This is a genomic window from Curtobacterium guangdongense (assembly GCF_049341845.1).
Classification (GTDB): Bacteria; Actinomycetota; Actinomycetes; order Actinomycetales; family Microbacteriaceae; genus Curtobacterium; species Curtobacterium guangdongense.
Genome location: NZ_JBMPIT010000002.1, coordinates 170581 through 226396, shown reverse-complemented (window position 1 = coordinate 226396; position 55816 = coordinate 170581). Strand labels below are relative to the sequence as shown.

50 protein-coding genes and 2 tRNA genes (1 of these 52 cut by a window edge) are annotated in these 55816 nt (G+C 70.3%); 32 read left to right on the top strand and 20 right to left on the bottom strand.

From position 1 onward, the window contains the following. Positions 1-50 precede the first annotated feature (50 nt). Entirely contained in the window at positions 51-695 is a 645-nt protein-coding gene (locus ACO0E1_RS03490; RefSeq protein ID WP_422872917.1) for a mycothiol-dependent nitroreductase Rv2466c family protein, read from the top strand. Between the two features lie 43 nt (positions 696-738). Here ACO0E1_RS03490 and ACO0E1_RS03485 read toward each other — a convergent pair whose 3' ends face one another. After that, positions 739-1275, bottom strand: a complete 537-nt coding sequence (locus ACO0E1_RS03485) for a GNAT family N-acetyltransferase (protein ID WP_422872916.1) — start codon at positions 1273-1275, stop codon at positions 739-741. Between ACO0E1_RS03485 and ACO0E1_RS03480 the strand changes: the two genes are divergently transcribed. From ACO0E1_RS03480 to ACO0E1_RS03470, 3 genes are read left to right on the top strand one after another with little or no spacing between them, the layout of a single operon-like run. Further along, on the top strand, positions 1274-1894 hold the full coding sequence (locus ACO0E1_RS03480; RefSeq protein WP_422872915.1) for a helix-turn-helix domain-containing protein: 621 nt from the start codon (positions 1274-1276) through the stop codon (positions 1892-1894). The two genes, ACO0E1_RS03485 and ACO0E1_RS03480, sit on opposite strands and share 2 nt — an antisense overlap. Before the next feature lie 9 nt (positions 1895-1903). Further along, on the top strand, positions 1904-2401 hold the full coding sequence (locus ACO0E1_RS03475; RefSeq protein ID WP_422872914.1) for a ribose-5-phosphate isomerase: 498 nt from the start codon (positions 1904-1906) through the stop codon (positions 2399-2401). Between the two features lie 9 nt (positions 2402-2410). Then, positions 2411-3340 (top strand): Fpg/Nei family DNA glycosylase, encoded by a 930-nt coding sequence (locus ACO0E1_RS03470; protein WP_422872913.1) that lies wholly within the window; start codon positions 2411-2413, stop codon positions 3338-3340. 7 nt (positions 3341-3347) lie between these two features. On the opposite strand, the gene ACO0E1_RS03465 is transcribed toward ACO0E1_RS03470, so the two are convergent. Next, the gene (locus ACO0E1_RS03465) at positions 3348-4817 is read right to left on the bottom strand and encodes an amidohydrolase (protein ID WP_422872912.1); all 1470 of its coding nucleotides are present in this window, start codon (positions 4815-4817) and stop codon (positions 3348-3350) included. Then, positions 4814-5440 (bottom strand): FMN-binding negative transcriptional regulator, encoded by a 627-nt coding sequence (locus ACO0E1_RS03460; protein ID WP_422872911.1) that lies wholly within the window; start codon positions 5438-5440, stop codon positions 4814-4816. Before ACO0E1_RS03460 ends, ACO0E1_RS03465 begins: the two co-directional genes overlap by 4 nt. 159 nt (positions 5441-5599) lie before the next feature. Here ACO0E1_RS03460 and ACO0E1_RS03455 point away from each other — a divergent pair, with 159 nt between their 5' ends. From ACO0E1_RS03455 to ACO0E1_RS03425, 7 genes are read left to right on the top strand one after another with little or no spacing between them, the layout of a single operon-like run. Continuing rightward, complete coding sequence (locus ACO0E1_RS03455; RefSeq protein WP_422872910.1) at positions 5600-7192, top strand: peptide ABC transporter substrate-binding protein; 1593 nt, start codon at positions 5600-5602, stop codon at positions 7190-7192. A gap of 8 nt (positions 7193-7200) precedes the next feature. Next, on the top strand, positions 7201-8598 hold the full coding sequence (locus ACO0E1_RS03450; RefSeq protein WP_422872909.1) for a M14 family zinc carboxypeptidase: 1398 nt from the start codon (positions 7201-7203) through the stop codon (positions 8596-8598). Continuing rightward, positions 8598-9539: an ABC transporter permease gene (locus ACO0E1_RS03445; RefSeq protein WP_422872908.1), complete on the top strand. Its 942-nt coding sequence runs from the start codon at positions 8598-8600 to the stop codon at positions 9537-9539. The genes ACO0E1_RS03450 and ACO0E1_RS03445 overlap by 1 nt, the downstream gene beginning before the upstream one ends. Further along, a complete protein-coding gene (locus ACO0E1_RS03440; protein WP_422872907.1) occupies positions 9536-10426 on the top strand; it encodes an ABC transporter permease in 891 nt (296 codons plus the stop codon). Before ACO0E1_RS03445 ends, ACO0E1_RS03440 begins: the two co-directional genes overlap by 4 nt. A gap of 44 nt (positions 10427-10470) precedes the next feature. Beyond that, positions 10471-11889: a serine hydrolase gene (locus ACO0E1_RS03435; protein WP_422872906.1), complete on the top strand. Its 1419-nt coding sequence runs from the start codon at positions 10471-10473 to the stop codon at positions 11887-11889. Then, entirely contained in the window at positions 11886-12452 is a 567-nt protein-coding gene (locus tag ACO0E1_RS03430; protein WP_413602431.1) for a GbsR/MarR family transcriptional regulator, read from the top strand. The genes ACO0E1_RS03435 and ACO0E1_RS03430 overlap by 4 nt, the downstream gene beginning before the upstream one ends. Further along, entirely contained in the window at positions 12449-14101 is a 1653-nt protein-coding gene (locus ACO0E1_RS03425) for an ABC transporter ATP-binding protein (protein WP_422872905.1), read from the top strand. The genes ACO0E1_RS03430 and ACO0E1_RS03425 overlap by 4 nt, the downstream gene beginning before the upstream one ends. Positions 14102-14264: 163 nt before the next feature. On the opposite strand, the gene ACO0E1_RS03420 is transcribed toward ACO0E1_RS03425, so the two are convergent. Both ACO0E1_RS03420 and ACO0E1_RS03415 read right to left on the bottom strand, forming a co-directional pair. Further along, on the bottom strand, positions 14265-15128 hold the full coding sequence (locus ACO0E1_RS03420; protein ID WP_422872904.1) for a helix-turn-helix domain-containing protein: 864 nt from the start codon (positions 15126-15128) through the stop codon (positions 14265-14267). 3 nt (positions 15129-15131) lie between these two features. Further along, complete coding sequence (locus tag ACO0E1_RS03415) at positions 15132-15725, bottom strand: hypothetical protein (RefSeq protein ID WP_422872903.1); 594 nt, start codon at positions 15723-15725, stop codon at positions 15132-15134. 106 nt (positions 15726-15831) lie between these two features. Here ACO0E1_RS03415 and ACO0E1_RS03410 point away from each other — a divergent pair, with 106 nt between their 5' ends. From ACO0E1_RS03410 to ACO0E1_RS03400, 3 genes are read left to right on the top strand one after another with little or no spacing between them, the layout of a single operon-like run. After that, positions 15832-17250 carry a sensor histidine kinase gene (locus ACO0E1_RS03410; RefSeq protein ID WP_422872902.1) on the top strand — a complete coding sequence of 473 codons (1419 nt, stop codon included), beginning with the start codon at positions 15832-15834 and terminating at the stop codon, positions 17248-17250. Between the two features lie 28 nt (positions 17251-17278). Then, positions 17279-17941, top strand: coding sequence for a response regulator transcription factor (locus ACO0E1_RS03405; RefSeq protein ID WP_422872901.1), 663 nt, complete (start codon positions 17279-17281; stop codon positions 17939-17941). A gap of 16 nt (positions 17942-17957) precedes the next feature. Further along, complete coding sequence (locus ACO0E1_RS03400; RefSeq protein WP_422872900.1) at positions 17958-18806, top strand: EamA family transporter; 849 nt, start codon at positions 17958-17960, stop codon at positions 18804-18806. Here ACO0E1_RS03400 and ACO0E1_RS03395 read toward each other — a convergent pair. The 3 genes from ACO0E1_RS03395 to ACO0E1_RS03385 form a co-directional block, all read right to left on the bottom strand. Continuing rightward, entirely contained in the window at positions 18779-18931 is a 153-nt protein-coding gene (locus ACO0E1_RS03395) for a hypothetical protein (protein ID WP_281267341.1), read from the bottom strand. The two genes, ACO0E1_RS03400 and ACO0E1_RS03395, sit on opposite strands and share 28 nt — an antisense overlap. Before the next feature lie 126 nt (positions 18932-19057). Next, the gene (locus ACO0E1_RS03390) at positions 19058-19366 is read right to left on the bottom strand and encodes a hypothetical protein (RefSeq protein WP_402729213.1); all 309 of its coding nucleotides are present in this window, start codon (positions 19364-19366) and stop codon (positions 19058-19060) included. 83 nt (positions 19367-19449) lie between these two features. Then, the gene (locus tag ACO0E1_RS03385; RefSeq protein WP_422872899.1) at positions 19450-20481 is read right to left on the bottom strand and encodes a LacI family DNA-binding transcriptional regulator; all 1032 of its coding nucleotides are present in this window, start codon (positions 20479-20481) and stop codon (positions 19450-19452) included. A gap of 104 nt (positions 20482-20585) precedes the next feature. On the opposite strand from ACO0E1_RS03385, the gene ACO0E1_RS03380 reads away from it, so the two are divergent. The 8 genes from ACO0E1_RS03380 to ACO0E1_RS03345 all read left to right on the top strand — a co-directional run bounded on the left by ACO0E1_RS03380 (position 20586) and on the right by ACO0E1_RS03345 (position 30692). Beyond that, positions 20586-21875, top strand: coding sequence for an ABC transporter substrate-binding protein (locus ACO0E1_RS03380; RefSeq protein WP_422872898.1), 1290 nt, complete (start codon positions 20586-20588; stop codon positions 21873-21875). A 35-nt stretch (positions 21876-21910) separates the two neighbouring features. Beyond that, on the top strand, positions 21911-22789 hold the full coding sequence (locus tag ACO0E1_RS03375; RefSeq protein WP_422872897.1) for a carbohydrate ABC transporter permease: 879 nt from the start codon (positions 21911-21913) through the stop codon (positions 22787-22789). After that, positions 22786-23745 (top strand): carbohydrate ABC transporter permease, encoded by a 960-nt coding sequence (locus ACO0E1_RS03370; protein WP_422872896.1) that lies wholly within the window; start codon positions 22786-22788, stop codon positions 23743-23745. Before ACO0E1_RS03375 ends, ACO0E1_RS03370 begins: the two co-directional genes overlap by 4 nt. Continuing rightward, on the top strand, positions 23745-25115 hold the full coding sequence (locus ACO0E1_RS03365; RefSeq protein WP_422872895.1) for a glycoside hydrolase 5 family protein: 1371 nt from the start codon (positions 23745-23747) through the stop codon (positions 25113-25115). Before ACO0E1_RS03370 ends, ACO0E1_RS03365 begins: the two co-directional genes overlap by 1 nt. A 25-nt stretch (positions 25116-25140) precedes the next feature. Then, entirely contained in the window at positions 25141-28158 is a 3018-nt protein-coding gene (locus ACO0E1_RS03360; protein WP_422872894.1) for an alpha-mannosidase, read from the top strand. Positions 28159-28204: 46 nt separating this feature from the next. Beyond that, positions 28205-29104: an endo-beta-N-acetylglucosaminidase H gene (locus tag ACO0E1_RS03355; RefSeq protein ID WP_422872893.1), complete on the top strand. Its 900-nt coding sequence runs from the start codon at positions 28205-28207 to the stop codon at positions 29102-29104. A gap of 88 nt (positions 29105-29192) precedes the next feature. Next, complete coding sequence (locus ACO0E1_RS03350; protein ID WP_422872892.1) at positions 29193-30062, top strand: aminoglycoside phosphotransferase family protein; 870 nt, start codon at positions 29193-29195, stop codon at positions 30060-30062. 303 nt (positions 30063-30365) lie between these two features. Then, positions 30366-30692, top strand: coding sequence for a hypothetical protein (locus ACO0E1_RS03345; protein ID WP_422872891.1), 327 nt, complete (start codon positions 30366-30368; stop codon positions 30690-30692). 125 nt (positions 30693-30817) lie between these two features. Here the strand turns inward: ACO0E1_RS03345 and ACO0E1_RS03340 are convergent. Continuing rightward, positions 30818-30891 (bottom strand) — tRNA-Gly (locus ACO0E1_RS03340). A 53-nt stretch (positions 30892-30944) separates the two neighbouring features. Between ACO0E1_RS03340 and ACO0E1_RS03335 the strand changes: the two genes are divergently transcribed. The 5 genes from ACO0E1_RS03335 to ACO0E1_RS03315 all read left to right on the top strand — a co-directional run bounded on the left by ACO0E1_RS03335 (position 30945) and on the right by ACO0E1_RS03315 (position 34186). Then, a complete protein-coding gene (locus tag ACO0E1_RS03335; protein WP_422872890.1) occupies positions 30945-31235 on the top strand; it encodes a hypothetical protein in 291 nt (96 codons plus the stop codon). Between the two features lie 57 nt (positions 31236-31292). Further along, positions 31293-31369 (top strand) — tRNA-Pro (locus ACO0E1_RS03330). 35 nt (positions 31370-31404) lie between these two features. Beyond that, positions 31405-32715: a trigger factor gene (gene tig, locus ACO0E1_RS03325; RefSeq protein WP_422872889.1), complete on the top strand. Its 1311-nt coding sequence runs from the start codon at positions 31405-31407 to the stop codon at positions 32713-32715. A gap of 155 nt (positions 32716-32870) precedes the next feature. Next, entirely contained in the window at positions 32871-33500 is a 630-nt protein-coding gene (locus ACO0E1_RS03320; RefSeq protein WP_281267357.1) for an ATP-dependent Clp protease proteolytic subunit, read from the top strand. Positions 33501-33526: 26 nt separating this feature from the next. Continuing rightward, positions 33527-34186, top strand: coding sequence for an ATP-dependent Clp protease proteolytic subunit (locus tag ACO0E1_RS03315; RefSeq protein ID WP_422872888.1), 660 nt, complete (start codon positions 33527-33529; stop codon positions 34184-34186). Between the two features lie 175 nt (positions 34187-34361). Here ACO0E1_RS03315 and ACO0E1_RS03310 read toward each other — a convergent pair whose 3' ends face one another. After that, on the bottom strand, positions 34362-35006 hold the full coding sequence (locus tag ACO0E1_RS03310; protein ID WP_422872887.1) for a copper resistance CopC family protein: 645 nt from the start codon (positions 35004-35006) through the stop codon (positions 34362-34364). Then, positions 35003-35725, bottom strand: coding sequence for a YcnI family copper-binding membrane protein (locus ACO0E1_RS03305; protein ID WP_422872886.1), 723 nt, complete (start codon positions 35723-35725; stop codon positions 35003-35005). Before ACO0E1_RS03305 ends, ACO0E1_RS03310 begins: the two co-directional genes overlap by 4 nt. A gap of 229 nt (positions 35726-35954) precedes the next feature. Between ACO0E1_RS03305 and clpX the strand changes: the two genes are divergently transcribed. Next, positions 35955-37235: an ATP-dependent Clp protease ATP-binding subunit ClpX gene (clpX, locus tag ACO0E1_RS03300; protein ID WP_422872885.1), complete on the top strand. Its 1281-nt coding sequence runs from the start codon at positions 35955-35957 to the stop codon at positions 37233-37235. Between the two features lie 213 nt (positions 37236-37448). On the opposite strand, the gene ACO0E1_RS03295 is transcribed toward clpX, so the two are convergent. Together ACO0E1_RS03295 and ACO0E1_RS03290 are read right to left on the bottom strand one after the other, a co-directional pair. Next, positions 37449-39473 (bottom strand): M3 family metallopeptidase, encoded by a 2025-nt coding sequence (locus tag ACO0E1_RS03295; RefSeq protein ID WP_422872884.1) that lies wholly within the window; start codon positions 39471-39473, stop codon positions 37449-37451. A 9-nt stretch (positions 39474-39482) separates the two neighbouring features. Beyond that, positions 39483-40067: a TetR/AcrR family transcriptional regulator gene (locus ACO0E1_RS03290; RefSeq protein ID WP_422872883.1), complete on the bottom strand. Its 585-nt coding sequence runs from the start codon at positions 40065-40067 to the stop codon at positions 39483-39485. 139 nt (positions 40068-40206) lie between these two features. Here ACO0E1_RS03290 and ACO0E1_RS03285 point away from each other — a divergent pair, with 139 nt between their 5' ends. Further along, positions 40207-41046: an alpha/beta fold hydrolase gene (locus ACO0E1_RS03285; protein ID WP_422872882.1), complete on the top strand. Its 840-nt coding sequence runs from the start codon at positions 40207-40209 to the stop codon at positions 41044-41046. A gap of 124 nt (positions 41047-41170) precedes the next feature. On the opposite strand, the gene ACO0E1_RS03280 is transcribed toward ACO0E1_RS03285, so the two are convergent. Then, on the bottom strand, positions 41171-41422 hold the full coding sequence (locus ACO0E1_RS03280) for a hypothetical protein (RefSeq protein WP_422872881.1): 252 nt from the start codon (positions 41420-41422) through the stop codon (positions 41171-41173). Positions 41423-41469: 47 nt separating this feature from the next. After that, positions 41470-44064, bottom strand: coding sequence for a valine--tRNA ligase (gene valS / locus ACO0E1_RS03275; protein WP_422872880.1), 2595 nt, complete (start codon positions 44062-44064; stop codon positions 41470-41472). Positions 44065-44320: 256 nt separating this feature from the next. On the opposite strand from valS, the gene proP reads away from it, so the two are divergent. Next, on the top strand, positions 44321-45883 hold the full coding sequence (gene proP, locus ACO0E1_RS03270; RefSeq protein ID WP_422872879.1) for a glycine betaine/L-proline transporter ProP: 1563 nt from the start codon (positions 44321-44323) through the stop codon (positions 45881-45883). A 120-nt stretch (positions 45884-46003) separates the two neighbouring features. On the opposite strand, the gene ACO0E1_RS03265 is transcribed toward proP, so the two are convergent. From ACO0E1_RS03265 to ACO0E1_RS03250, 4 genes are read right to left on the bottom strand one after another with little or no spacing between them, the layout of a single operon-like run. Continuing rightward, entirely contained in the window at positions 46004-47584 is a 1581-nt protein-coding gene (locus ACO0E1_RS03265) for an ATP-binding cassette domain-containing protein (RefSeq protein ID WP_422872878.1), read from the bottom strand. Next, a complete protein-coding gene (locus tag ACO0E1_RS03260; RefSeq protein WP_422872877.1) occupies positions 47581-48462 on the bottom strand; it encodes an ABC transporter permease in 882 nt (293 codons plus the stop codon). The genes ACO0E1_RS03265 and ACO0E1_RS03260 overlap by 4 nt, the downstream gene beginning before the upstream one ends. Then, a complete protein-coding gene (locus ACO0E1_RS03255; RefSeq protein ID WP_422872876.1) occupies positions 48459-49535 on the bottom strand; it encodes an ABC transporter permease in 1077 nt (358 codons plus the stop codon). Before ACO0E1_RS03255 ends, ACO0E1_RS03260 begins: the two co-directional genes overlap by 4 nt. A 19-nt stretch (positions 49536-49554) precedes the next feature. Beyond that, a complete protein-coding gene (locus ACO0E1_RS03250) occupies positions 49555-51180 on the bottom strand; it encodes an ABC transporter substrate-binding protein (protein ID WP_422872875.1) in 1626 nt (541 codons plus the stop codon). Between the two features lie 32 nt (positions 51181-51212). On the opposite strand from ACO0E1_RS03250, the gene ACO0E1_RS03245 reads away from it, so the two are divergent. After that, positions 51213-51812 carry an acyl-CoA-like ligand-binding transcription factor gene (locus tag ACO0E1_RS03245; RefSeq protein ID WP_422872874.1) on the top strand — a complete coding sequence of 200 codons (600 nt, stop codon included), beginning with the start codon at positions 51213-51215 and terminating at the stop codon, positions 51810-51812. A 106-nt stretch (positions 51813-51918) separates the two neighbouring features. Here the strand turns inward: ACO0E1_RS03245 and ACO0E1_RS03240 are convergent, their stop codons facing one another. After that, positions 51919-52950 carry a cation diffusion facilitator family transporter gene (locus ACO0E1_RS03240; RefSeq protein ID WP_422872873.1) on the bottom strand — a complete coding sequence of 344 codons (1032 nt, stop codon included), beginning with the start codon at positions 52948-52950 and terminating at the stop codon, positions 51919-51921. Positions 52951-53194: 244 nt separating this feature from the next. Here ACO0E1_RS03240 and ileS point away from each other — a divergent pair, with 244 nt between their 5' ends. After that, positions 53195-55816 carry the 5' portion of an isoleucine--tRNA ligase gene (gene ileS, locus ACO0E1_RS03235; RefSeq protein ID WP_422872872.1) on the top strand. The gene runs 642 nt beyond the window's last position, so 2622 of the gene's 3264 nt are visible here — the first part of the coding sequence; it begins with the start codon at positions 53195-53197; its stop codon lies off the right edge, out of view.

Genomic DNA, 55816 nt, shown 5'->3' with positions numbered 1-55816 from the left:
CGGCGGAACATGTCGGAGCCAGCCTAGCGAGCACGCGTACGCTCGCACCCGTGACCGACACGACTGTGGACAACACCCCGACGACGCCGACCGCTGTGGACTTCTGGTTCGACCCGAACTGCCCCTGGGCGTGGATGACGAGCCGCTGGGTGGGCGAGGTCGAGGGGCAGCGTCCGCTCGACGTGTCGTGGCACGTGATGAGCCTGTACGTCCTCAACGAGCACCAGGACGTACCCGACGACTACAAGCAGCGGCTCGAGCGCGGGCAGGTGTACCCCCGACTCGTGACCGCCGCGCGGCTTCGGCTCGGCGACGACATCGTGAAGCCGCTCTACGACGCGCTCGGCGAGCACATCCACCACCGTCAGGAGCAGGACCCCGCAGTGGTCGTCCCCGCGGTCCTCGAAGAGCTCGGCCTCGACGCCGACCTCGCCGAGTACGCCTGGAGCGACGAGGTCGACGCCGCGACGCGGGAGAGCCACCGCGACGGCATCGAGCGCGTCGGCCAGGACGTCGGGACGCCGGTCATCGCCGTCGAGGGCACCGCGTTCTTCGGCCCGGTCATCTCCCCGGCGCCGAAGGGGCAGCAGGCGCTCGACCTCTGGGACGGGGTCGTCGCGGCCGCCCGGTACCCGGGCTTCTTCGAGCTGAAGCGCTCCCGCACCGTCGGCCCGATCTTCGACACCGTCGACTGAGCATCCGGGCGACCGAGCATCCGGGCCACTGAACGCCCCGCCCTCAGGACAGCGGGAGCCGCATCAGCGTCAGGTCGAGCCAGCGGTCGAACTTGCGGCCGACCTCCGGCAGCACCGCCACGACCTCGAACCCGAGGCGCTCGTGCAGGGCGATCGACCCGGTGTTCTCGCTGCAGATGCCGGCCATCATCACGTGCAGGTCCTGCTGCCGGGCGTGGGCGACGAGGGCGCGCATGAGCACGGACGCGATGCCACGGCCTCGGAACGCCGGCAGCACGTAGACGCTGTGCTCGACGGTGTGCCGGTACCCGTCGTGCGGGCGGAACGGCCCGTACGTCACGTAGCCGGCGACGACGCCGTCCACCTCGGCCACGAACACCGGCAACCCGGCGGCACGGCGGTCGGACAGCCACGTGTCGAACCACGACCGCGGGTGCGGCGCGTCCTGCCAGATCGCCGTCGTGTGCAGCACGGCGTCGACGTGCAGCGCGTGGACGACGTCCAGGTCGCGGGGCTCGCAGTGGCGGACGAGCACGTCCGACGCCGAGGACCCACCGTTCGTCGCATATGCTGTCGCCATGTCTCAGATGGTAGACGACGATCGACTGCTCGGCGAACGGCTCCGCGCACTCCGCGACGAGCGCCGCTGGAGCCTGACGGAGCTCGCCGAGGAGTCCGGCGTCTCCCGCGCGATGATCAACCGCGTCGAGCGTGGGGTGTCCAGTCCGACGGCGACGATCCTGGGCCGGCTGTCGGGAGCGTTCGGCCTGACCATCTCGCAGCTGCTCGACGAGCGGCCAGCACACGACGGATCGGCGCACGAGGCGCCGGACCCGGGCAGCCCCGAGGACGCGACCGGCGTCCAGCGCGGCGCGACCGCCGCCCACTGGACCGACCCCGAGACCGGGTACCGCCGCCGTCCCGTGTCGAGCGGGGAGTTCCCCGTGGACGTCACCGAGGTGCGCCTCCCAGCCGGTGCGTCCGTGACCTACCCGGCGTCCGCGTACGCGTTCCTGCGGCACTGCATCTGGGTCGTCGACGGTGAGCTCGGGCTCGTCGTCGGCGGTGAGTCGACGACCCTCGCGGCGGGTGACCGGATCGAGCTGGGCGACCCGGCCGAGGTGACCTACCGGAACGACACCGAGGACGAGTGCCGGTACCTCGTGGTGGTGGCGAGGGGCGCTCGCAGCCGGGAATAGGATCGGATCATGCGCATCCACCTCGGAACGGACCACGCCGGCCTCGAGTTCTCGAAGACCCTCGCCGACCACCTCGCCGAGGCGGGTCACGAGGTCGTGGACCACGGCCCGACCGAGTACGACGCGCTCGACGACTACCCCTCGTTCTGCATCAACGCCGCGCACGCGGTCGTGCAGGACCAGATGGCCGGCGTCCAGGCGCTCGGCGTCGTGTTCGGCGGCTCCGGCAACGGCGAGCAGATCGCCGCGAACAAGGTCACGGGCGTCCGCGCAGCGCTGGTGTGGAACGAGTCCACCGCGCTCCTCGCCCGGCAGCACAACGACGCGAACGTCATCTCGATCGGTGCCCGTCAGCACTCCGAGGCCGAGGTCATCGACTTCGTCGACCTGTTCATCGCGGAGCCGTTCTCCGGCGAAGAGCGCCACGCCCGCCGCATCGCGCAGCTCGCCGAGTACGAGCAGACGGGGCACATCGCCGGTAAGCAGATCGACGGCGCGGCCGAGTAGACAGGGACCATGCCCGAGGGTCACTCCGTCCACCGCATCGCCAACCAGTTCACCCGGCACTTCGTCGGCAAGCGCTGCGAGGTGTCGAGTCCGCAGGGGCGGTTCGCCGCCGGGGCCGCGAAGCTCGACGGCAAGCGCATGGTCGCTGCCCGGGCCGTCGGCAAGCAGATGTTCCTCGAGTTCGAGGACGACCTGTTCCTCCGCGTCCACCTCGGCCTGTACGGGGCGTGGGACTTCGCGGGCATGGTGTCCTCCGCCGAGCAGCTGTCCGAGGACGGCGACGGCGAGGAGTCGCTCGCGTCGATCGGTGCGCCGCGACTCGCCCGCTACCGGATGGCCGAGCAGGAGAAGGTCGAGGACCCGATCGAGTCCTTCCCGCCGGACCCCGTCGGGCAGGTCCGCGTGCGGCTCCTCACCGAGGACACCGTCGCCGACCTCCGCGGACCCACCGCCTGCGTCGTGGAGACCCCTGCCGAGGTCCAGAAGGCGCTCGACAAGCTCGGCCCCGACCCGATCAACGACGACGGCCCCGAGGCGGAGAAGACCTTCGTCGAGAACGTCCGGAAGCGGAACGTCGCGATCGGGCAGCTGCTCATGGACCAGGCCGTGGTGAGCGGCATCGGCAACATCTACCGCGCCGAGCTGCTGTTCCGGCAGCGCATCGACCCGTACAAGCCCGGCAAGCAGATCACCGTCAAGCAGGCGAAGGCACTCTGGGCGGACTGGTCGACGCTGTTGCACGAGGGCGTCCGCGACGGCCTCATGATGACGATGGACGGCCTGTCCGACGCGGAGCTCAAGAAGGCGCGGCGCTCCCGGAAGGACCGGCACTGGGTCTACCACCGCCAGGGCGAGCCCTGCCGGGTGTGCGGCACCGAGATCCGGATGGCCGAGATGGCCGGTCGGAAGCTCTACTGGTGCCCCAAGGACCAGAAGTAGCCCTCGGTCACAGGTCGCGGTGCGTCCAGCGTTCAGCCACGGCAGTGGCGAGGACGGGCATCTCCCGGAGCTCCGCCGAGGACGACGCGAGCGGGTCGGCCGCGACGAGCACGAGGTCGGCGACGTCCCCGACCGACACCCCGACACGACCGTCGGTCGAACCGGTCCAGGCGGCCAGGGCCGACATCCGCTCAGACGGGTGCCACGGTTCTCGTCCGTCCCGGTCGCGACCCACGGCGGCGGCGAGCGACACCCACGGGTCGAGGGGCGCCACCGGGGCGTCGGACCCGAGCAGCACCCGGGCACCGGCCCGGGCGAGCGACGCGAACGCGAACGCGCGGTCGGTCGAGCCCGCCCAGTAGCGGTCAGCGATGTCCCGGTCGTCCATGGCGTGCTCCGGCTGCACGGACGCGGCGACCCCGAGCCGGGCGAACCGGTCGACGTCCGTGTCCGCGAGCAGTTGTGCGTGCTCGATCGTCCCACGGGCGCCGACCGCCTCGAACACGTCGAGCGCGAGGGTGTTCGCCCGGTCGCCGATCGCGTGGATCGCCGGCACGAGTCCGGCGGACACGGCCCGCCGGGTGATCGCCACGAGCTCCTCGAACTCCCACGCGAGCACCCCCTCGCCGGTCGCCATCGCCGCGGTCCTGGTGCCGAGCGACCCGTCCGTCACGACCTTGAAGGGCCCCATCGTGAGCAGGCCCCTGGTCCCCGGGGCGACGTCGCCGGTGCGCAGCCCCCTGGCGATCACGTCGTCGAGTTCGGCTGGGTAGACACCGGACGACACCCGCAGCGCGTCGGTACCGCCGTGGATCCGGCGGACCCAGCGGTCGAACCCGAAGCGCATCTCGAGGTCGACGATGCTCGTCAGCCCTCGTGCCGCGCCGGCCTCGACCGCGTCGGCGACGTACCCGTCGAGCACGGCGTCCGGCACCTGCGACAACGCACCGGTCACGTCGAACGCGTCCTGTTCGCGGAGCACCCCGTCCTCGCCGGCCGCGAGCGGCCGACCGAGGGCCTCCGCGAAGTGGGCGAGGGCGAGCGCGTTGCACCAGACCGCGTGCAGGTCACCGCTGACGACGACGGCCGGGAGGCTCGGTGCCGCCTGGTCGAGCAGCGCGCGTCGGGCAGGGCGGGGCCACATCCCGTCGCGGTAGCCGTGGCCGATGAGGACCGGGTCCGAGACACCGGTCCGCGCGACCTCAGCGAGCAGGTCTGCCGTGGCCTCGGCGCTGGCGCACGCCGAGACGTCGACGCGCCGACGGACGAGCGCCCACTGGTCGAAGTGCGTGTGGTGGTCGCGGAGGCCGGGGCCGAGCCAGGCGCCGTCGGCCTCGACGACGTCGGTGTCCGGGCCGGACGGGTCGACGGTGCCGGCAGGTGCGACGGTGACGACGACGCCGTCGCGGACCAGCACGTCCGCCGGCGCCCCCGCCGTGCCGATGCGGCGGACCGTGCGGAGCAGGACCTCGGTCATGCCTGCTCACCGCCCCGGACCCGCTCCATCTCGTCGGCGAGCGCCGGTGAGGCGTAGGGGCCGTCGCCGCGGAGCCCGGCGATGACGTCGTCGACGACCTCTGGTGCCTTGTTCTGGGACAGCTTCGCGCGGGCGTCGAACCGGGCGACGCGGATGCGGATGCCCACGGTGCCCTTCGCGATGCGCCTGGCGGTCTCCTCGTCGACGTCGAGCGACACCGGCTCCGGCATCTCGCGCTCGAAGTGGTCGACGAGTTCGCCGAGGACGCGGAAGTTCTCCTCGTCGGACAGGATCTCCGGCGTGCCCCAGAGGTGCGCCGTGACGTGGTTCCAGGTCGGCACGAACTGGTCGGCGGGGTACCAGGCGGGGGAGACGTAGCCGTGCGGACCCTGCACGACGACGAGGACCTCGTGCTCGCCGAGTTCGTGGGCCTGCTCGTCGGGGCGGCCCACGTGCGACACGAGGACGATCTCGTCGTCCGACGCCTCTTCGAGCAGGAACGGGTAGTGCGACGCGACGAGCCCCGCGGCGGTGTGGGACACGATCGTCGCCCACGGGTTCCCGCGGACGAGCCGCTTGACCTCGTCGACGTCGGTCATCAGGAAGTGGGGCGTGTGTCGCATGCTCGCCAGCGTTGCACAGGAGCCCCCATCAGCGCGACAGGTGTCGTTTCCCGAGTGTTTCAGAACGGTAAAAGTTTCAGAGTTCATTGAAAGAAGCATTGCTTCGGGGTCGACAGCGGGCCTAGCTTCACTCATCAACGACGACCCGAGGAGAACTTCATGCGACGCAGGACGATCGCCGCGCTGGCCGCGGCGGCCACGGTGGCACTGGTGGCGACCGGCTGTTCGACAAGCGGCACCGCCGACTCGGGCTCCGGCTCGGGCGGCTCCCTGGTGTACGCGACGGGCGAGCCCGACCACCTGACCCCCGGGCGACAGACCGTCGCCTTCGACCAGGTGATGAGCTTGTTCGCCCCGCTGACGCAGACCGACGCGAAGGGCAAGCTCCACGACGTCGCCGCGAAGAGCGTCGAGAGCGACGACGCCACCACGTGGACGATCACCCTCCGCGACGGCTGGAAGTTCCAGAACGGCGAGACGGTCACGCCCGAGAGCTACGTCAAGGCGTGGAACTACGTCGCCTACGGCCCGAACGCGTGGGAGAACAGCGGGCAGCTCGCCTCGATCGTCGGCTACACCGACCTGAACCCGGCCTCCGGGACGCCGAAGACCAAGGAGATGTCGGGCCTGAAGGTCACGGGCGACGACACCTTCACGGTGACCCTGACCCACGCGGACAGCCAGTTCCCGCTGCAGCTCAGCCAGGCGCAGACGGCGTTCTACCCGATGCCCGACGCCGCCTACGACGACATGAAGGCGTACGACAAGAAGCCCATCGGCAACGGTCCCTACGAGATGACGAAGGCGTGGAAGGCGGACCAGGAGTTCACCGTCTCCGCGTGGAAGGGCTACGAGGGCACGAAGCCCACCACCGCGAACGTCACCTTCCGCAGCTACTCGGACATGAACACCGCCTACACCGACGTGCTCGCCGGGAACGCCGACGTGCTGTTCCTGCCGACCGACAAGATGACGAGCGCGAAGGCCGACTTCGGCGACAAGCTGCACTCGTTCGACGCACCCGGCATCGACTACCTCGGCTTCCCGCTCTGGGACGAGCGGTACTCGAACCCAGACGTCCGCCGCGCGATCTCGATGTCGATCAACCGCGAGCAGGTCAACAAGGCGATCTACGGCGGCCTGTACGACCCCGCCACGGCGCTCACCCCGCCGTCGATGTCCGGCACCGAGGAGGGCATCTGCGGGGACGCCTGCGAGTTCGACCCGGCGGCCGCCAAGAAGCTCCTGGCCTCGGCCGGGGGCTTCGACGGCACGATCACGCTCGTCTACCCGGGCGGCAACGGCCTCGACTCGCTGTACCAGGCGTACGCGAACCAGATCCGCCAGAACCTCGGCGTCGACACCGAGGCAAAGGCCACCACCGACTGGGCGTCGTACTACTCCGAGCTCACCGACAAGAAGATCGAGGGCCCGCACTTCGGACACTGGGGTGCGCTCTACATCAGCCAGCAGAACACCCTCCGGGCGCTGTTCACGACCGCGGGCGGCTGCTCGCCCTGCACCGGGTACTACCAGAGCGACGAGGTCGACTCGCTGCTCGCGAAGGCGGACTCCGCCGGATCGCAGGCCGAGGCGAACGAGTACTACACGCAGACGCAACAGGCGGTGCTGCGGGACTTCCCGATCGTGCCGACCTTCTTCGACAAGTACTCGTACGTCACCAGCGACAAGATCGCGAAGCTCCCCGCGGTGGCCGGCAGCCCGGTCATCGCGCAGATCGCCGTGAAGTAGGGCGCCACATGGACCGCGACACCATCCTCCGCCTCGTCTCCGAGGTCCCCGACCACGACGGCTTCCCGCTCGTCGACGACCTGCACGCCCGGTTCGACGCGCTCGCCGCGGCCCACCCGGACCAGGTCACGGTCACCCGCATCGGGACGAGCCGGCTCGGTGAGCCGCTCCACAGCTACCGCATCGGTTCCGGGTCGCACGCCGCCGTCATCGTCGGCGGCGTGCACCCGAACGAACCGATCGGCTCGTGGACCGCCCTGCATCTGGCGTCGACGATGCTCGAGGACCCGGTGGCGGCGGCCGCGCTCGACGTCACCTGGCACATCGTCCCGACGATCGACCCGGACGGGATGCGGCTCAACGAGGCGTGGTTCCACGACCCGCACGACCGGGTGTTCTACTCGCGGCACTTCTACCGGCCGGCTCCGGACAGCCAGGTGGAGTGGACGTTCCCGAACAGCTACAAGTCGGTGTACTTCGACCAGGTGCTGCCCGAGACGCTCGCGTTCATGCGCCTCATCGACGACACGGAGCCCGACCTGCTCGTGTCACTGCACAACGGCGAGATGGGCGGCGTCTACTACTACCTGTCCGAGGACCTCCCCGGTGTGATCGACGTGCTGCACGCCGTCCCGGAGTCGCTCGGGCTGCCGCTCGACACCGGGGAGCCCGAGTCGCCGTTCCTCCGCGAACTCGCCCCGGCGGTGTTCGCGATGGACGGGATCGAGACGGCGTACGACTACCTCGAAGGGCTCGGCGTCGACCCGGGCGAGCACATCCACGGGGCGTCGAGCGCGTCGTGGGCGATGCGGCACGGCGCGTTGTGCATGGTCGCGGAACTGCCGTACTGGAGCCACCCCGACGCCGACGACCAGACGCCGACGGACGAGTCGTACGCCGACCTGCTCCGACGCTGCGCTGACGAGCTCGGTGCGTCGGGGACGGAGCTGCAGGAGATCCTCGACCTGGCGTCGCCGATGACCACGATCGAGACGCCGTTCCTCGAGGGGTCGCGGGCGTTCATCCCGATGCTCCTCTCCGGCCCGGAGACCGACCGTGCCCGGGCCGATCGTGAGCCGGCCGACCGGATGGCAACCGTTGCCGAGCGGTTCGGCTGCGAGGACCTGGTCCGCTGCTTCCGCCTCCGTTACGGCGGCATGCTGCTGCGGGCGCTCGAGGCGGAGACGACCGCCGGCACGGCGTCGGCGCCGCTCCGGCGGCTCCGGGACCGGCTCGCCGAGCGCTACGCGCTCTGGCAGGCGGACGCGGTGACCGGCGCGGCGCCGATCCCGGTGGGCAAGCTCGTGGGGGTGCAGTTCGGGGCGATCCTCGCCTGCGCGAGTCACGTGGTGGAGCCGAGCCGTGGGCCCAGTCCGGTGTCCGCGTCCATCCCGGGAGGCTCGTGATGCGTCCGACGCTCACCGTCGGCCGCCGCCTCGGCGGCCTGGTGATCGTGTTCCTCGGGGTGACGTTCCTCATCTACGCGATGACCTTCGCCCTGCCGGGTGACCCGATCCGGGCGCTCGGCGGCGACCGACCGCTCAGCGACTCGGTCGTCCGGGCGCTGCGAGCGGAGTACCACCTCGACCAGCCGCTCTGGCTGCAGTACGTGCAGTACCTCGGCGGGCTGTTCCGTGGGGACTTCGGCACCGACTTCAACGGCCAGTCGGTCGGGGAGCAGATGGCCTCCCGCTGGCCGGTCACGATCACGCTGGCGCTCACCGCGTGGGCGCTCGAGATCGTCCTCGGCATCGGGCTCGGTGTGCTGTCGGCCCTCAAGCGCGGGACGGCGCTCGACAGGACGGTGCTCGTCGGCACGATCGTCGTCGGCGCGATCCCGGTGTTCGTCCTCGGCGTCGCGCTGCAGCTCGTGTTCTCGGTGCGGCTGCACTGGTTCCCGGTCGCCGGGGCGACCGCCGGCTGGCCGACCGCTTACGTCCTGCCGGCGTTCGTCATCGCGCTGTTCGGCCTCGCGGCGGTGTCCCGGCTCACCAGGACGTCGATGATCGAGACGCTCGACGCCGACTACGTCCGGACGGCCCGCGCGAAGGGACTCACGCCGGGGCGGATCGTCGGGGTGCACGTGATGCGGAACTCGCTCATCCCGACGGCGACCTACCTGGCGACGGACCTCGGGTACCTGATGGGCGGCACCGTGATCATCGAGGGCATCTTCAACCTCCCAGGCGTCGGGAACCTGCTGTTCCAGGGGATCCGGTCGCACGAGGGCGCGGTGGTCGTCGGGATCTCGACGGCGCTCATCCTCGTCTTCCTGGTCACGAGCGTGCTCGTCGACCTGCTGCACGCCGCCCTCGACCCGCGCGTCCGGACGGGAGCCGCCGCATGACCACATCAGCCATCGGCGCGACGGTCGAACCGGTCGTCGCCGCTCGACGCCGGCCCCTCGTCGCGGCAGTCCGGACCCCGGGGTTCTGGGTACCCGCAGCAGTGCTCGCGATCATCCTGCTCATCGCGGCCTTCCCGCAGCTGTTCGCCGGGCTCTTCGGCCACGGGGACCCCCGCGTCTGCCAGCTCGGGCGGAGCGGTGCGTCCCCGACGGCCGGGCACCCGTTCGGGTTCGACCTGCAGGGGTGCGACGTGTACGCGAACGTGGTCTACGGCACCCGGTCGTCGATCTCCGTCGCCGTGCTGACCACCGTGCTCGCCGGCATGGTCGCGGTCGTCGTCGGTACCGTCGCGGGCATGGTCGGCGGATGGGTGGACGCGGTCCTCGCGCGCCTGACGGACGTGTTCCTCGGCTTCCCGTTCCTGCTCGGTGCCGTCGTCGTGCTGAACAGCGTCGGCGAGCGCTCGGTCCTGACCGTGTCGCTCGTGCTCGCGCTCTTCGGCTGGCCGACCATGGCCCGACTCGTCCGTTCGAGCGTCCGCGGCGTCCGGAACGCCGAGTTCGTGCTCGCCGCCCGCACGATGGGACTCTCCACGTGGCGCATCACGACCAGGTACGTGCTGCCGTCGTCGATCTCGCCGCTGCTCGTCCTCGCGACGATCACGATCGGCGGGGTGATCGTGTCCGAGTCGACCCTGACCTACCTCGGCATCGGCCTGGAGAGCCCGGCGATCTCCTGGGGGCTGCAGCTCTCCGCTGCCACGAGCCAGTTCCTCCGCGCCCCGCACATGCTCATCGCTCCCGCCACCTTCCTCGCGGTCACCGTGCTCGCCGTGATCGCGCTCGGCGACACGCTGCGCGCGGCGCTCGACCCCCGACGGCGTTGAACAGGCCAGTCTTGACCCAAGTGACCAGACCTCGAGAGGACACCATGACCGACACCGCCGTCACGCTGGACGCGTACCGGAAGACCCTGCCCTACATCCGCGAGTGGGTGGCGTACAAGGTCTGGCAGCTCCGTGTGCCCGGCGTGCAGGTCGCGATCGGGTTCCAGGGCCAGGAGCTCTTCTCCGACGCCTGGGGGTACGCGGACGTCGAGGCCGGCCGCCGCCTGACCACGGAGGACATCTTCCGGATCGCGTCGCACTCGAAGACGTTCACCGCGACCGCGCTCCTGCTGCTCGCGGAGCGCGGGTCCCTCCGACTCGACGACACCGTCGGCACGTACGTCCCGGCGCTGGTCGACGGCGGGTCGCCCATCGCGGACGCCACGATCCGGGAGCTCATGGAGATGGGCGCAGGCGTCATCCGCGACGGGCACGACGGCGACTACTGGTCGCTGCAGCGCGCGTTCCCGGACGAGTCCGAGCTCCTGGCGCTCGTGCTCGACCGTGGACAGAAGGTCCCGGCCGGGTCGTCGTTCAACTACTCCAACCTCGGGTACTCGTTGCTCGGGCTGGTCATCGCCGCGGTGTCGGGGAAGTCCTACAACGACTTCGTCCGTGAGGCCGTCGTCGAACCCCTGGGCCTGCGGAACACCGGCCCCGACTACGACCCCGCCCGCGAGGACGAGTTCGTCGTCGGCTACTCCGGCTTCCACGTCGCGCGCACGCGGCAGCGCATCGCCCACGTCGACACCCGGGCGATGGCCGCGGCGACCGGGTTCCACGGCACCGCCTCGGACCTGGTCCGCTACTTCTCCGCACACGTCCTCGGCCAGGGCGACCTGCTGAGTGACCACTCGAAGCGTCTGGCGCAGCGGAAGTCGTGGAGCGCATCCGACGACGATCCGAGCGCCCGCGGCTACGGTGCCGGGTTCATCGTCGACCGTATCGGGGGTCGTGAGATCCGCGGCCACTCCGGTGGCTTCCCGGGGCACATCACGCAGTCGCTCTTCGATCCCGCGTCCTCGCTCGTCGTCTCGGTGATGACCAGCGCCGCGGCCGGCCCCGCGACGCTCCTCGCGACCGGGATCGTGCACCTGCTCGACGCCGCCGCAGACGCCGGCGCACCCGGAGCTGCGGTCACCGACGACGCCGTCGCCGCGAGCTACACCGGCCGGTACGCGAACCCGTGGGGCGTCACCGACGTCGCGCGGGTCGGGGACCGCCTGCTCGCGATCGACCCGTCCGGCCCCGACCCCCTCGAGTCGCCGACGCGCCTGGAGGTCGTCGACGCCGACACCCTCCGGATGACCCACGGCAACCGCTTCGGCTCCGTCGACGAGGACATCGTGTTCACCCGCGACGCCGACGGCGCGGTGACCGGCATCCGCGGCAGTGGCGGCATGAGCGAAGAGCCGTGGTCCGTCCCCGAGGAGACCCCGACGGTCGCGGCGGGCCTGGCGTGAGCAACGGCACCGAGGGGGACCGGGCCGACCACCTGCACCTCGAACCCGAGCGCCAGGCGTTCGTCGAGGAGTTCGCGATCATGCTCGCGGACGGCGCCGGCATGCCGCTCACCGATGCGAGGGTGCTCGGCTACCTCATCATGACGCGAGCCCCGTACTCGTCCTCCGCGGACCTGCAGGCAGCACTCGGCGCCAGCTCGGGATCTGTTTCGATGGCCACGAGGCGGCTCGCCGACTCGGGGTTCGTGAAGCGTCACACGGTGCCGGGGGAGCGGAGCCACTTCTTCCGCGCCGAGACCGACGTGTGGGGCAGCTGGCTCGCCGGGGAGCGGAAGTACCTCGACCGGCAGCGCGACATCATCGCCCGCGGGCTCGCCGTGGTCGAGCAGGACGGCCACACCGCGGCGGGGGACGTCGACGCTCCCGTGCGCGAGCGACTCCGCAACGGCCGCGACTACATGCAGTGGCTGAACGGCCACCACCACAAGATGCTCGAGGACTGGGAGGCCTTCAAGGCCGCGCGGGACACGGGCGACGACGCACCAGGAACGGGATCGCCATGACCGACCACGTGCTCGAGATCGACCACCTCACCGTCGTGTTCGACATCGACGGCGAGCGCGTCGTCGCCGTCGACGACGCGTCCTTCACGGTCGCACGCGGCGAGGTGGTCGCGGTCGTCGGTGAGTCCGGCTCCGGGAAGAGCATGACCGCGATGACGGCCATGGGCATCGCGCCGGACGGGGCACGCGCGTCCGGTTCGATCGTGCTCGGTGGTGTCGAGGTCCTGACCGCGAGCGAGCAGCACCTCCGCGAGGTCCGTGGCCGCCGCGTGTCGATGATCTTCCAGGACCCGTCGGCCGCGCTCAACCCGGTGTTCACCATCGGGTTCCAGATCGCGGAAGCGGTCCGCCGCGCCGATCCGTCGCTCGACCGGGCCGGTGCGCGCGAGCGGTCCCTCGAGCTGCTGCGCGTGGTCGAGGTCCCGGAACCCGAGCGCCGGCTGCGGCAGTACCCGCATGAACTGTCGGGAGGACAGTGCCAACGCGTGATGATCGCGATGGCGCTCGCCGCCGACCCAGAACTCCTCATCGCGGACGAGCCGACGACCGCGCTCGACGTCACCGTCCAGGCCGAGGTCCTCGACGTGCTCCGACGGCTCCGGGATCGCACCGGCACCGCGATCCTCCTCATCACGCACGACATGGGCGTCGTCGCCGACATCGCCGACCGCGTCGTCGTGATGCGTCGTGGCCAGGTCGTCGAGACCGGGACGGCGAGCGCCGTCTTCGCGGCCCCCGCCGCCGACTACACCCGTGACCTGTTGGCCGCCGTCCCCCGCATGGCGCTGCACGCGCGGGAGGACCGGGTCGAACCCGCCACGCCGGTCCCGACGACCGTCCTGGACGTCCGAGGTCTCGTCGTCGAGTACGGCGGCGGGTTGCGACGGCGCTTCCGAGCCGTCGACGACGTTTCGTTCACCGTCGGGCGCGGGGAGATCGTCGGTCTGGTCGGCGAGTCCGGCAGCGGCAAGACGACCATCGGGCGGGCTGCGGTCGGCCTCGCGCCGATCACCGGCGGCACGATCTCAGTGGACGGCACGGACGTCGCCGGAGCGAGCCGTGCTGCGCGTCGCACGATGCGGCAGCGTGTCGGTGTCGTCTTCCAGAACCCGCTCCGGTCGCTCAACCCCCGCTACTCGGTCGGCCAGACGGTGGCGGAGCCGCTGCGGCAGATCCTCCGGCTGTCCGCGCGGGAGACCGAGGAACGCGTCGAACGGCTCCTGTCCGACGTCGGGCTCGACGGCGGGTTCCGCGAGCGGTTCCCGCACGAGCTCTCGGGAGGACAACGGCAACGCGTCGCCATCGCCCGCGCCGTGGCCCTCGACCCGGCGCTGCTCATCGCCGACGAGCCGACGAGTGCGCTCGACGTGTCGGTCCAGGCGCGCGTGCTGGACGTGTTCCGCGAGCTCCAGGAGCGCCTCGGGTTCGCATGCCTGTTCGTGACCCACGACCTCGCCGTCGTCGACACCCTGTGCGACCGCGTCGTCGTGCTGCACCAGGGCCGTGTCGCCGAGCAGGGCACGTGCGACGACATCCTCCGCGACCCACAGGACCCGTACACCCGCCGACTCATCCAGGCAGCCCCGGTCCCCGACCCCGAGGAACAGGCCGCCCGCCGCGCGACCCGTCTGGCCACCGCGGCCTCCTGACCCGCGCCTGCTCGCCCACTCGCGCGCACTCGCGCGCGCCCGCTTTCCCACCGCGCGCCTGACCTCACCCCAAGCGGCCCCCCCGATCCTGCGCGCAGGTTTTCCCTTTTCCCGATGACGGATCCGGTCCCCGAACCCCGGGGATCGGGAACCGGATCCGTCATCACCGAATCCAAAGTCCTGGTCCGGCCCGAACGATGTCGTCCGCGCTCGCGTCGACCCGTGCGAGCGTCCGGCGGAGCGCCTTCGCGGACCGGAACCCGAACCGTCGTGCGGCGTCGGTGGGCTCGGCGCCGAGGCGCAGTGCCGTCCTGACCTCGAGTGTCCGGAGCCACCTGGAGAACTCGTCGGGTGTCAGGCCGGTCTGGGCACGAAAGCGACGGAGGAGCGTGGACGGTGAGACGTTCGCGAGCGCGGCGAGCTCCGGCACCGTCGGCGACGGCCCGGGTTCCGCGATGGCGTCGATGCAGCGCGTGAGGCTGTTGTCTCGGAGAACCGGCGGGCGCCATGCTGCGACGAGCGCGACGACCAGGACCCGTGCGAGGGCGTCGCGCCGCGGACCCGGCCACCGCTCCGCGCCCTGCTCGACGATGTGCCGCAGCGTCACCGCGACGTCGGTGTCCGCGAAGGGGTGCCCTGCGGTCGTGGAGAAGTCGGGGAGTGCGAGCGCCTCGGGCATCAACGGGCCGAACGTCGCGATGCCGTGGTGCACTCCGGTCATCTGGAACGGGAGGCCGAAGTCGGCGTCCGGATTGGAGACGCGTGGAGGCGGGTTCCCGGCCGGATCCGTCCCCACCCATGCCGGCGCACCGGGAGACAGGAAGGCCGCTTTGCCGCGTTCGAGCATCTCCTCGTCCTCGCCGCGGCCCACCCAGATCTGGTCGGACTGCGTGGCGATCCACAGGTGGCCAGGCCGCTCATCCGGGAAGTGATGGGTCCAGGCGGAGCCGGGGTCAGCCTCCAGTTCGTCGCTGTACGCGACCTGCAGTCCGACCGCATCCACCAGCGCGCGGAGCGCGTCGGCCATGTGTCAGCGCACGTCGGCCGTGGTCCAGAGGTACCGCGCTCCGGCACGGACCGGACGGAGGAGCGGGCCGACGAAGAGCGCGGCGGCGGCGAGGAACGCGACGATCTGGGCGACCGCCGGGGTCGTGAAGAGGATGGTGAGCATGGTCTGCGTCGCCTGGGGAAGGGTGCCGAGCCAGATCGCGAGGCCGCCGAGCAGCCACACCGCGGCGGCGACGGCGATCACCCAGCCGGCGATCCGCGTCGCGCCGGTGCTGCGCCGGAGCACCACGACGCCGAACGCGATGAGCAGGGCCTCCGACGCGATCGACAGGATCGTCGAGACGGGGAACGACAGCGCGCCCAGCGGGACCCAGCTCAGCGCGAAGCAGAGCACCGCCAGTGCGAACCCGAGTGTTGTCCGGTCGCTCCGACGCCACGCGACCCACCCCACGACGACCGCCGCGAGCCCGCCGACGACGGCGCCGACGCGCAGGGCGATCGTCCCGGGGTCCCACTGCGTCAGGGTCACCAGGCCCGCGAAACCGCTCAGCGCGGGTGCGAGCGCGGCGACCACCGCGGCGAGGGCGATCCATCGGTCCCTGACAGCTGCGTCCATGGATGCAACATACTATGGGCGGTCCGAGCGGGGTGGGGTTATCCCCACCCCGGATCCGGGAGGGGGCAGGATGGGGCGGGAAGCCCACGTTCGCGAGGCTTGACCCATGACCGACACCGACCGTCTCGACCAGGCAATCACCGTGCCGCTGGACGACGCCATCCCCGCACCGCCAGGAGCCACACCGCCCATGCCCCCGCAGCCCACCGCCGGCTCGTTCTACCGCGAGGCATGGAAGCGGCTCCCGCGCGACTTCGGCTACATGGCGCTGACGGCGGTGCTCCTCTGCACGCTCTACTTCGTCTTCCCCGCAGCGGTCCTCGGTGGCGGATTCCGTGACCTCTTCAACCCGTTCGTTCTGCTGATGTTCTTCATCGCGCTGTTCGTGGCGCGGTGGCTCGGGCAATTCGAGCGGCTCCGCATCTCGTGGGCGGACCCCCGGCCGATCCGCCCGGTGGACTGGACGCCGCGCTGGCAGCAGAACTGGTGGACGCGGACGGGCTCGGCGGTCGCGAACCCGCACTACTGGCTGTACCTGCTGCACGCCGCGGTCGTCTACCCGCTCACCGCGCTCGTCACGGTGGGCGCCGGTGCGCTGCTCGTCGTCGGGTTCTTCGGGCCGTTCGTCGCCGGGTTCACCGCGCTGCGCTACGGCTGGGACATCAACGTCTTCCTGATGCAGAACAGCTTCGACCAGAGCTGGGCGTGGATCCTCGGGGCGCTGGCCTGCGCGGTGAGCGTCTCGGCATCGGTCGTGCTGTTCCCGCTCTGGGCGCGCGGCTCGGTGCTCGCGCACTACTGGGTCGACTTCGGGCTGCTCGGCGGGTTCCGTGCCGAGGTGCTCGAGCGTCGGGTCGCCGGTCTGCAGGCCTCCCGCGCCGGTGCGGTGACGGCCGAGGGACAGGCGCTCCGACAGATCGAGCGTGACCTGCACGACGGCCCGCAGCAGCGGCTCGTGCGGCTCCGGATGGACCTCTCGGCCGCGGAGCGTGCCTTCGACAAGGACCCCGACAAGGCGAAGCAGCTCATCGGCGAGGCGTCGGAGCACGCGAAGGACGCGCTCGACGAGCTCCGCGCACTCTCCCGCGGGTTCGCGCCGCCGATCCTGCTCGACCGCGGGCTGGTCGCAGCGCTCGAGGCCCTCGTCGCACGCACCCCGATCCCCGTCGGACTCGACGTCCGCCTGCCCGACGGGCTCGAGCTCGCGACGGAGATCCAGCGGAACGTGTACTTCACGGTGTCCGAGCTCCTGACGAACACGACGAAGCACGCCGGAGCGTCGACGGCAGGCGTGTACCTGGGGCTCGTGGTGGACGCCTCGTCGGTCTGGTACCTCACGGTGAGCGTCACGGACGACGGCGTCGGGGGAGCGAGCGTGCAGGAGGGCCACGGCATCGAGGGGCTCATGGGGCGCATGCGAGCCCTCGACGGCGAGCTGACGGTGTCGAGCCCCGAGGGTGGTCCGACCGAGGCCACCGCGCGGATCCCGCTCGGCGCACTGAACGGGGTGCCGACCGCCCGCTAGGGTCCCCGTCTCCCGGTAGGGTTGGGGCATGACCGACGGCCCGGATGCAGCACGCATCCGGGCCGTCGTCGTCGACGACGCGGTCCTGCTCCGCGAGGGGCTGTCCCGCGTCCTCGACGAAGCCGGCATCGAGGTCGTCGGCCAGTACGCCGACGCCGTCTCGTTCCTCGCGACGCTGCCCGATGGCGCCCCGGATGTCGTCATCATGGACGTCCGGATGCCGCCGACCTTCACCGACGAAGGCGTCCGCGCCGCCGTCGAGACCCGCCGACTCGCACCGTCCACCGGGGTGCTGCTCCTGTCGCAGTACGTCGAGGCCACCTACGCCGAGGACGTCCTCGCGTCGGGCTCGTCCGGCATCGGCTACCTGCTCAAGGACCGTGTCACGCGGCTCGAGGAGATCGACGACGCCGTCCGACGGATCGCCTCCGGCGGCACCGTCCTCGACCCCGAGGTCGTCACCCAGCTCATGAGCCGCCGCCGCGACCCACTCGAGGCGCTCACGCCGCGCGAGCGCGAGGTGCTCGGGCTGATGGCAGAGGGCCGGACCAACGCCGCGATCGCCCGGGCGCTCGTCATCGGCACCGGGGCCGTCGAGAAGCACGTGTCGAGCATCTTCGCCAAGCTCGCGCTCGAGGACACCGGCGAGGACCACCGCCGCGTCCTCGCCGTGCTCGCCTACCTGGGATGAAACGGGGTCCGCTCGGATGACCCGTGTGCCCGCTCCGCTGCTGGCGCTCGCCGCGATCGTCTCCGTGCAGCTCGGCGCCGCCATCGCGAAGACCCGCTTCGACGAGGTCGGCTCCGTCGGCGCGGCCACGCTCCGGCTCGTGATCGGTGCGGTCGTGCTCGCGCTCGTCGTCCGTCCCCGTGTCCGCCACTGGAACCGGGCGCAGTGGCTCGGCGCGATCGGCCTCGGTCTGGCGCTCGGCGGCATGAACGTGTTCATCTACCTGGCCTTCGCGAGCATCCCCATCGGGGTCGCCGTGACGATCGAGTTCCTCGGCCCACTCGCACTGTCGCTCGTGCACACCCGACGGTGGCGCGACGTGCTCTGGGCGGTCCTGGCGCTCGCCGGCGTCGTCCTGCTCGGTGTCGGGCCGTCCGCGGTCACGCAACTCGGCGGCATCGCGTTCGCCGTGGCCGCCGCGGTGTGCTGGGCCGGCTACATCGTGATGAACCGGCACGTCGGATCGATCATCCCCGGCGTCGACGGACTCGCGGTGTCGATGCTCGTCGCGATGCTCGTGTCCCTGCCGTTCGGACTCCGCACCGCCGTGACGGGCATCGTCGCCGACCCGACGCTGCTCGTCGTCTTCGGCGCGGTCGCGGTGCTGTCGAGCGTGCTGCCCTACGCGTTGGAGATGCTCGCGCTCCGGCGGATGCCGACGCGCGTGTTCGGCATCCTGCAGAGTCTCGGCCCCGCGGTCGCCGCGCTCGCCGGACTCCTCGTGCTCCACGAGGCGTTGTCACTCGTGGAGCTCTTGGCGCTCGCGTGCGTCACCGCGGCGAGCGTCGGCGTGACCGTCTACTCCTCGCGGAGGAAGTCGGCGTAGGTCGGTTCGTGCTGCTCACCCGAGAGGAGCGCCGGATCGTTCACGCGGCGGTCGACGTAGGCGGCGATGACCTCGGGCGGCGTGAGCACGTGTGCGACCCAGGACGGCACCTCGCTGCGCTTCATCGTGCCTCCTTCCGGTCGTGCGTTCCGAGCCAGAAATCTCGATGATCGAGATTCTTTGCGTCCCCGCACTCCGTAAACGATCTCGCTCGCGGTGTGCTGTGTCAATCGAGTGCGTCATACGGACTCTCAGCGCTCGTTCCGTCCCTGATCGGCCCTGAGTGTCCGGTGTTTGACGGCTGATCGCCAGACCCACGCCTCGGCCTGTTGCCCGAACTGCGCCCACTCGACGAGCACGGCATCGCGGGTCCAGCTCTTCGCGAACGCCTTGACCCGCACGTGGAAGGTGGGGAACTGGATCCACGCCCACACCGGCACCGGCGTGACGGCGTGGCACGCGTCCGGGCCGCGGGCGTCGTCGGACAGGGAGTAGGCGCGCGGACGTTCGACCTCCGGGTGTTCCGGGGGCTGCCACCGGTTCTCGCGACGCCGTCCCACGACGGTATTCGAACGTGTGTTCGAACGGTCGTCAAGTCGTGCGCGCCGAACGGCCCGCGCGCGATCGTGCTGCGGGCATGTCGTCAGGCCGGTGCCGGGCCGGTCGACTCGCGCACGCTGAGGGTCAGGAGTGGTCCTGGCTCGGACGGCAGCACGGTCTCGAGGTCGATCTGCCGACGGAGCAGGGTCGCCGCGCGCTGCCCGAGCTCGACGGTGTCACGCGTCAGGGAGGTGATCGCGGGTCGGACGAGCTGGATCATCGCCGAGTCGTCGAACGACACGATGGACACGGCACCCGGGACCGACCGGCGCATCTCGCTCGCGACGCCGAGGCCGGCGACGGCGAGCACGTCGTTGTCGTACACGATCGCCGTCGGCGGTGCCGCGCGGGAGAGGAGGTCCCTGGTCGCGGCGGCGCCGCTCTCGGCCGAGTAGTCGGTGGGGATCGAGACGGTCTCGGTGAGGCCGTGCGTCGACGAGAACGAGCGGAGTCGGTCGATCCGCATCGCGGTGTGCTCGAACTCCGGGCGCCCGGCGACGTGCGCGATCCGACGGTGCCCGAGAGCGTGCAGGTAGCGGAACACGGTGTCCGCCGCCTCGGAGTCGTCGATCCACACGCTCGGGGCTGCGCCGTCGGGGGACGGGTGCGATCCGACGACGACGGTCGGCATGCCGAGGTCGGCGAGCAGCCGGAGTCGCGGATCGTCGCGCCGCGGGTCGATGAGCACGACACCGTCCACGCGGTGTCCGCTCCACCAGTCGCGGTAGGTCTGGAGCTCCTCCTCGGCATCGCGGGCGACGAGCAGGTTCATCCCGACGTGCGACCCCGCGAGACCGAGTTGGATACCCGAGATCAGGTCGCCGAAGAAGGACTCCGTGCCGAGCGTGCGAGCCGGCCGGTTCAGCACGAACCCGATCGATCCGGCCCGTGCGCCCCCGAGCGCCCGTGCCGCGGTGTGCGGCTGCCAGTCGAGCTCGCGCGCAACCGCTCGGACCCTGGCGCGGGTCGCGTCGGACACCCCGGGGCGGTCGTTCAGCGCGAACGACACGGCGCTGATCGACACGCCGGCCTTCGCGGCGATGTCCGCGATCGTCGTTCGTCGCTTGCTGGCCATGGGCTTGACTATAGCGTTTTAGTTCTTCATAGTCGTGCACATCCACCGGTTCGGCGACCAGGACTGAACCGGTTCAGTCGCCACGAACAAGGGAGTCCGACGCGATGAGAACGACCACACACACCACCGGGCGCGCCATCGCCCTCCTCGCCGGGGCCGCTGCCACGGCACTCGTCCTCGCCGGCTGCTCCACCGGCGGCGGCACGTCGAACGGCGGCGACGGCTCGGTCTCCGGCACGATCACGCTCCAGACCTGGGCACTCACGCCGACGTACACCGACTACCTCGACAGCGTGATCGCCGGCTTCGAGAAGAAGCACCCCGACGCGAAGGTCAAGCTCCAGGACCAGCCCGGCGACGGCTACGCGGACAAGGTCCTCAGCCAGGCGTCGAGCAACTCGCTCCCCGACGTCATCAACCTGCCGCCGGACATCGCGCTGCCGCTGGCCAAGCGCGGCTTCCTGCAGGACGTGTCGAAGGACGACAGCAAGCTCTCGAGCACCTACGTCGCCGGCGCGCTCGATGCGTACGAGTACAAGGGGGTCGACGGCACGTACGGCTACCCGTGGTACCTCAACACCGACGTCGACTACTGGAACTCCGAGATGTTCGCCAAGTGCGGGCTCGACGCGGACAACCCGCCGAAGACCGTCGACGACCTCTTCACGCAGGCCGAGACGATGCACAAGGCCTGCCCCGACGACTACCTGATGAGCCGCAAGCCGGGCCTCAGCGACTTCTCGCTCGCCGGCGTGAAGATCATCAACGCCGACGGCACGAAGTTCACCTTCGCGGACTCGACCAAGGCGGCCGACCTCATCGACCGCTACGCCAAGGCCTACCAGGACGGCCTCATGCCCTCCACGGTCCTGAACAGCGACTACCTCGGCAACTCCACCCTGTTCACGCAGGGCAAGGTCGCATGGACGACCGGTGGCGCCACCGCGCTCAGCGACATCGAGAAGAACAACCCGTCGCTGAAGGGCAAGGTCACGGTCTCCCCGGCGCTCGACACCCCACCGCTGTACGTGCAGGGCCTGTCGGTGTCGAGCAAGTCGAAGCACCTCGCCACGGCCGAGGCCTTCGCGCAGTACATGACGAACGCCGACAACCAAGAGGCCTTCGCCCACAAGGTCAACATCTTCCCGTCGACGAAGTCCTCGCAGTCCGACCCGTTCTTCTCGAAGGACGACGGCACCGTGAACGGCAAGGCCCGCGTGCTCGCGAACGAGGCCCTGAAGACCGCGAAGAACCTCAACCCGGTCCAGGCGAACTCCGCGATGACGGACTTCCTCGACCAGCAGATCGCCCTCGCGATGAAGGGCCAGGTGACCGCGAAGCAGGCGCTCGAGACGGCGCAGACCAAGATGAACACCCTGCTCGCCAACGGCTGATCCGGCCCCGAAGAAGAGAGAGAGGGAGGATCGCCATGCGCGCGAATCGTTGGTTCACCCCCTGGCTGCTCGTCCTGCCGGCACTCGTCTGGCTCGTCGCGTTCAGCCTCTGGCCGTCGATCAACACCGTCCGGCTGTCGTTCACGAACGCCAGCCCGCTCGGTGGGGTCAGCCGCTGGGTCGGTCTGCAGAACTTCCAGACACTGCTCGCCGACCCGCAGGTGTGGGAGGCGCTGCTCAACAGCGTCGTCTACATGGCGATCTGCCTGCCGCTCCTGACGGTCCTCCCGCTCCTCATGGCCGTGCTCGTCCAGCAGAAGCTGCCCGGCATCGCCTTCTTCCGGACGGCGTACTACACGCCGGTGATCGCCAGCGCCGTGGTCGTCGGGCTGATCTGGAACTGGATCCTCGACGACCGCGGTGTCATCAACGAGATGGCGCAGTCGCTCGGGATCGTGCAGGGGAGCATCCCGTTCCTCACGGACCGGTGGCTCCTCCTGTTCAGCGCGATCAGCCTGACCGTCTGGAAGGGCCTCGGGTACTACATGATCATCTTCCTCGCGGCCCTCGGGAACGTCGGCAAGGAGCTGCACGAGGCCGCAGCGCTCGACGGCGCCGGTGCGGTCCGTCGGTTCTGGTCGGTCACGATGCCCGGCGTCCGCGGCACGATGACCCTCGTCGGGATCCTGGTGTGCGTGAGTGCGCTCCGGGTGTTCAGCGAGCTCTACATCCTGACGAACGGGACGGGTGGCCCCGGCGGCCAGGACAACTCGATCGTCATGCTCATCCAGCAGTACGCGCGGGGCTTCACCGGCAACCTCGGGTACGCGTCGGCGCTGAGCCTGCTGCTCTTCGCCGTGACGCTCATCCCGATGCTCGCCCTCGCGCGGATCAACAGCAGGGCGGACCGATGACCAACACGACCACCACCAGCGAACCCGCCCTCGGCGGGGCACAGGGCGCGGCCAGCCCGACGCCGGACGTGGCCGGCGCGACGGGCGGAGGACGAGCCTCCCGTCCGCGCCGCCGCCGGGCCGCCTGGGGCGTCATGTCCACCCGCGAGAAGGCGATCCGCTACGTCCTCCTCGTCGTGGTGCTCTTCATCACCATCGGGCCGTTCCTCTGGCAGCTCTCGACGTCGCTGAAGGGCGCCGGCGAGGACATCTACACGGCGAACCCGTCGTTCATCCCGACGCAGCCCACGATCGGCAACTACCTGCGGGTCGGCGACGCGATCCCGGTGTTCGGGTACATCGGCAACTCGCTCGTCGTCGCCGCGATCGACGTCCTCGGGAACATCGTGTTCGCGACCTTCGCCGGCTTCGCCCTCGCCCGCCTGCAGTGGCGCTTCCGCAAGGCCGTCCTCGGACTGTTCCTCGCGACGCTCGTCCTGCCGGGAGAGGCGACGATCATCTCCCAGTTCGTCACCGTGAAGGACCTCGGCCTCGCCGACAACCTGGTCGGCGTCGCCCTCCCGGGCATGATCGCCGCCCTCAACGTGCTGCTCATGTTCAACGCGTTCCGGCAGATCCCGGACGAGATCGACCAGGCCGCGGTGATGGACGGCGCGAACGCATGGCAGCGGTTGCGGTACATCTCGCTCCCGGCCGTCCAGGGCACGATCGCCGTCATCGCGATCTTCTCGTTCATCGGCGCGTGGGACGACTTCCTCTGGCCGCTCATCGTCCTGCAGTCCCCGGAGAAGCTGACGCTGACCGTCGGGCTCGAGTACCTGCGCGGCACGTTCGGCACCGACCAACGGCTCATCGCGGCCGGCACCATGATCGCGTTCATCCCGATCGCCGTGATCTTCGCCGTCCTGCAGCGCTTCTTCTTCAAGGGCGTGGAAGAGGGCGGTGTGAAGGGCTGATGCGATTCGGGGTCAACTACACGCCGTCGGTGGGGTGGTTCCACTCGTGGCTCGACTTCTCGTGCTCCGAGACGGCGCGCGACCTCGAGGCGATCGCGTCCCTCGGCGCCGACCACGTGCGGATCTTCCCGCTCTGGCCCGTCATGCAGCCGAACCGGACGCTGATCAGGGCCTCGGCGCTCGAGGACGTCGCCCGCGTCGTCGACATCGCGGCGTCGTTCGGGCTCGACGTCAACGTCGACGCGCTGCAGGGGCACCTGTCGAGCTTCGACTTCCTGCCGTCGTGGCTCGACTCGTGGCACCGTCGGAACATGTTCACCGACCCGGACGTCGTCGACTCGACGGCCGCGTACGTGCACGCCCTCGCCGCCGCCGTGGGTGACCGGCCGAACCTGCTCGGCATCACGATCGGCAACGAGGTCAACCAGTTCGCGCACGCGCCACACCCGTCGCCGCACGACATCACGGCGGCCGAGGGGCACGCGTGGGCGGCACGGATGGTCGCCGCGGCGCGGTCCGGCCTGTCGTCCGGCGCGTCCGGCCTGGAGGCTCGGCACCCGTCCGACGCGTCGCTCGCCTCCGGCAGAGGGTCGGCCCCGGCACCACTGGTCACGTTGGCACAGTACGACGCCGCCTGGTACGACGACGCGCAGCCGTTCGGGCCCGAGCACGCGGCCGACCACGGCGACGCAACCGTCACGCACTCGTGGGTGTTCAACGGCTCGGCCGCGGTGCACGGCGCCCTCGGAGCCGGTTCGGTCCGGCACGGCGAGTACCTGCTGCAGCTCGCGGCGGCGTGGAACCGTGACGCGGACAGACCGAACTGGCTGCAGGAAGTCGGCGCGCCGACGAACGTCGTGGACGTCGCCGACGCCGGGTCCTTCACCGAGCAGACCATCCGGCACGCTCTCGACGTGCAGCACCTGCTCGGCGTGACGTGGTGGTGCTCGCACGACGTGTCCCGCTCGCTCGCCGACTTCCCGGAGCTCGAGTACGACCTCGGACTGCTCACGAACGACGGCCGGGTGAAGCCGACGGGGGAGCGCTTCCGCGAGGTGGCCACCGCCTCCGACGACACCCGACGCCCCGCGTCCACCGGCTCGGGGGTCGGACTGGTGCTCGACGACGTCGACACCGCCGGAGCGCCGCTCCCGATGACCCGGGCCGACAGCGCGCCGGGCGGCCGGTTCGCCGCCGCGTGGCTGGCGCTCGCCGAGGAGCACGGCCGCGGCCCACAGGTCGTCCTGCGCTCGCGGCTCGGCGACACCGCGCTGCTCACCGCCCGCGGCATCACCACCTGCGTCGACGTCCCGTCCGACACCGGCACCTCCACCCCGCTCGCGGTCGCGCACCCCGCGACGATGCCCTGACCCACCCCCGTCCCCGGAAGGCACCATGCACGACGACATCCCCCTCACCACCGGCCGAGCCCGACGCGTCCTCGACGAGCGGATCCGACCGGCGGTGCACGCCACGGCGACGCCGCTCGAGACCGCGTGGCACGAACTGCCCGGCGAGCCGATCCCGCCGGCGGAGGGGCTCGCGCTGACGTTCGAGCCGTACGAGGTCGGGACGACGTGGGGTGCCGCGTGGGGGACGACGTGGTTCCGGCTGTCCGGGAGGGTGCCGGTCGAGTGGGCCGGTCGACGGGTGGAGGCCGTGATCGACCTCGGCTTCGACATCAACATGCCGGGGTTCCAGTGCGAGGGGCTCGTGTACCTCGCCGACGGGACCCCGGTGAAGTCGATCAACCCGAGGAACCAGTGGGTGCTCGTCGCGGAGGAAGCAGTGGGCGGCGAGACCGTCGAGTTCTTCGTCGAGGCGGCGTCGAACCCGGTGCTGCTCGACTACCACCCCTTCCTCGTCACGCACGAGGGCGACATCCAGACCTCGTCGTCGAAGCGGCTGTACACGAGCCGCCGGATGGACCTCGCCGTCTTCGAGTCCGAGGTACACGAGCTCGCGCTCGACATCGACGTGCTGCTCGAACTCCAGGCGGAGCTGCCGGAGGGCCCGCGGCGCATGCGCATCCTGCAGGCGCTCGACGACGCGCTCGACGCCCTCGACCTGCAGCACATCGCGGCGACGGCGCCCGATGCCCGTGCGGCGCTCGCCGACGTACTCGCGGCGCCCGCAGAGGCATCGGCGCACCGGATCTCCGCCGTCGGGCACGCGCACATCGACTCCGCGTGGCTCTGGCCGGTGCGGGAGACCATCCGGAAGGTCGCGCGGACCTCGTCCACGATGACGGAGCTCATCGACCAGACCGACGACTTCCTCTACGGCATGTCCAGCGCGCAGCAGTACGCGTGGATCAAGGAACACCGGCCCGAGGTCTACGCCAGGGTCAAGGACGCCGTCGCCGCCGGACGCTTCCTGCCCCTCGGCGGGATGTGGGTCGAATCCGACACCGTGATGCCGACCGGCGAGAGCATCGTCCGGCAGTTCTCGCAGGGACAGCGGTTCTTCGAGCGCGAGTTCGGGATCCGGCCGAAGGGCGTGTGGCTGCCGGACAGCTTCGGGTACTCGCCGGCCCTGCCGCAGCTGATGCGCCGCGCGGGCTTCGAGTGGTTCTTCACGCAGAAGATCTCGTGGAACCAGGTGAACAAGTTCCCGCACCACACGTTCCTGTGGGAGGGCATCGACGGATCGCGGGTGTTCTCGCACTTCCCGTCGATGGACACGTACAACTCGCGCCTCTCCGGATCCGAGGTCGCCAAGGCATCGCGGCAGTTCCGTGAGAACCGGCTGGCGTCGGGGTCGATCGCCCCGGTCGGCTGGGGCGACGGCGGCGGTGGCACCACGCGTGAGATGACCGGTACCGCCGCGCGGCTGGCCGACCTCGAGGGGAGCGCTCGCGTGACGTGGGAGCACCCCGACGTGTTCTTCGACCGGGCGAAGGCCGAGCTGCCCGACCCGCCGGTGTGGGTGGGGGAGCTCTACCTCGAGCTGCACCGTGCCACGCTGACCAGCCAGCACCAGACCAAGCAGGGCAACCGCCGGAGCGAGCACCTGCTCGTCGAGGCCGAGCTGTGGGCCGCGACCGCGGCCGCCCGGACCGACTTCGTCTACCCGTACGACGGGTTGGACGCGCTCTGGCAGCAGGTGCTCCTCCAGCAGTTCCACGACATCCTCCCCGGCACGTCGATCGCGTGGGTCCACCGCGAGGCGGTGGCGAAGTACGCAGAGGTCGCGGACCGCCTGGAGGCCCTCATCGCCTCCGCCCTGTCGGCGCTCGTCGGTGCCGGAAACCGGACCGTCGTGGCCAACCCGGCCCCGAGCCTCCAGTCCGGCGCCCCCGCGCTCGGCGCGACGCTCGCCGCGGACGTCACCGTCGCGGCCGCAGTCGCCCTCGACGCGGTCGACGGCAGGTTCGTGCTCACGAACGACCTGGTTCGCGTCGTCGTCGACGCCAGGGGACTCGTCACCAGCGCGGTCGACCGCAGCACCGGACGAGAGGCGATCGCGTCGGGACAGGCGGCGAACCTGCTCCAGCTCCACCAGGACTTCCCGAACATGTGGGACGCGTGGGACGTCGACCGGTACTACCGGAACCGGGTCGAGGACCTCGACGAGGTGACCGGGCTGACCGGCTCGGTCGACGCGGACGGCACCGCCCGGGTCGTGGTGTCGCGGGCGTTCAGCGCATCGACGCTGACGCAGGAGATCACCCTCGCGCCGGGATCGCGCACGTTGGAGATCGACCAGACGACCGACTGGCACGAGACCGAGAAGTTCCTCAAGGTCGCCTTCCCGCTCGACGTCCGCGCCGAGCACACCGTCGCCGAGACCCAGTTCGGCGCGCAGAAGCGGGCGACGCACACGAACACCTCGTGGGAGGCCGCGAAGTTCGAGACCTCGATGCACCGCTACGTGCTCGTCGAGGAGCCGGGGTTCGGGGTCGCCCTGGTCAACGACTCGATCCACGGGTTCGACACCACCCGCGACGCCGTCGACGGGCACGTCACCACGACGGTCCGGCTCTCGCTCCTCCGCGCGCCGCGCTTCCCCGACCCGGAGACCGACCAGGGTGTGCAGACGCACCGGTTCGGGCTGGTCATCGGGACCGACATCGCGGGAGCCACGACCGCCGGGGCGCTCATGAACACGGCGTCGCGGACCGTCACGGGCGACCGTGGCTTCGCGCCACTCGTGCAGGTGTCCGGCGACGTCGTGGTGTCGAGCGTGAAGCTCGCCGACGACCGCTCCGGCGACCTCGTCGTGCGGGTGTACGAGCCCGCGGGCCGCCGGGGGACCGGTTCGATCGCGGTGGACGGGCCCTTCGGCGACCCCGTCGAGGTGTCGCTGCTCGAGGAGCCACTGCCGGAGGGCTCCGCACACACGTCCTCGACCGACACGGCGTTCGCCGTGGATGCGTTCGAGGTGCGCACGTTCCGCTTCGCGCGGAGCTGAACAACGTCGGCGGCGACCGCCGTCGCGACACTCGAAGAGGAGTGACATGAAGAAGTCGATGAAGTTCGGGATCGTGGCGGCGCTCGCCGCGATGGTGGCGGCACCGCTCGTGCCGACCGCAGCAACGGCGGCGCCTGCCGCTGCGGCCGCCACGAAGACGGGGCCGACGAGCATCGCCTACGTCGAGGTCAACAACGACCAGCTGTCGAACGTCGGGCGGTACACGCTGTCCAACGGGGCGAACGCGTTCGACGTGGCGATCATCTTCGCCGCGAACATCAACTGGAACGGCTCGAAGGCCGTGCTGTACAACAACGACAAGGTGCAGGCGACGCTCGACGCCGCCGCGACGCAGATCAAGCCGCTGCAGGCGAAGGGCATCAAGGTCTCGCTGTCGATCCTCGGCAACCACCAGGGAGCCGGGATCGCGAACTTCCCCTCGCAGGCAGCAGCGCAGGACTTCGCGTCCCAGGTCGCCGCCACGGTCACGAAGTACGGGCTCGACGGGGTCGACCTCGACGACGAGTACTCCGACTACGGTACGAACGGCACCCCGCAGCCGAACGACCAGTCCATCGGGTGGCTCATCACCGCGTTGCGCGCTGACATGCCCGGCAAGCTGATCTCGTTCTACGACATCGGCCCGGCGTCGTCGTCGCTGTCGAAGGCGAGCAGCACCATCGGGTCGAAGCTGAACTACGCGTGGAACCCGTACTACGGCACGTACTCGGCGCCCTCGATCCCCGGCCTCGGCAAGAGCTCGCTCTCGGCCGCTGCGGTCGACATCCAGAACACGCCCCAGTCCACCGCGGTGTCGCTCGCACAGCGCACGAAGGCCGACGGGTACGGCGTCTTCATGACGTACAACCTGCCGGGCGGGGACGAGAGCTCGTACGTGTCGTCGTTCACGAACGTCCTCTACGGCCAGTCCGCGGTCTACCGGTAGGGGCGAGTCCCGCGGGCTCGTTCCGCGAAAGCGACAGTGTGCGGCGGCACTCCCGTCGGACACTGTCGCTCTCCCGTAGCGTTCTGGCATGGAAACCAGCACTGACGCGGTCGACTGGGCGCGCGCGACGCTCGCCGAGCACGGTACCGACGTGCTCGGGGTCGAGGAGGTGCACCGACGCGCGTGGAGCACCGTCTGGCGCGTGACCACCGGCGACGGCGACCTGTTCCTGAAGTCCGCGACGGCGGGCGTCTCACCCGAGCCGGCGCTCCTCGACGTGCTCGCGCTGCACGGGGTCCCGCACGTGCAGCGTCCCGTCGCCGTCGAGGGCGCCTTCGTCCTGCTGCCGGACGGCGGCCCGATCGTCCGCGATGCCGATGACCGCGAGACCGTGTGGCGTGAGGTGATGCGGCACTACGCCGAGCTGCAGTGGGCGACCGAGCCCGCGGCAGCCGAGGAGCTGGTGCGCGCCGGCGTGCCCGACCTCCGGCTCCCGGTGCTCCCCGACGTCGCAGCCGCGGTGGTCGACCGCTGGGCACCGGAGCGCCCGGCCGTGCTCGGACGACTCCGCGACGCGGCGGCCGAGCTCGACGAGCTGCTGCCGATGGCCACGATCGAGCACAGCGACCTGCACGACGGCAACGCGTTCGTGCGGGACGCCGTGCCGTTCGACTGGGGTGACGCCTGCGTGTCGCACCCGTTCCTCAGCCTGCTCGTCGCCGGGCAGGAGGACGTTCCCGGAGCCGTCGACGCGTACCTCGAGACGTTCTTCGGCGAGCCCGGGGTCGCCGACGATCCCGATGTGCAGCACATCGTGGCGCTGGCGAAGACGGTCGGTGTCGTGCCGCGGGCCCTGAGCTGGCAGCGCGCGATCGATGCCGCCGGCGACGCGATGCCCGACGAGTACCGCGATGCCCCGCGCCAGTGGCTCCTGACCCTCGACGACGGTGACCACTGACGAGTTCTCCACAGATCGGCGCACGGACGGCGATCCGTGCCGCGTCGCTCCGTACCGTCAAGCGCGGAGGAGAGGTGGGGCATGGTCGACCGACCGCGGCATCCGAAGAAGGAGATCGAGCGCTTCATGCAGATCGCGGAATCACACGGATGGCGATTCGTGAGGGGGAAGAAGTACTACAAGGGCTACTGCGGTTGCGGTGCGCACCTGCACACCGTCCACCTCACGCCCTCGAGTTCGCGATACCTCGCAAACCTGAAGCACCGAACGACCCGCCTAGACTGCTGGTGACTGGAGGCCATGATGACGAGCTACTTCCTGCGTCTTGAGTGCGAAGCACTCGGCGCTGATGCCGAGCAGGTCCGGGCCGACTTCGAAGCATCTGCCGAAGCCCTGTACGAGATGGACGGCGTCTTCGACCAGGACGTCGAGGCGGACCTGGCGCGGAAGACCCTGACCTTCTCGCTCGGCGTCACGTCATCGAGCGAAGTCCGTGCGCTCGAGACCGCGATCAGTGCTGTTCGAACGGCGCTCCACGCTGCGGGTGGTGGAACCCCGGGCTGGGAAGACCATTACCGGATGCTGCGCCAGGAGATCGAGTCGGACTCCCGGGGGCACATCCACGCTTAGCGGTCGGCCTGTTCGCACGCCGGTCGGGACAACGGGAAGCGAGGCTGTGCCTGTCTGTATGTGGAGGGGATGACGGGAATCGAGATTCGGCGCAGTGCCGGTTCGGTTCGGTTCGGTTCGGTTCGTGGAGGGGATGACGGGAATCGAACCCGCGTAGCCAGTTTGGAAGACTGGGGCTCTACCATTGAGCTACATCCCCGCGCCTGCGCACGAAGTGCAGCCCCACCACTGTAGCGGACGAACACACCCCTCATGGTCCTCTTGCCACCCGACGAGTCGTCCCAGCGCACGATCAAGCGTTCGCGGGTGCTCTCCTACGTCCTGGTGGCCCTCGCCGCGGCGGTCCTGTCGCTCCGCCCGGACCTGTTCGGCGACCCCCAGACCCAGCCGGCGCACGCGCTCCTGCACGTCTGGCGGATCGTCCTCGGCATCGTGCTGGCCGTCGCCGCACTCGGGGTACAGGTCCTCGTCGGCGTGCGCTGGCGACGGAGTCTGCGCACAGACTCCCAAGCTCCCGGGAACCGCGGACCACATCCCCGCTAGACTCATCGGCGTCGCGTGCGCCCTTTCGGCGTGCGCGAGAACCCTGGCTCAGACAAACGGGGCGTAGCTCAGCTTGGTAGAGCGCCCGCTTTGGGAGCGGGAGGTCGCAGGTTCGAATCCTGTCGCCCCGACCAGGACACACCACCGCCAACCATCAGGAGAACCCCCCTTGGCCAACAGCACCGTCGACAAGGTGAGCGAGACCCGCGTCAAGCTCACGGTGAACGTGACGCCGGAAGAGCTCAAGCCGAGCATCGACCACGCGTACAAGCACATCGCCGAGCAGATCAACATCCCCGGCTTCCGCAAGGGCAAGGTCCCGCCGGCGATCGTCGACCAGCGTGTCGGCCGCGGCGAGGTCCTGAACCACGCCGTCGGCGACGCGATCGACACCTTCTACCGCCAGGCGGTCGAAGAGCAGGAGCTCCGCATCCTCGGCCGTGCCGAGGCGGACGTGTCCGAGCTCCCGAACGTCAAGGACTTCAGCGGCGACCTCGTCCTCACCTTCGAGGTGGACGTGCGTCCCGAGTTCGACCTCCCCGACTACAGCTCCTACGAGCTGACGGTCGACGCGGTCGAGGTCTCCGACGACGAGATCGAAGAGGAGCTGCAGAACCTGCGCACCCGCTTCGGCACGCTCGTCACCGTCGACCGTCCGGCGACCAAGGGCGACTTCGCCCAGATCGACCTGACCGCGACCATCGGCGACGACGAGGTCGACTCGGCCACGGGCGTCTCCTACGAGCTCGGCTCGGGCGACCTGCTCGAGGGCATCGACGAGGCGCTCGAGTCCCTCACCGCCGGTGAGTCCACCACGTTCGAGTCCACGCTCGTCGGTGGCGACCGCGAGGGCGAGACCGCACAGATCGCCGTGACCGTCACCGCCGTCAAGGAGCGCGAGCTCCCCGAGGCCGACGACGAGTTCGCGCAGATCGCGTCGCAGTTCGACACCATCGAGGAGCTCAAGGGCGACCTCAAGGAGCAGATCGCGAAGTCCAAGACCTTCGGTCAGGGCGCAGCGGCTCGCGACAAGCTCGTCGAGAAGCTCCTCGAGGACGTGGAGATCCCGATCTCGGAGAAGCTCATCGAGGACGAGGTCCACCGTCACCTCGAGCAGGAGAACCGTCTCGAGGACGACGAGCACCGCAAGGAGGTCGCCGAGTCCAGCGAGACCGCCTTCCGCTCGCAGATCCTCCTCGACTCCATCGCCGAGAAGGAGTCGATCCAGGTCTCGCAGGAAGAACTCACGCAGTACCTGATCCAGGCCGCAGCGCAGTACGGCATGGAGCCGGGCGAGTTCATCAAGGTCATCGACCAGAACGGGCAGATCCCGGGCATGGTCGGCGAGGTCGCACGCTCGAAGGCCGTCGCGACGGTCCTCTCCAAGGTGACCGTCAAGGACACCGAGGGCAACGACGTCGACCTCTCCGCGTTCACCGCGGGTGTCGCGCAGGAGCCGGCCACGGCCGACGCCGACTAGTCACCACCCACCGGACGGGAGGCACGGTGCCAGCTGGCACCGTGCCTCCCGTCCGCTTTTCCGGCCACCCGCATTGCCGACAGCGAACAGGCGCGAACTGATGCGTTGCAACCGATAAGTTCGACATCAAGCGACAACTGAACGGGAGCTTTTCCATGGCCGAAGCGACACTGAACCCCAGTGTTTTTGACCGCCTTCTGAGAGACCGGATCGTGTGGCTCGGCTCCGAGGTCCGCGACGACAACTCGAACGAGATCGCAGCCAAGCTGCTGCTGCTCGCCGCCGAGGACCCTGAGAAGGACATCTACCTCTACATCAACTCGCCCGGTGGTTCGATCACCGCCGGCATGGCGATCTACGACACGATGCAGTTCGTGCCGAACGACATCGTCACGGTGGGCATCGGCCTCGCCGCCTCGATGGGGCAGTTCCTGCTCTCGTCGGGCACGCCCGGCAAGCGCTACATCACCCCGAACGCGCGCGTGCTGCTCCACCAGCCGTCCGGTGGCTTCGGCGGTACCGCCGCGGACATCCAGACGCAGGCGAAGGTCATCCTCGACATGAAGCAGCGGATGGCCGAGCTGACCGCCGAGCAGACCGGCAAGACGGTCGAGCAGGTCCTCAAGGACAACGACCGCGACAACTGGTTCACGGCGCAGGAAGCGCTCGACTACGGCTTCGTCGACCACCTCCGCGCGTCCAGCGCCGAGGTCATCGGCGGCGGCGGGACCGTCAGCGACGGCGAGACCCCCACCGCGGCAGCCGACCCCGACGCCCAGTCCTGATCCCCACCGAAGAAAAGGAAACGAGAATGCATCTCCCCATGCTCGGTGGCGCGCAGAACGTCCCGGCTCCCACTGATCGGTACATCCTCCCGAGCTTCGAAGAGCGCACGGCCTACGGCTACAAGCGGCAGGACCCGTACGCGAAGCTGTTCGAGGACCGCATCGTGTTCCTCGGCGTCCAGGTCGACGACGCGTCGGCCGACGACGTCATGGCCCAGCTGCTCGTGCTCGAGTCGATGGACCCGGACCGCGACATCGTGATGTACATCAACTCGCCCGGTGGCTCGTTCACCGCGATGACGGCGATCTACGACACGATGCAGTACATCCGTCCGCAGATCCAGACGGTCTGCCTCGGTCAGGCCGCGTCGGCGGCGTCGGTGCTCCTCGCTGCCGGTACCCCCGGCAAGCGTCTTGCGCTGCCGAACGCCCGCGTCCTCATCCACCAGCCCGCGACCCAGCAGGGTGGCGGACAGGCGTCGGACATCGAGATCCAGGCGGCGGAGATCCTCCGCATGCGCACCTGGCTCGAGGAGACGCTGTCGAAGCACTCCAACAAGACCACGGAGCAGGTCAACAGCGACATCGAGCGCGACAAGATCATGTCCGCGGCCGAGGCCGTCGAGTACGGCCTGATCGACCAGGTCCTGACGAGCCGGAAGAACCTCCCCGCACTCGTCAAGTAGCGAACGAAGAAGGCCCCCGCACCGATGGTGCGGGGGCCTTCTTGCGTGCGCGGGGTCGGTCTGGAGGCCCGGTGCCGGGTGGTGAGATCGCGATCCGTGTCGCAATCCGGTCGCCTGATCCGACGTGGAGCGCGATCTCACCGGCTCACGAGGGCGCCGGGTCAGGTCTCGCGTGTCAGTCCTCGTCGTCGGTGGGGGCGGGGCGGCGACGGAGGAGCAGCAGGACGGCGACGACCGCGGCGACGAGGACCAGGCCGCCGGCGCCGATCCAGAGCGCGTCGGACATCGGGGAGTCCGTCGTGCCGGACGCGGTGCCCGTGGTGGCCGACGAACTCGACGACCCGGCGGTCGCGCAGGTCGGCGGCTTCGCGGAGCCCTTTGCTGGCGTGAACCCGGACGGGGCCTTCCACGTGAAGGCGTACTCGTCGGAGACGGTGTGGCCGTCGGCCGAGACGATCTGCCACTCGACCTCGTACTTTCCGGAGGAGCCGAGCGCGGCTTTCGTGGTCATCGAGGGGCCGTCGACGGTGACGCAGCCGTCCTCGTAGTAGCGCTTGTCCGGTCCGACGATCCGGAAGGCGAAGCCCGACCCGGTGCCGCCGATGTCGAGCAGCTTGTCGTTCGTGGTGATCTCGAACGCGTCCGGCAGGGACGTCAGCGTGCCGTCGACCTTCGGCGTCGACGCGATCATGTAGTTGTGCGCGCTCGCCGGGCCGGCGAGCCCGAGGACCGCGCCGCCCGCGATCGCGACGGACGCGGCGGTGCCGGCCGCGAGCCTCCAGGCCCGGGACCGGCCACGTGCCGGACGGACGGTCGTCACTTGGCGCTGCGGCGTCGGGTCGCGGCGACGGCGACGACGAGGCCGGCAGCGCCGACGACGAGTCCGCCGAGGCCGAGGAACCGGCCGACGAGATCGGGCTGGGAGGTCGTCGTGGTGCTCGCCGTGGCGTCATCGCCGGTGGCGGCAGCAGCGTCGTGCTCGTCGTCCCCGGTCGAGGCGGCGGTCAGCGTGATGGAGGGCGCGGGGTGCTCGGGCTCGGCCTCGCCCGCCTTCTGCTCCTGGTTCCACTCGGTCGACCCCTGCTCGCAGGTCTGGGTGACCGGGAGTGCGACGACGTCGCCCGGCTTGCCGTCCGGCAGCGAGAACGACAGCGAGAAGGTGTCGCGCTCGTCGGCGGGGAGCGGGGTCTTCGCCGTGTAGGTGATGCTCGTGACGCGCTCACCGGCGTCGGCGGCGGTCTCGTCGTCGGCGGAGGCGGAGGGGCTCGTGTAGGGCTCGGTCGCCTTCGTGATGTCCCAGTTCGGGTTCACGGTCGGTGTGACCTCGATCACCGAGGACGGCACGTGGAACTGCAGCTTCGTCGTGGGGGAGCCGTCGCAGCCGTGCGGGACGGAAAAGGTCGCCGTCGTGTACGAACCCGCGGCGGAGGAGGTGCTCGTCGCCTCGACGTGGGCGCTGGCGGACGCCGCGGTGCCGAGGACGATCGCGGCGGCGACGCCGAGGGTCACTGCGCCACCGGCGGCGAGACGCTTCTGCATGGGGTTCCTTCCGGATGGTGTTCTACAACTTGTAGAGAAGACTGCATCACCGTAGCAGCACTGCACGCCCTGGGCGAACGCGGCCCCGGAAACGCGCACGGCGTCGCCGTCAGTGTCACCGGATGCGGTTAGGCTCGACAACACGACGACCTCGTGCACGCGAGCAGTGGTGCTCGTCGACTGCAGTGCACGTCGACTGCAGCGCACGTCAACCAGGGAAGGCCGGAGCATGGCACGCATCGGAGAGAGCGGGGACCTCCTCAAGTGCTCCTTCTGTGGCAAGAGCCAGAAGCAGGTGCAGCAGTTGATCGCCGGTCCCGGCGTCTACATCTGCGACGAATGCGTCGAGCTCTGCAACGAGATCATCGAAGAGCGTCTCGCTGAAGCCAGCGACGAGACCGGCAGCGGCGAGTTCGAGCTCCCGAAGCCGCGCGAGATCTTCGAATTCCTGCAGGAGTACGTCATCGGGCAGGACCCCGCGAAGCGTGCGCTGGCGGTCGCTGTCTACAACCACTACAAGCGCATCCGCGCGCAGGGGCAGATCACGGCCGCAGAAGACCGCGACGACGTCGAGATCGCCAAGTCCAACATCCTGCTGATCGGTCCGACGGGCTGCGGCAAGACGTACCTGGCGCAGACGCTGGCCAAGCGGCTCAACGTGCCGTTCGCCGTCGCGGACGCCACCGCCCTGACCGAAGCGGGCTACGTCGGCGAAGACGTCGAGAACATCCTGCTCAAGCTCATCCAGGCCGCTGACTACGACGTCAAGCGCGCCGAGACCGGCATCATCTACATCGACGAGGTCGACAAGATCGCCCGCAAGGCCGAGAACCCGTCGATCACGCGTGACGTCTCCGGCGAAGGCGTGCAGCAGGCACTGCTCAAGATCCTCGAGGGGACGGTCGCGTCCGTCCCGCCGCAGGGTGGTCGGAAGCACCCGCACCAGGAGTTCATCCAGATCGACACGACGAACGTGCTGTTCATCGTCGCCGGTGCGTTCGCGGGGCTCGAAGAGATCGTGTCGTCCCGCGTCGGCAAGCGGGGGATCGGCTTCGGCGCTCCGCTGCACAGCCCGCTCGACAACCAGGACCTCTTCGCCGACGTCCTGCCGGAAGACCTGCACAAGTTCGGGCTCATCCCGGAGTTCATCGGCCGTCTGCCCGTCGTCACCACGGTGTCGCAGCTGGACCAGTCGGCGCTCATGCAGATCCTGACGGAGCCGAAGAACGCGCTCGTCCGCCAGTACCAGCGGATGTTCCAGATCGACGGGGTCGAGCTCGAGTTCGACCGGGGCGCGCTCGAGGCCATCGCCGACCTCGCGGTGCTCCGCCAGACCGGTGCGCGCGGGCTCCGAGCGATCATGGAAGAAGTGCTCGGGCCGATCATGTTCGACGTGCCCTCCGATGACGACGTCGCCCGCGTGGTCGTCACGCGCGAGTCGGTGCTCGAGAACGCGGCGCCGACGATCGTCCCGCGGCCGCGAACGAAGCGCGTCGAGAAGTCCGCGTAGCGCGACAGGACGTCCAGAGGGCCCGCACCGTCATCGACGGGGCGGGCCCTCTGCGTGTAAGGGGTGGCGCGGGCGACCTGTGGCGCGTTCTTTCCCACAGTGCCTGCAGTAGGAAGCTCTTTCGCGCGTAGGTGGTCGGAACATCCGACCTCCTACGCGCGATTCGGCTTCGTACGCGCGATTCGACCCACCGCGGGGCGGGCCGGGCCCGCACTACTCCAAGCCGCGGCGGCGCAGCAGGGGACCGACCTCGGCGTCGCGGCCGCGGAACTCGCGGAAGGCCTCGATCGGGTCCTTCGACCCGCCGACCCCGAGCAGCAGCGTGGCGAAGCGACGACCGGCAGCGCGGTCGAGCCCGCCGTGGTCGCGGAACCACTCCACGGTGTCGGCGTCGAGCACCTCGCTCCAGATGTACCCGTAGTAGCCGGCGTCGTACCCGCCCGAGAACGTGTGGGCGAAGTACGTCGAGGAGTACCGCGGTGGGACAGCGGCGACGTCGACCCCTGCGTCCGCCAGGGCCTGGCGTTCAAAGGCCTCGACGTCCGTGACCGCGTCGGCCTCGGCCTTCGACAGGCGGTGCCACGCCTGGTCGAGGAGTGCCGCGGCGAGGTACTCGGTCGTCCCGAAGCCCTCGTTGAACCCGGCGGAGTCGCTCAGCCCGACGACGAGCTCCGGCGGCATCGGCTCGCCGGTCTCGTGGTGCTTCGCGTAGTTCGCGAGGACCTCTGGCCAGGAGACCCACATCTCGTTCACCTGGCTCGGGAACTCCACGAAGTCCCGCTCGACGTTCGTGCCCGAGAACCGCGGGTACGTCGTCCGTGCGATCAACCCGTGCAGCGCGTGCCCGAACTCGTGGAACAGCGTCTCGACCTCGTCCTGGATGAGGAGCGTCGGAGACCCGGCGGCGGGCTTCGCGACGTTGAGGTTGTTCACGACGACGGGCAGGGTGCCCATCAGCGCGGACTGCTCGACGACGGGGTTCATCCACGCGCCGCCCCGCTTGCCGTCCCGCGTGTAGAGGTCGAGCAGGTACAGGCCCACCGGGGCGTCGTGCTCGTCGGTGACCTCGAACACGCGGACGTCGTCGTTGTAGCCGTGCAGGTCGGGGCGCTCGGCGAACTTCAGGCCGTAGAGCGCGTTGGCGGCGAAGAACACGCCGTCGTGCAGCACCCGGTCGGCCTCGAGGTACGGGCGCATCGCGGAGCTGTCCGCGGCGAACTGCTCGCCACGGAGGATCTCGGTCGCGTACGCCCAGTCCCACGACTCGACGTCGAACCCGACGGTGCGTGACCGGACCGCGCGCTCGTCCTCGGCGTTGCGCGCGGCCGCCGGTGTGAGCGAGGACAGCAGCCCGGCGACCGCGTCCGGATCGCCGGCCGTCTCGTCTGCCGTGACGACCGACGCGTGGTCCGGGAAGCCGAGGAGTTCGGCGCGCTCGGCCCGGAGCCGGACGATGCGGAGCAGGACGTCGCGGTTGTCGTGCTCGTTCCCGCGACGACCTCGGGCGAGGGATGCACGCATGATGCGCTCGCGCAGCCCGCGGTCGGTGAGCGACGCGAGCCACGGGTGCCCGGTGTAGAGCGGCAGGGTGATGAGCCAGCCGTCGAGCCCACGGTCGGCTGCGGCTGCGGCAGCGGCCGACTTCGCGCCGTCGTCGAGTCCCGCGAGCTCGTCCTCGGCGGTGACGTGGACCGCGGAGTCGTTGGTGTCCTCGAGCAGGTTCCGCTCGAACGTCGTGGTGAGCGTCGAGAGCTCCTGGTTGATCGCGGTCAGGCGTTCCTTGCCCGCGTCGTCGAGCCCGGCGCCGGCGAGGGTCATCTCGGTGAAGGTGCGCTCGACCAGCCGGAGGTCCTCGCCGGTGAGGCCCTCGGCAGCGGCGGTGTCCCGGACGGCCCGCACCCGCTCGTACAGCCGCGAGTCGAGGGTGATGGCGTCACGGTGTGCTGCGAGCAGTGGGGAGACCTCGGCCTCGATGTCGTGCAGCTCCGGGGTGGAGTCGGCGGACGTCAGCGTGAAGAACACGAAGCTGACGCGGGACAGCAGCTGCCCGGTGCGCTCGAGCGCAACGAGCGTGTTCTCGAACGTCGCCGGCTCCGGGTTCGACGCGATCGCCTCGACCTCGCTGCGCTGTTCGGCCATGCCGGCGTCGAACGCCGGGCGGTGGTGCTCCGGCTGGACGTCCGCGAACGGCGGGAGTGCGTAGGGCAGGGGACTCGGTTCGTCGAACGGCGTCGTCATCACCCCACCCTAGCGACGGGTCGCGGCGTCGATCAGGGTGGCGGCGGCACGACGAGCGTGCCGCGCGGGTGCGGTGTCGCCGGCGATCGCCGCGGTGGTCTGGGCGCCTTCGGCGAGCAACGCCAGCTGGGCGGCGAGCTCGTCGGCGGCAGCCGGGTCGGCAACGGCCCGAGTGGTGAGTGCCGCGACGAAGGACTGGAACGACTCCTTGTGCCGGCGGGCGATCGAGGCGACGGCCGGAGAGGTCGCACCGAGCTCGCCGAACGCGTTGATGAACCCGCAGCCGCGGAAGGTGTCGTCCCCGAACCAGGACTCGAGGAAGTCGTACATCGCCAGGAGTTTGTCGCGCGGCGAGTCCGCGGCGTCCACCGCCTGTTCGATGCCGTGTTCCCAGATCTCGTGCCGTCCCGCGAGCACGGCGGCGATGAGCTGGTCCTTGCCGGGAAATGCCGCGTAGAGCTTCTTCAGGGAGACGCCGGCGCCCGTGCGGATCTCGTCCATGCCGACGGACTGGATGCCGCGGGCGTAGAAGAGTGCATCGGCGACGTCGACGATGTGGGCCTTCGTGTCGGCCTCGATCGTGTTCGCGCTCATGTCGTACCCCGTTCGCTGTGTGTTCACCGTCTCCGAGTTGCATGGGGAACGGTCGTTCTCTACTGTAGGGCACATCGACGGAGAACGACCGTTCTCCGGTCGCAGCGAAGTCAGCAAGTCCGTCACGGAAGGAACGACCATGGGTGAGATCACCGTCGGGACCGAGAACAGCGCCGACATCCGGCTGCACTACGAGGACAAGGGGACCGGGCAGCCGATCGTGCTGATCCACGGCTTCCCGCTCGACGGCAACTCCTGGGAGGGGCAGGTTCCGCCGCTCCTCGAGGCCGGCTACCGCGTGATCACGTACGACCGCCGCGGCTTCGGCCAGTCCTCCCAGCCGAGCACCGGCTACGACTACGACACCTTCGCCGACGACCTGCACACCGTGCTCGAGACGCTCGACCTCCGCGATGTCATCCTCGTCGGCTTCTCGATGGGCACTGGCGAGATCGCCCGCTACATCGGCCGCCACGGGGAGGACCGGATCGCCAAGGTCGCGTTCCTCGCCTCGCTCGAGCCGTTCCTCGCCATCACCGACGACAACCCCGACGGCGCCGGCCCGATGTCGTTCTTCGAGGGCATCGCCGCCGACGTGAAGAAGGACCGGTACGCGTACTTCACGAACTTCTACCAGGACTTCTTCAACCTGTCGGAGAACCTCGGCTCGCGCATCTCGGAAGAGGCCGTCCGCAACGCGTGGAACGTCGCTGCCGGGTCCGGGTCGATCGCCAGCGCCGCTGCTCCGCTGACCTGGCCGACCGACTTCCGCCAAGACATCACGAAGGTCACCGTCCCGGCGCTCATCGTGCACGGCACGGCGGACAACATCCTGCCGATCGACGCCACCGGCCGCCGCTTCACCAAGGCGCTCCCGCACGCTGAGTACGTCGAGATCGAGGGTGCCCCGCACGGCCTCCTCACCACGCACACCGCCGAGGTGAACGAGGTCCTGCTCGGCTGGCTCGCCAAGGCCTGACCCGACCGCCCCGCACAACCGAAAGCACCCCGAGCCACGGAAACCCGTGGCGCGGGGTGCTTTTGGTTGTGCGAACGCGGGCGCAGGGCGCGGGCGCAGGGCGCGGGCGCAGGGCGCGGGCGCGTCAGTCCTCTTCGGGAGCGTCGTCCGGGTTCGTCACCTGGGCGTGCCCGGCGTCGTCCAGGTGGATCGACGTGCCGTCGTCGAGCTCGACGCGCGGCTTGCCCTCCAGGAAGGTCAGCGTCCACCCCCAGCCCGTGGTGTCGACCGCCTCCGAGGCCAGCTCGTCCTCGACGGTCCGGACCGCCACGACCAGCGCTTCCACGAGCCGTGCAGGTGGCTCCCCACCCACGTTCCAGCGCGTACCCAACTGCATCAGGGCCTCCTGTCCGTGTGCTGCGTGAACGACTGCCGGACGCGACCCTACGCGGGCTGCTCGGCCAGCTCGATCTCGGTGACCGCGAGTTCCGGACCGTCCACGAACGACAGGTCCTGGATGCGGCCGACGGCCGCCAGGTCGACGGCTGCACGCTCGACGAGCTCCCGGGTCTGAGCCGGGGCCGCGACGACCGCCCGCGTCACCGGCGTCTTCTGGGACGCCTTGGCAGCCGTCTTGGCACCGCGGATCCCGATGAGCGCCTGCCCGACGGCGGCGAGCAGTCCGGTCTCGGCCGCGTCGACCGGCAGGTCGGCGGCGGTCGGCCAGGAGGCTCGGTGCACGCTGGTGTCGTGGGTCCAGGCCCACACCTCCTCCGTCGCGAACGGCAGGAACGGTGCGAGCAGTCGGAGCTGCACGTCGATGGCGGCGCGGAGCGCCAGGACGGCGCTCGCCTGGGTCTCGTGCGTCGCGTCCGGCGCGGTGCCGTACGCGCGCTCCTTGACGAGCTCGAGGTAGTCGTCGCAGAACGTCCAGAAGAAGCGCTCGGTGACCTCGAGGGCGCGGGCGTGGTCGAAGCCGTCGAACGCCGTGGTCGCCTGCTCGACGGTGGTGCGGAGCGCGGCGAGCATGTCGACGTCGAGCGCCTCGGTCACCTGGTGCGCGCCGGTCGGCAGCTCGAAGCCGTAGACGAACTTCGCCGCGTTGAGCACCTTGATCGCCAGACGGCGACCGACCTTGATCTGCTTCGGGTTCTGCGCGTCGAACGCCGCGTCGGTGCCGAGCTTCGACGAGGCCGCCCAGTAGCGGACCGCGTCGGCGCCGTGCTGCTCGAGGATCGAGAGCGGGGTGACGACGTTGCCCTTGGACTTCGACATCTTCTTGCGGTCGGGGTCCACGATGAAGCCCGAGATGCTCGCGTTCTTCCACGGCACCACATCGGCCTCGAGCTGGCTGCGGAGCACCGTCGTGAACAGCCACGTGCGGATGATGTCCTGCGCTTGCGGGCGGACGTCGTACGGGTACACGAGGTCGTACAGCGCCGGGTCGGTCTCCCACTTGCCCGCGAGCTGCGGGGTCAGCGACGAGGTCGCCCAGGTGTCCATGACGTCGAGCTCGCCCTGGAACCCGCCGGCGACGCCGCGCTGGTCCTCGGTGTAGCCGGGGGCCGGTTCGGACGCCGGGTCGACGGGCAGCTGCGCCTCGGTCGGGACGATCGGCTGGTCGAACACCGGGTTGCCGTCGGCGTCGAGCGGGTACCAGACCGGCAGCGGCACGCCGAAGAAGCGCTGGCGCGAGATGAGCCAGTCGCCGGAGAGGCCGCCGACCCAGTTGTCGTAGCGGACGCGCATGAAGTCGGGGTGGAAGGCGATCTCCTCGCCGCGCTTCCGGAGCGTGGCCTTGAGGTCCTCGTCACGAGCGCCGTTGACGATGTACCACTGGCGCGTCGAGACGATCTCGAGGGGCTTGTCGCCCTTCTCGAAGAACTTCACCGGGTGCTGGATGGTCTTGACGTCGCCGACCAGCTCGCCGGACTCGGTCAGGGCGTCCACGACGACCTTCTTCGCCGAGAACACGGTCTTGCCGGCCATCTCGGCGTAGAGGGCCTTGCCGCCCGCCGACTCGATCCACGCCGGCTCGTCGGAGCGCACGCGGCCGTCGAATCCGATGATCGCGCGGTTCGGCAGCTGCAGCTCGCGCCACCACACGACGTCGGTGGTGTCACCGAAGGTGCAGACCATGGCGATGCCGGCGCCCTTGTCCTTCTGCGCGAGGTGGTGTGCGAGCACGGGGACCTCGACGTCGAACAGGGGGGAGCGGACCGTCGTGCCGAAGAGGTCCTGGAAGCGCTCGTCGTCCGGGTGCGCGACGAGGGCCACGCACGCGGGCAGGAGCTCCGGGCGGGTCGTCTGGATGACGATGTCGCCCTGGCCGTCCGTGCGGTGGAAGGCGATGCCGTGGTACGCGCCGGGCATGTCCTTGTCCTCGAGCTCGGCCTGCGCGACCGCGGTGCGGAAGGTGACGTCCCAGAGCGTCGGCGCGTCGGCCTGGTAGGCCTCCCCGCGCTCGAGGTTGCGGAGGAAGGCACGCTGCGCGCTGGCGCGGGAGGTGTCGTCGATCGTGCGGTACGACTGCGTCCAGTCGACGGACAGGCCGAGCGTGCGGAAGAGGTGCTCGAACTGCTGCTCGTCCTGCACGGTCAGGCGTTCGCACAGCTCGATGAAGTTGCGGCGCGACACCGGGATCTGGTCGGCGGCCTTCGAGGACTTGTTGTCGCCGCCCTCGAACGGCGGGACGAACATCGGGTCGTAGGGGAGCTGCGGGTCGCAGCGGACGCCGTAGTAGTTCTGCACGCGACGCTCGGTGGGGAGACCGTTGTCGTCCCAGCCCATCGGGTAGAAGACGTGCTTGCCGCGCATGCGCTCGAACCGGGCCTTGAGGTCGGTGTGCGTGTACGAGAACACGTGACCGATGTGCAGCGAGCCGGAGGCGGTCGGCGGCGGGGTGTCGATCGAGTAGACGGTGCTGCGGTCCCCGGCGGCGTCGCGGTCGAACCGGTACGTGCCCTGGTCGTCCCAGACCGGTCCCCAGACCTGCTCGAGTCCGTCCACCGTGGGCTTGTCGGGCATGGGCTTGGTCATGGCTGCGCCTTTCGATCGGTATGTGCGGCACCGAGTCCGTGATGAGGTGCCTGAGTGTCCACGCATGGCACGTGGTTCCCTCGATCGTACCGGGACCGGCGAGCGAGCAGCACGCCTACCACGCGGCCCCCTCGCGGACAAGTCCCGAAGCTGTTAGTCTGTCGGGGTTTGTCCGGCGAGCGCGAGCTCGTAGGAGCTGCAACGTCGCCGTCCCGTCGGACCCCCGAAGGACGCTCAGCACACCGGAGGAACACCCTTGACACCGAACAACGCACCCCAGTCGCACGGCGATCGGCCGCTGCGCACGAAGGGCGCTGCGAAGCGCGCTCGCCGGAAGCTGACCACGGACGACGTCACCGTCGTCGAGGAGTCGCTCCTCAAGCGCGCCGTCGCCGCAGCCGCACTCGGCAACGCGATGGAGTGGTTCGACTTCGGTATCTTCGCCTACCTCACCGTCACCATCTCGAATGTCTTCCTGCCGCAGGGTGACCCCGCGGCGAACATCGTCGCCACCTTCGGGTTCTTCGCCGCCGCGTTCATCGTCCGCCCGATCGGTGGTGCCGTCTTCGGCCCGATCGGCGACAAGATCGGCCGGCAGAAGGTCCTCGCCCTGACGATGATCCTGATGGCCGCGGGCACGCTGATGATCGGCCTGATCCCGTCGTACGACACGATCGGCTTCTGGGCGCCCGTCCTGCTGCTCGTCGCGCGCTTCGTGCAGGGCTTCTCGACCGGTGGCGAGTACGGCGGCGCCGCGACGTTCATCGCCGAGTACTCCCCGGACAAGCGCCGCGGGTTCATGGGGTCGTGGCTGGAGTTCGGCACCCTGGCCGGGTACGTGCTCGGTGCCTCGATCGTGACCGGCCTGCAGTTCGGCCTGTCCGAGGACGCCCTGCTCAGCTGGGGCTGGCGCATCCCGTTCATCGTCGCCGGCCCGCTCGGCCTGATCGGGCTGTACCTGCGCCTGAAGCTCGAGGAGACCCCGGCCTTCCAGAAGCAGCAGGAGCAGGCCGCCGAGCGCGAGTCGCAGAAGACGCCGTTCCTCAAGCTCTTCGCCACCAACTGGCGCGCGCTCATCGTCTGCATCGGCCTGGTGCTGGTCTTCAACGTGTCCGACTACATGCTGCTGTCGTACATGCCGACCTACCTCGAGCAGAACCTCGGCCAGAACGCCACCTTCGGTCTGATCCTCATCGTCATCGTGATGATCCTGATGATGGTCGTCATCACGTTCGGGGGTCGCCTGTCCGACCGGTTCGGCCGTCGTCCCGTGCTCGCCGCGGGCTGCATCGGCTTCTTCCTGTTCTCGTGGCCGGCGCTGCAGCTCGTGCAGTCCGGGACCGGTGTCGGCGTGTTCTTCGGGCTGCTCATCCTCGGCGTGGTGCTCGTGACCTTCACCTCGACGATGCCCTCGACGCTCCCCGCGCTCTTCCCGACGATCATCCGCTACGGCGCGCTGGCGATCGCCTTCAACGTGTCCGTCTCGCTGTTCGGTGGCACCACCCCGCTCGCGACCGCCGCGCTCATCAACAGCGCGAAGGACGCCGGCTTCGGCTGGGCCGAGGACATCCCGGCGTTCTACCTGATGGCGGCCGCCGTCATCGGCCTGGTCGCGGTGTACTTCACGAAGGAGACCGCGTCGACGCCGCTCATGGGCTCCGGCCCGACGGTGGCCTCGGAGGAGGAGGTCGCGCAGGTCATCGACGAGTACAACGACCCGTCGTCCGACTTCGCGCAGTCCGACTGGGCCAAGGAGTTCTCGACCAGCGAGATCCCGATCATCTCGGCCGACACGGACAAGGCGCCGTCCGGCTCCTGATCCGTGTGGGCGGCTCTCCGCCCGTGGGCCAAAGCGACAGTGTCCCGGCGGTTTCCGCCGGGACACTGTCGCTTTCGCGGGACAGACCCGCCCGCCGGCCAGCCACCGACCAGACCCGGGCTACGCGGCGGCGGACCTCGGGCCGGCCGACAGCCGCTCGGCGGCACGGACGAGCCCCGCGGTCACGGCGTGCGTCGGGCGTGCGAACACCTCGGCGGCCGGGCCGTGCTCCACCGCGGCACCGTCGTGCATCACCAGGACGTCGTCCGCGATGCGCCGCACCGCACGGAGGTCGTGCGACACGAACACCATCGCGACACCGGTCTCGTCGCGGAGCCGTTCGAGGAGCCCCATCACGGCGTCCTGCACCGTGGCATCGAGTGCCGTGACGGGTTCGTCGAGCACGAGCACGTCCGGCCCGGTCGCCAGCGCCCGGGCGATCGCCAGCCGCTGCCGTTGCCCGCCGGACAGCGTCAGCGGCGACCGACCGCGGACGGCGGGGTCGAGGTCGACCTGCCGCAAGGCCTCGTCGACGCGGGCGTCGAGCGAACCGGACGCCCGCCGTGCGTCGCCGCCGGACATCGCGTCGGCCAGCACCCGCTCGACGCTCCACCGCTCGTCGAAGGTGGCGCCGGGGTCCTGCACGACGGCGGACACCCGGTGGCGGCGTGCCCGTCGGTCACGCTCGGGGAGCGGAGCCCACGGGGCACCGTCGAGCGTCACCGTGCCGGTGTCCGGCGCCTCGAGCCCGAGCAGCATGCGTACGAGCGTGGTCTTGCCGGACCCGGAGGCCCCGACCACACCGAGTGTCCGGCCACGACGGAGTCCGAACGACACCCCCGTGACGGCGTCCACCCGGTCGTACGACTTCCGGAGGTCCGTCGTCTCGAGCACGGCGGCAGCACCGGGGACGACCGGCCGCGGTGACGCCATCCGCCCGGCGGCCGACGCGGCGACGAGCGCCCGGGTGACCGGGTGGGTGGGCGACCGGAGCACGTGCGTCACCGGCCCCTGCTCGACGATCCGCCCGCCGTCCATCACCACGACACGGTCGGCCCACCCGGCGACGAGCCCCAGGTCGTGCGTCACGACGAGCAGTCCAGCGCCCCGCTGCTGGGCTGCCCGGAGCTGCTCCATCACGCGGACGGCCACGCCTGCGTCGAGCGCCGTCGTCGGTTCGTCGGCCACGACGAGCACCGGCGAGCCGATGGTCGCCGCGGCGATGAGCGCGCGCTGCCGCATCCCGCCGGACAGGGTCCCGGCGAGCCGGCCTTCCGACGCGATCGCCGGGTCGAGCCCCACCGCGTCGAGTGCGGAGCGCACGGCGTCCACCCGCTCGCGTGCGCTCATCTCGGTGTGCAGCCGCAGGGCGTCGCCGACCTCGCGTCCGACGGGACGCAGCGGGTCCAACGCGCCCAGTGCCTCCTGGCCGACGTAGCCGACCCGTGACCCGCGCACCGCACGCCACCGTCGTTCCGAGAACGCGCGGGTGTCGAACCCGGCGACCTCGAGCCGGTCCGCGCGGACGGCGGAGCCCGGAGCGGACAGGCCGAGCAGTGCCCGGACGGTGACGGTCTTGCCGGAGCCGGACGCGCCGACCAGCGCGACGCACTCGCCGGGGTCCACCTGCAGCGCGACGTCGTGGACGACCGGTGCGCCGCCGATCGAGACGGACAGTCCGTCGACACCCAACACGCTCATCGCACCACTCCCGTTCGTCGGATGGCCCGGCCGAGCACCGTCACCGCGGTCGCGAGCACGACGATCGCGAGGCCGGGGAAGGTGCTCATCCAGGGCGCTGTCTGCAGGTAGGTCCGGCCGTCGGCGAGCATCGCGCCCCACTCCGGAGCGGGCGGTGGCGTGCCGACGCCGAGGTAGCTGAGCGCCGAGGCCCACACGATGGCCTGCCCGATGCCGAGCGTCCCGACCGCGACGACCGGCCAGAGCGCCGCAGGCAGCACGTGCCGCACGATCACGCGCGCGGGGGAGCGCCCGAGCAGCACGGCGGTCTCGACGACCTGCGAGGACCGTGCCGATCGGACCAGGCCTCGGACGATCCGGGCGTACCCGGGTGCCGTGGCGAACCCGACGGCGAGCATCGCGGGCACCGGGCCGGGACCGGTCACGGCGATGACGACCAGCGCGACGAGGAGCAGCGGGAGCGCGAACGCGACCTCGGTGATCCGCCCGATGACGGCATCGACGACCCGGCCGCCGAGGCCCGCCGCCACACCGAGCACCACGCCGAGGCCACCGCCGACGAGCGTGGCGACGACCCCGACCACGAGGCTCGCCCTGGTCCCGGCGACGACCCGCGCCAGGACGTCGCGCCCGGACTCGTCGGTGCCGAACGGACTCGACCAACTCGGAGCCTGGAGTGCCTGTGCGGGGTGCACGGCGAGCGGGTCGCCGCCCCCGAGCAGCGCCGGCCACACCGAAGCGACGACGGCGAGCGCCACCACGGCGGCCGCCAGGATCCCCGCCGGCCCGAGCGTCCCCCCACGGACTCGCTCGGACCGAGGGGCCGCGTCATCCCGCTGCGCGTCGGCCTGGAGGCTCGGATCGGCGATCCCGCTCATCGCGCCTCCGCCTCGTGGTGCGTCCCGGCCTGCGGCTGAGATCGCACTCCGTGTCGCCTCCCCACGCGGGGTTCCGACGCGGAGTGCGATCTCGGCGGACCGGAGGCGCCGCGGGGATCGACGATGCGCTCGACGACGTCGGCCACGGCGAGCACGACGACGTACGCCAGCGCCGAGACCATCGCGATGCCGACGACGAGGGGCATGTCCCGCTGCGTGACCGCGGTCACCAGGGCTCGCCCGATGCCGGGCAGCGCGAACACCGACTCGACGACGACGGCCCCGGACACCAGCGACCCGAAGGCCCAGGCGGACAGCGCGATCCCCGGGAGCGCCGCATGCCGGAGCAGGTGCCGACCGAACACGCCCGCGCGGGTCTCGCCCCGCCCGCGTGCGGCGAGCGCGAACGCCGACCGCTGGGCGTCGACGACCCCGTCGCGGATGGTCTCGGCGAGGTACCCGGCGACGGGGACGGCCACCGTGACGACGGGCAGCACCCATCCGCGCACGGTGCCGTCGCTCACCGCCGGGAACCACCCGAGGCTGCTGGCGAAGACGACGATGAGCACGCTGCCGAGCCAGAAGTGCGGGGTCACGCTGGCGGTGACGCTCAGGGCCGAGGTCAGGCCCGCGGCGAACCGGCCGCGCTGGGTCGACCACCACGCGGCGACGATCGCGAGCGCCCAGGCGACGACGAGCCCGGCGACCGCCAGGGTCAGCGTCACGGGGAGCTGTTGCCCGAGCAACGTGGCCACCGGAGTGCGGAACGCGTACGAGTCGCCGAGCTGCCCCGTCGCCAGGCGCCCGAGGAACACCGCGTACTGCACGATGACGGGTCGGTCGAAGCCGTAGTCGTGGCGGACCTGGTCGACCGCGGCCGCCGATGCCTGCGACCCGGGACCACCGAGGATCGCGAGCGCGGGGTCGCCCGGGATGAGCCGGATCGCGACGAAGACGATCGTCGCGACGGCCCAGAGCACGCCGATGCCGCCCAGCGCACGGCGGAGCACCCAGCGCGACCACCGCGCCGGAGCCGAGCCGCCGCCGGGCCGGATCAGGCCTGCGCGACGCATGCCGTGCCTCCTGTCCGGATCAGTCCGCGATCCAGGCCGAGCCGAACCACGGGGTCGACACCGGGGTGGTGCGGATGCCGTGGACGCTCGAGCGGTACAGGAAGTGGTTCTGCTGGTCGTAGAGGGGGAGCACCGTGCGGCTCTCGAGGATGCGCTTCTGGGCCTGCTCGTAGAGGTCCGCGCGGGTGCTCTGATCCGAGGTCTCGGCGGCTCGCTGGAGCAGCGAGTCGAGCTCCGGCTCGTCGAGCTGCGCGAGGTTCGCGAAGTACCCAGACGGCGCGGGCGTGATGCTCGCGGAGTCGTAGAGGATCCGCAGGACGTCCGGCCCGACCTTCGTGTACGGGGCGCTGACCACGTCGTACTGGTTTTTCGCGAGCGCTGCGTACCAGCTCGACAGGTCGAGCTCCTGCAGCTGCACCTTGATGCCGACCTTCGCCTCCGACGCCTGGATCTGCTGAAACAGGCTCCGCTCGGCGGGGACCGACTGGTTCGTCGACACCGGGAACGTGACGGTCAGCTGCTTGCCGTCCTTCTCGCGGATGCCGTCCGAGCCGACCTTCCAGCCGGCGTCGTCGAGGAGTCGCTTCGCCGTCGCGGGCTGGTAGCGGAACAGGCTCTTGTCGGAGTAGGCGAACGGTTCGACGCTCGACAGCACCGAGTAGGAGCGCTTCGCGGTGCCGAGGAACAGGCTCTGGATGCCCGGGTCGATCTCGGCACCGGCGATGAACGCCTTGCGCACGGCTTCGTCCTGGAAGACGCCGTGGCCCGAGTTCAGTTCGAGTCGGTTCGAGGCGCCGGGTCGGGGTGCGTCGAGGTCGCGGATGGCGGCCTTCGACGATGCCGCCTTGAGCTGGTCGGGCTGCGCGTTGTCGATGACGTCGACCTGGCCGGACTGCAGCGCCGCGTAGCGGGACGTGGAGTCCGGGATGAAGCGCCAGGAGATGCCGTCGAGGCGGGGCTTGGTCGTCCCCCAGTAGTCCTTGTTCTGCTCCAACGTCACGCGGTCGCCGTGCTTCCAGTTCGTGATCGCGAACGGGCCGGTGCCGACGGGGGACTCGCAGTTCTCCTTCTGGGGGCGGTCGAGCGCCTTCGGGGACTCCATGCCGACCCACGCCTGCGAGAAGGACTCGAGCAGCGCGCTGTCCGGACGGCTGAGCGACAGCGTCACGGTGTGGTCGTCGGTGGCCGTGGCCTTCTGGATGGACTGCAGTGCGAGGTAGCCCGTGCTCGACGCCGTCGTCGGGTCCTGCACGTGCTGGATGTTCCGCACCACGGCGGCCGCGTCGAACGGGGTGCCGTCGGTGAACGACACACCCTGGCGCAGCGTGAACGTCAGGGTCTTGCCGTCGTCGCTCGTGGTCCACTTCGTCGCGAGGGCCGGTGTGGGCTTGCCGTCGTCGAGCCCGACGAGCTCCTCGATGTACTGGCTCGCCAGCAGCGCCTGCGGGTAGTTGCCGCCGACGTGCGGGTCGAGGCAGGTGGGCTCCGCGTCGCCGGAGGCGTAGGTCAGCGTGCCGCCGTTCTTCGGCGTGGCGTCCGCGGTGCTCGTGCCGGACCCCGTGCAGGCGGTCAGCGCGAGGAGGACGGCGGCGGCACCGGCGAGGGCACCGATCCTTCGGGTTTTCTGTACTGGGTCCAAGATCATGGCTCGATGAGTCTAGTTGTTTACTGGACCCCATGGACGAACCGATCCGCCGTGGGGGACGGCCGCGACGCTCGAGCGCCGAGGTGCTCGCGGACGCCGCCGCCGAGCTGTTCCTGGAGCAGGGCTACGGCCGGACCACCGTCGACCAGATCGCCGCACGCGCCGGGGTGAGCCGCGCGACGTTCTTCAACTACTTCCCGGCGAAGTCCGACGTGATGTGGCTCGAGCTCGACGCCGCGGTCGGGGCGCTGCCCGCGTTGCTGGCGTCGTCGGACGACCCGTCCCCGGTGCGCGCGGTGGAGAGCGCGTTGCTCGCCGCTGCCCGGGCGCACGATCCCGAGCGGGTGCCGTGGGCGATCGCGCAGGCCGAGGTGATGGGCATCGGGCCGGAGCTCGTCGGCAGCGTCGCGGCTCGGGTGATGGCGCAGCACGCGGCCGTCGCGGCGTTCGTCGCCCGGCGCACGGGGGAGTACGCGGGGTCGCTCTGGCCGCAGACCGTCGCCGGCGCGATGCTCGGGGCCGCCGCCGCTGCCTTCGGGGTGTGGGTCGCGGACGGGGTGGCTCGCCGGCCCCTCGTGGAGTACGTCGGCGCGGCGCTGACGCCGGTCGCGGCTGGCCTCGACGCGCGCTGAGCGGGCGGCGGCGGTGTCGCGTGCTTTCGCGCTGAGCGACAACTCACGCGCCCGGCGCTGCGTGAACTGTCGCTGAGCCCGAAACGTCGAGCCAGCCGCGGGGTCGTCAGTCGGTGCGGAGCGTGCCAGCGCCGCCGGCCGCGACGTCCTCCGCGGTGCCGTCACGCACGACGTCGGGGACCTCGGCGTCGGTCGGCACCAGGGACTCGTCGCCGGGCAGGCTCAGGGTCAGGACCGCTTCCTCGATGTACTGGCTGTCCTCGAGTGACTTCTCGACGTCGCGCAACCGCACCGCCACGTGCGACTCGTCTTCGTTGCCGGTCAGGTCGATCGCCGCGACGAGGTAGACCCGGGACGGCCCGACGAACTCCAGGTGCAGGTACGTCACCCGTTCGATCTGCTTCCGGGAGAGCAGCTCGACCAGCACCGCGTTCTCCAGCTCGGGCGAGGTGCTCTCCCCGACCAGGAACCGGCGGTTGCGGTCGATGAGGATCACCGCGACGACGCCGAGCAGGATGCCGACCGCGATCGAGCCGATCGCGTCGAAGATCGCCAGCCCGGTGACCTGGTGCAGGAAGACCCCGAGGAAGGCGATGACGAGGCCGACGAGCGCGGCGGCGTCCTCGGCGAACACCGCTCGGAGCGTGGGGTTCGATGACTGCAGCACGTGCCGCAGCACCGGCACCCGGCGCTTCGTCGCGGCACCGTGCGCCTGGCGGTAGGCCTGCAGGAAGCTCGTGCCCTCGAGGCAGAACGACACGGCCAGCACGATGTAGTTCAGGGCGACGTCCTCGGCCGGCCCGGTCTCGCCCAGCTCGGAGATGCCGTGGTAGATCGACACGATGGCGCCCGCGGTGAACAGCCCGAACGCGGCGAACATCGACCAGATGTAGGTCTCGCGCCCGTACCCGAGCGGGTGGGCCGTGTCCCGCTTCTTGGCTCCCCGCCGCTCGGCGATGAGCAGGAAGATCTCGTTCCCGGTGTCGGCCCACGAGTGCGCCGCCTCGGCCACCATCGACGCGGACCCGGACAGGAGTGCGGCGATCGACTTGGCGATGGCGACGAGCAGGTTCGCGCCGAACGCGATGACGACGGTGAGCAGGGACTCGGGGCGGTCCTGCTGATCAGACGAGGGCATTCGTCCAGCATGCTCCCGTTGGGTAGACTCGGGTCCAACAGGCGTTGATCCGGCCATCACCGGGGAGCTTCCGGAAGAACGCGGGACGCACACGTTGCGGCCCGTCAGTAGAGCCGGGCGGGTTCGGGACCGTCACCATCCCCGACGACGAGCGGCCGATCCGGTGTCCCGGACGGCAAGCGAGGTGGTACCGCGGAGCGTGCTCCGTCCTCGTGGAGAGCAACCGAACCCACAGGAGCAACCGGTGCGATACCCACTGAACCGCGATGCGGACGCCGCCGCCGGCGTCACCCCGTCCCCGAGCTTCCCCGCCGTCGAGCAGGGCATCCTCGCCTTCTGGAAGGGCGACGACACCTTCCAGGCATCGATCGACCAGCGCGACGGCTGCGACGAGTGGGTCTTCTACGACGGCCCGCCGTTCGCCAACGGCCTGCCGCACTACGGGCACCTGCTGACCGGGTACGCCAAGGACGTCTTCCCGCGCTACCAGACGATGCGCGGCAAGCAGGTGCACCGCCGGTTCGGCTGGGACACCCACGGGCTCCCCGCCGAGCTCGAGGCGATGCGCCAGCTCGGCATCACCGAGAAGCACGAGATCGACGAGATGGGCGTCGACGTCTTCAACGCCGCCGCCAGGAAGTCCGTGCTGCAGTACACCGACGAGTGGCAGGAGTACGTCACCCGTCAGGCGCGCTGGGTCGACTTCGAGGACGACTACAAGACGCTCGACGTCACGTACATGGAGAGCGTCCTCTGGGCGTGGAAGCAGCTCTGGGACAAAGGACTCGCGTACGAGGGCTTCCGGGTCCTGCCGTACTGCTGGAACGACCAGACGCCGCTGTCGAACCACGAGCTCCGCATGGACGACGACGTCTACCAGATGCGCCAGGACCAGTCCGTCACGGTGTCGTTCCCGTTGCACGGGGACCGCGCTGACTCGCTGGGTCTGACGGGCGTCCGCGCCCTCGCCTGGACGACGACCCCGTGGACGCTCCCGACGAACGCCGCGTTGGCCGTCGGGCCTGCGGTCACGTACGTGGTGCTGCCGGCAGGGCCGGGAGGCTCAGCTGACGGCAGCGACGCCGGTTCCGTCCAGTACATGCTCGCCTCGGACACCGTGGCCGCCTACGCGAAGGACCTCGGCTACGAGTCGCCGGAGGCCGCTGTCGCGGCCGTCACGCGCGAGCTGCAGGGCTCCGAGCTCGACGGCGTCCGGTACGAGCGCCTCTTCGACGACCTCGCCAACGCCGAGGGCATGGAGCACGCCTGGCAGATCCTCGTCGCCGACTACGTCGAGACCGGTGAGGGCACCGGCATCGTGCACCAGGCCCCCGCGTACGGCGCCGACGACCAGGTGGTCTGCGCCGCTGCCGGCATCCCCGTCGTGCTGTCCCTCGACGAGGGCGGCGTCTTCACGTCCCAGTTCCCGCTCGTCGCCGGCCAGCTCTGGTCGGACGCGAACAAGCCGCTGACGAAGGCCGTGCGCGACGCCGGACGGCTGCTGCGCCAGGCGTCCTACGAGCACAGCTACCCGCACTGCTGGCGCTGCCGCAAGCCGCTCATCTACAAGGCCGTCTCGTCGTGGTTCGTCCGCGTCACCGAGTTCCGCGACCGGATGGGCGAGCTGAACCAGGACATCACCTGGGTCCCGGAGAACATCAAGGACGGCCAGTTCGGCAAGTGGGTCGGGAACGCCATCGACTGGTCGGTGTCCCGCAACCGCTACTTCGGCACACCGATCCCGGTGTGGGTCTCCGACGACCCGGCGTACCCGCGGCAGGACGTCTACGGCTCGCTCGAGGAGATCGAGCGCGACTTCGGCCGGCTGCCGGTGAACGGCGACGGCGAGGTCGACCTGCACCGCCCGTTCATCGACGACCTCACGCGCCCGAACCCGGACGACCCGACGGGTGCGTCCACGATGCGCCGCATCAGCGACGTGTTCGACGTGTGGTTCGACTCCGGGTCGATGCCGTACGCCCAGGTGCACTACCCGTTCGAGAACCGCGAGTGGTTCGACACCCACAACCCGGCGGACTTCATCGTCGAGTACATCGGGCAGACGCGCGGCTGGTTCTACGTCATGCACGCGCTGTCGACGGCGCTGTTCGACCGTCCCGCGTTCACGAACGTGATCAGCCACGGCATCGTCCTCGGCTCCGACGGGCAGAAGATGTCGAAGTCGCTCCGGAACTACCCGGACGTCTCCGAGGTGTTCGACCGTGACGGCGCCGACGCGATGCGCTGGTTCCTGATGTCGTCGTCGGTGATCCGCGGCGGCAACCTCGTCGTCACCGAGGAGGGCATTCGCCAGGGGGTCCGCGAGTTCCTGCTGCCGTTCTGGTCGACGTACTACTTCTTCACGCTGTACTCGAACGCGTCGGGCACCGACGGCTACCAGGCATCACGCCGGGCGGACTCGACGGACGTGCTCGACCGCTACCTGCTCGCGAAGACCCGGGTGCTCGTGACCGACGTCACGAAGCACCTCGACGGGCTCGACACCCCGCTCGCGGCGCAGGCCATCCGCGACTTCGCCGACGTGCTGACGAACTGGTACGTCCGGCGCTCGCGGGACAAGTTCTGGCTCGGCGCCGAGTCGTCGGAGTCCGCCAAGGCCGCGTTCGACACGCTGTACACCGTGCTCGAGACGCTCGCCCGGGTCGCCGCCCCGCTCGCACCCCTCGTCACCGAGGAGGTCTGGAAGGGCCTGACCGGTGGTCGCAGCGTGCACCTGGCGGACTTCCCGGACGCGTCCGAGTTCCCCGCGGACGACGCCCTCGTCGCCGCGATGGACCGCGTCCGCGACGTCGCGTCGAAGGGCCTGGCGCTCCGCAAGGCCACCGGCAAGCGCGTCCGGCTGCCC

Bases quoted from the DNA above. Each gene is read 5' to 3' on its own strand.
- ACO0E1_RS03440 (WP_422872907.1), top strand. From the start codon at position 9,536: ATGACCACATCAGCCATCGGCGCGACGGTCGAACCGGTCGTCGCCGCT.
- ACO0E1_RS03470 (WP_422872913.1), top strand. From the start codon at position 2,411: ATGCCCGAGGGTCACTCCGTCCACCGCATCGCCAACCAGTTCACCCGG.
- ACO0E1_RS03290 (WP_422872883.1), bottom strand. From the start codon at position 40,067: ATGAGCGCGAACACGATCGAGGCCGACACGAAGGCCCACATCGTCGAC.
- ACO0E1_RS03425 (WP_422872905.1), top strand. From the start codon at position 12,449: ATGACCGACCACGTGCTCGAGATCGACCACCTCACCGTCGTGTTCGAC.
- ACO0E1_RS03455 (WP_422872910.1), top strand. From the start codon at position 5,600: ATGCGACGCAGGACGATCGCCGCGCTGGCCGCGGCGGCCACGGTGGCA.
- ACO0E1_RS03285 (WP_422872882.1), top strand. From the start codon at position 40,207: ATGGGTGAGATCACCGTCGGGACCGAGAACAGCGCCGACATCCGGCTG.
- ACO0E1_RS03450 (WP_422872909.1), top strand. From the start codon at position 7,201: ATGGACCGCGACACCATCCTCCGCCTCGTCTCCGAGGTCCCCGACCAC.
- valS (WP_422872880.1), bottom strand. From the start codon at position 44,064: ATGACCAAGCCCATGCCCGACAAGCCCACGGTGGACGGACTCGAGCAG.
- ACO0E1_RS03380 (WP_422872898.1), top strand. From the start codon at position 20,586: ATGAGAACGACCACACACACCACCGGGCGCGCCATCGCCCTCCTCGCC.
- ACO0E1_RS03485 (WP_422872916.1), bottom strand. From the start codon at position 1,275: ATGGCGACAGCATATGCGACGAACGGTGGGTCCTCGGCGTCGGACGTG.
- ACO0E1_RS03295 (WP_422872884.1), bottom strand. From the start codon at position 39,473: ATGACGACGCCGTTCGACGAACCGAGTCCCCTGCCCTACGCACTCCCG.
- ACO0E1_RS03320 (WP_281267357.1), top strand. From the start codon at position 32,871: ATGGCCGAAGCGACACTGAACCCCAGTGTTTTTGACCGCCTTCTGAGA.
- ACO0E1_RS03395 (WP_281267341.1), bottom strand. From the start codon at position 18,931: ATGAAGCGCAGCGAGGTGCCGTCCTGGGTCGCACACGTGCTCACGCCG.
- ACO0E1_RS03460 (WP_422872911.1), bottom strand. From the start codon at position 5,440: ATGCGACACACGCCCCACTTCCTGATGACCGACGTCGACGAGGTCAAG.
- ACO0E1_RS03435 (WP_422872906.1), top strand. From the start codon at position 10,471: ATGACCGACACCGCCGTCACGCTGGACGCGTACCGGAAGACCCTGCCC.
- ACO0E1_RS03365 (WP_422872895.1), top strand. From the start codon at position 23,745: ATGCGATTCGGGGTCAACTACACGCCGTCGGTGGGGTGGTTCCACTCG.
- ACO0E1_RS03415 (WP_422872903.1), bottom strand. From the start codon at position 15,725: ATGGACGCAGCTGTCAGGGACCGATGGATCGCCCTCGCCGCGGTGGTC.
- ACO0E1_RS03360 (WP_422872894.1), top strand. From the start codon at position 25,141: ATGCACGACGACATCCCCCTCACCACCGGCCGAGCCCGACGCGTCCTC.
- ACO0E1_RS03265 (WP_422872878.1), bottom strand. From the start codon at position 47,584: ATGAGCGTGTTGGGTGTCGACGGACTGTCCGTCTCGATCGGCGGCGCA.
- ACO0E1_RS03475 (WP_422872914.1), top strand. From the start codon at position 1,904: ATGCGCATCCACCTCGGAACGGACCACGCCGGCCTCGAGTTCTCGAAG.
- ACO0E1_RS03345 (WP_422872891.1), top strand. From the start codon at position 30,366: ATGACGAGCTACTTCCTGCGTCTTGAGTGCGAAGCACTCGGCGCTGAT.
- ACO0E1_RS03315 (WP_422872888.1), top strand. From the start codon at position 33,527: ATGCATCTCCCCATGCTCGGTGGCGCGCAGAACGTCCCGGCTCCCACT.
- ACO0E1_RS03240 (WP_422872873.1), bottom strand. From the start codon at position 52,950: ATGCCCTCGTCTGATCAGCAGGACCGCCCCGAGTCCCTGCTCACCGTC.
- ACO0E1_RS03370 (WP_422872896.1), top strand. From the start codon at position 22,786: ATGACCAACACGACCACCACCAGCGAACCCGCCCTCGGCGGGGCACAG.
- ACO0E1_RS03400 (WP_422872900.1), top strand. From the start codon at position 17,958: ATGACCCGTGTGCCCGCTCCGCTGCTGGCGCTCGCCGCGATCGTCTCC.
- ACO0E1_RS03385 (WP_422872899.1), bottom strand. From the start codon at position 20,481: ATGGCCAGCAAGCGACGAACGACGATCGCGGACATCGCCGCGAAGGCC.
- ACO0E1_RS03375 (WP_422872897.1), top strand. From the start codon at position 21,911: ATGCGCGCGAATCGTTGGTTCACCCCCTGGCTGCTCGTCCTGCCGGCA.
- ACO0E1_RS03260 (WP_422872877.1), bottom strand. From the start codon at position 48,462: ATGAGCGGGATCGCCGATCCGAGCCTCCAGGCCGACGCGCAGCGGGAT.
- ACO0E1_RS03305 (WP_422872886.1), bottom strand. From the start codon at position 35,725: ATGCAGAAGCGTCTCGCCGCCGGTGGCGCAGTGACCCTCGGCGTCGCC.
- ACO0E1_RS03355 (WP_422872893.1), top strand. From the start codon at position 28,205: ATGAAGAAGTCGATGAAGTTCGGGATCGTGGCGGCGCTCGCCGCGATG.
- ACO0E1_RS03465 (WP_422872912.1), bottom strand. From the start codon at position 4,817: ATGACCGAGGTCCTGCTCCGCACGGTCCGCCGCATCGGCACGGCGGGG.
- ACO0E1_RS03335 (WP_422872890.1), top strand. From the start codon at position 30,945: ATGGTCCTCTTGCCACCCGACGAGTCGTCCCAGCGCACGATCAAGCGT.
- ACO0E1_RS03420 (WP_422872904.1), bottom strand. From the start codon at position 15,128: ATGGCCGACGCGCTCCGCGCGCTGGTGGATGCGGTCGGACTGCAGGTC.
- ACO0E1_RS03480 (WP_422872915.1), top strand. From the start codon at position 1,274: ATGTCTCAGATGGTAGACGACGATCGACTGCTCGGCGAACGGCTCCGC.
- ACO0E1_RS03245 (WP_422872874.1), top strand. From the start codon at position 51,213: ATGGACGAACCGATCCGCCGTGGGGGACGGCCGCGACGCTCGAGCGCC.
- ACO0E1_RS03350 (WP_422872892.1), top strand. From the start codon at position 29,193: ATGGAAACCAGCACTGACGCGGTCGACTGGGCGCGCGCGACGCTCGCC.
- ACO0E1_RS03445 (WP_422872908.1), top strand. From the start codon at position 8,598: ATGCGTCCGACGCTCACCGTCGGCCGCCGCCTCGGCGGCCTGGTGATC.
- ACO0E1_RS03255 (WP_422872876.1), bottom strand. From the start codon at position 49,535: ATGCGTCGCGCAGGCCTGATCCGGCCCGGCGGCGGCTCGGCTCCGGCG.
- ACO0E1_RS03410 (WP_422872902.1), top strand. From the start codon at position 15,832: ATGACCGACACCGACCGTCTCGACCAGGCAATCACCGTGCCGCTGGAC.
- clpX (WP_422872885.1), top strand. From the start codon at position 35,955: ATGGCACGCATCGGAGAGAGCGGGGACCTCCTCAAGTGCTCCTTCTGT.
- ACO0E1_RS03405 (WP_422872901.1), top strand. From the start codon at position 17,279: ATGACCGACGGCCCGGATGCAGCACGCATCCGGGCCGTCGTCGTCGAC.
- ACO0E1_RS03250 (WP_422872875.1), bottom strand. From the start codon at position 51,180: ATGATCTTGGACCCAGTACAGAAAACCCGAAGGATCGGTGCCCTCGCC.
- ACO0E1_RS03280 (WP_422872881.1), bottom strand. From the start codon at position 41,422: ATGCAGTTGGGTACGCGCTGGAACGTGGGTGGGGAGCCACCTGCACGG.